The following is a 42805-nucleotide window of genomic DNA, read 5'->3' on the forward strand; positions in this document are numbered from 1 at the left end:
ACAGCGTGAACGACAGCAGCCAGCCCGCGATCAGCGCCTGCGAGATCAGCGGCAGCGTGATCGTGAAGAACACCTTCAGCGGCGTCGCGCCGAGATCGAGCGCGGCCTCTTCCAGCGACGGGTTCAGCTCGCGCACGCGCGACTGCACGATGATCGCGACGTACGAGATGCACAGCATCACGTGGCCGAGCCAGATCGTGAAGATGCCGCGCTCGGCCGGCCAGCCGATCCACTTCGCCAGTTCGATGAACAGCAGCAGCAGCGAGATCCCCTGGATCACCTCGGGAATCACGAGCGGCGCGTTGATCATCCCGCTGAACAGCGCGAAACCGCGAAAACGCCCCATCCGCGCGAGCACGAAACCGGCCCAGGTGCCGATGATCACCGACGCGAACGCGGTCAGCACGCCGATCTTCAGCGACAGCCACGCGGCCGTCAGCAGCTCGTCGTCCTCGACGAGCGCCGAGTACCAGCGGAACGAGAACCCCGACCACACGGTGACGAGCTTCGACTCGTTGAACGAATAGACGATCAGGCTGATGATCGGGATGTACAGGAACGCGAAGCCGGCAAACAGCGCCGCGAACTGCAGGTAACGATTCGGCTTCATCGACGGCCTCCCTGCTCCTTCGCCTGGAAGTGCTGGAACATCGCCATCGGCACGAGCAGCAGCAGCACCATCGCGCAGGTCACGGCCGATGCCATCGGCCAGTCTGCGTTGTTGAAGAACTCGTTCCACATCACGCGGCCGATCATCAGCGTGTTCGCGCCGCCGAGCAGCTCGGGAATCACGTACTCACCCACCGCCGGGATGAACACGAGCAGGCAGCCCGCGATGATCCCGTTCTTCGACAGCGGCAGCGTGATCTGCACGAACGCCTTCCACGGTTTCGCGCCGAGGTCGTATGCGGCCTCGAGCAGACGCAGATCCATCTTCACCAGGTGCGCGTACAGCGGCATCACGAGGAACGGCAGGTACGAATACACCATCCCGATGTACACCGCGTAGTTGGTGCGATACAGCTCGATCGGCGTATGCGTGAGGCCGATCCACATCAGGAAGTTGTTCAGCAGCCCGTTGTTCTTCAGGATGCCGATCCACGCGTACACGCGGATCAGGAACGACGTCCAGAACGGCAGCATCACGCCCATCATCAGCAGGTTGCGGGTCGCCGGGTTCGAGCGCGCGATGTAGTACGCCATCGGATAGCCGATCAGCAGGCACAGCAGCGTCGTGATCGCGGCCACCCACACCGAGTTCACGTAGGTCGCGAAATACAGGCTGTCCGTGAACAGGAACGCGTAGTGCGACAGGTTCAGCGCGACGTGCACGACGCCGTCGGTGTACGACGCAAGCTCCGTGTACGGCGGGATACCGAGCTGCAGCTCCGCGAAACTGATCTTGACGACCAGCACGAACGGCACGAGGAAGAACAGCACGAGCCACGTGAACGGGCCGGCCACGACCGCCGTGGCGCCCGTCAGGTTGAAGCGCCGCACCGGCCACGAGAGCATGGACTTGAACGAGGTCATGACGTCAGCACCACGCCGGCAGTCGCGCTCCAGCGCACGTAGATCTCGTCGCCGAGCGACGGCGTGTCGAGCTCCGAAATCGCGAGGCTCGACACGTTCGCGATCACCATCTTGCCGCCGTCGAGCTTCACGTGGTACAGCGAATAGCCGCCCATGTACGCGACGTTGCCGATCCGGCCGCGCGCCCAGTTGAACGCACCTTCGGGCGGCTTGCGCGTGAGCGCGATCCGCTCGGGGCGCACCGACACCGTGACCGGCATCCCGAGCGGGCCCGAGATCCCGTGGCTCACGTACAACCGGCTCGGCAGCTCCGGCGATTCGATGTACACGTGGTCGGGTTCGTCCTCGACGGTCACGCCTTCGAACAGGTTCGTCGAGCCGATGAACTCGGCCGAGAAGCGGCTGTTCGGGTATTCGTACACTTCGTTCGGCGAGCCGATCTGCACGATCTGGCCTTCGCTCATCACCGCGAGGCGATTGGCCATCGTCATCGCTTCTTCCTGATCGTGCGTGACCATGATGCAGGTGACGCCGACCTTGTTCAGGATGTTGACGAGCTCGATCTGCGTGCGCTGGCGGATCTGCTTGTCGAGCGCGGACATCGGCTCGTCGAGCAGCAGCAGCTTCGGGCGCTTGACCAGCGAGCGCGCCAGCGCGACGCGCTGCTGCTGGCCGCCCGACAGCTGGTGCGGCTTGCGCTTCGCGTACTTGCTCATCTGCACGAGTTCGAGCGCCGCGGCCACGCGCTCCTTCAGTTCGGCCTTCGGCGTGCCTTCCTGCTTGAGGCCGAACGCGACGTTCGACTCGACCGACATGTGCGGGAACAGCGCATACGACTGGAACATCATGTTCACGGGCCGCTTGTACGGCGGCATCTGCGCGAGGTCCTCGCCGTCGATCAGGATCTTGCCCGACGTGACCGTCTCGAGGCCCGCGAGCATCCGCAGCAACGTCGACTTGCCGCAGCCCGAGCTGCCGAGCAGCGCGAACAGCTCGCCCTGGCGCACGGTCAGGTTGACGCTGCGCACGGCTTCGGTGTCGCCGAATTTCTTGACGACGTCGACGATCTGGACAAAGTTCTCGGCGCGCGCATCGGCGCCGGAGGAGGAAACGGAGGACGGTGCGCCCGCGACCGGCGCACCCGACTGGCTATTCATGATGTGCTGCATCTCTCCTGCGTTGAACGAACAAAGCCCCCGGGGGCACCAGGGGCTTCATGACTGCTGGGAACGCCGGCTCGCGTCAGCGGCCCGACTTCAGCTCGGTCCACAGACGCGTCTGCAGACGCTGGATTTCAGGCGGCAGCGGCTTGAGCAGGAACAGCGTCTTCACGACGTCGGCCGGCGGATAGACGGCCGGGTCGTTCGCGACGTCGGGCCGCACGTACTTGCGGGCCTCGGCGTTGGCGCTCGGGTAGTACACCGCGTTCGTGATCGCCGCGTGGACCTTCGGATCCTCGATGTAGTTGATCCACTCCAGCGCGGCTTCCTTGTTCTTCGCGTCCTTCGGGATCGCCATCACGTCGAACCACACCGGCGCGCCGCCCTTCGGAATGTAGTACTCGACCTTGTACGACTTCTTCGCCTCGATCGCGCGATGCTTCGCGATCACGACGTCGCCCGACCAGCCGAACGCGAAGCAGATGTCGCCGCCGACCAGGTCGTTGATGTAGCCCGACGAGTTGAATTGCGTGATGTACGGGCGGATCTTCTTCAGCACTTCCATCGCGGCCTTGTAGTCGGCCGGGTTCGTGCTCATCGGATCCTTGCCGATGTAGTGCAGCGTCGCCGCGAACATCTGGTCGGGCGCGTCGAGCACCGACACGCCGCAGGTCTTCAGCTTCGAGATGTTTTCCGGCTTGAACAGGATGTCCCAGTTGTCGAGCGGCACCTTGCCGAGCGCCTGCTGCGCCTTCGTCAGGTTGTACGCGAGACCGGTCGTGCCGTACGCCCAGGGCACCGAGAACTTGTTGCCCGGGTCCGCGCCGGCGACGAGCGCCATCAGTTGCGGATCGAGGTACTTGAGGTTCGGCAGCTTCGACTTGTCGAGCGGCGCGAAGATGCCGGCGGCGATCTGCTTGCCCGCGTAGTTGCTGGTCGGCACGACGATGTCGTAGCCCGAGCTGCCCGTCAGCAGCTTCGCCTGCAGCGTATCGTCGCTGTCGTAGTTGTCGTAGCGAACCTTGACGCCCGTCTGCTTCTCGAAGTTCGGGATCGTGTCCTTCGCAATGTAGTCCGACCAGTTATAGACATTGAGCTGCGTATCCTTCGCCGCTGCCGCCGATGCACCCACGCACAGCGCGAGCGCTGCGAACCGGCCCACTACCTTTGCTTTCATCCCGTTCTCCCTCCGGCCGGACACGTTGCCCGGCTGCCGTCTGCCTCGTCATGGCGGCGCATTCTGGCGCGCCGCCCCTCGAAAACCCCGAAAACTACCATCATTCGCGCCCCGTCACAAAAAAATCATGCCGGTGTCGCGCAAACGGAACAGATATCCCGCTGCCGGCCGGTCAGGCAGCCCGTGCGGCGAGACGTTCCCGGGGAATTCTATCGGGTAATCGGCGGCTGTCCACCGGGAAAGACAGGCGCCGACGAAACCGCGTTCGCCGGCCGGACGCGAGCCGTGCGGCGGCTGCGCCCGAACCCGGCCCTACTGTCACGCCGCTGCACCGGTACGGTATGCCGGCCGCACCCGCCCGACCGACCGGCCGCGATGCATTAAAATGGCGGCTGACGATTCAACTGCGTGAACCCCTCGATGGCCTCCAATCTCCACGACCTGCCCGACAGCCCCTGCATCGGCGTGTGCTCGACCCTCTTCGACGAAGTCTGCAAGGGCTGCGGCCGCACGGCGGCCGAAGTGTCGAACTGGGTGTTCCTGAGCGACGACGAAAAGCGCGCGGTATGGGAGCGCATCCAGCGCGAAGGCACCGCGATGCGCTTCCAGTACGACAAGCTGTAAATCCGCCGCGCAAAAAAAAGCGGCATGCAGACCGCCATGCCGCCAACCCCAACTCTGTTCTGTTTCTGTTCCTGTTTCTGCTCGTTTCCCGCCGCGTCTAGAACTTCATCCCGACGCCCACGCCGACGATCAGCGGATCGATGTGAAGCGTGCCGATGCCCTTGTCGCCGAGCGTCGCATCGGTGCTCATCCAGATCTTCTTCACGTCGACGTTCATGAAGACCTTCTTCGTCAACTGCACGTCCACGCCGAACTGCAATGCCGGGCCGAAGCTGCTCTTGTTGATCGACACGCCCTGCCCGCCGACGTTGAGCCCGTTGTTGTAGAAGTACGTGTAGTTCACGCCCGCGCCGAAATACGGACGCACCTTGCCGGCATGGTTGAAGTGATACTGCAGCAGCAGTGTCGGCGGCAGCACGCCCACGCCGCCGAGATTGCCCAGGCTCGACGTCAGCTGGTGCCGCGACGTGCCGAGAATCAGTTCGACGCCGAGGTAGTCGCGGATCATGTACGTGAAGTCGAGCTCGGGCACGATCGCGTTGTTCACGCCGACGTTGAGCGCGCCCAGCGTGTCGCTCGCGCGTTCGTTCGGCTGGATGCTGATCGCACGCAGCCGGACCAGGACGTCGCCCTGGTTGATGCCTTCGCCCGGCGAAGCCGCGTGCGACAGCGACGGCATCGCGACGAAACTGGCCGCAACGGCGGCAGCGGTGACACAAGTTCGAATCGTTTTAAGCATGGTACGGACCCCCAAAGAATGGTTCCCATTCTCCTCGTAGGGTCTTTTCATGTTCTTGATATCCGTCAAGCCAGCGTAAACGTGGGACGGTTTGCCGCAGGCTCGGTCGCACAGCCCGTCAGCAGCAGGTCGAGCAGGTCGCGCACGCTGCGAATCGCAGGGCCGAACGGCAACGCCTCACGGCCGCGGAAGAACAGCCCGTTCGCGACGTCGCCGCGCAGCGCCGCCGCCAGCCGCGTGTCGATGCAGAAATGGCCGAACTTCTCGATGCCGTCGCGCAACCCGCATACGCTCAGGCATTCGAGCGCGGTCGGGCAGCGCTGCTTCAGCGCGCCGAGCTTGCTGCGGATGCGCGTCTCGTTGCGCAGGTAACGATCGAGCCACGGCGTCTTCACCGCGCGCGCGGGCAGCCCCGTCACGCTGACGAATTCGACGATGTCGTCGGGCGTCGCATCGGCCAGCACGCGCTTGAAGTGCGGATGCGCATCGCCCTCTTCCGTCACCGCGAACGGCGTGCCGACCTGCACGCCGTTCGCGCCGGCCTCGAGCGCCGCGCGCACCGTGTCGTGACTGTTGATCCCGCCCGCAACGATCAGCGGGATCGTTTCGCGTTCGATGCCGAGCGATGCCATCACCTGCGCGGTCTCGTCGAGCACGCGTGCGAAATCGAAACGGCGGTCGTGCATGTCGTCGATCTGCGTGACGCCGAGATGGCCGCCCGCATGCGCCGGATGCTCGATCACGATCGCGTCGGGCAGGCGCCCCTTCTTCATCCACTTCTTCAGCACGAGCGCGATCCCGCGGCTGTCCGACAGGATCGGGATCAGCGCGATGTCGTGTCCTTGCGTGAGATCGGGCAGGTCGAGCGGCAGGCCCGCGCCCATCACGATCGCATCCGCGCCCTCGTCGCATGCGACCCGCACGTAGTCCGCATGCGCGCTCACGGCCTTCATCACGTTGACCGCGATCATCCCGCGTCCTTCACTGTATGTCTTCGCAAGACGGATCTCGCGGGCGAGCGCCTCGAGGTTCGCGGCCTCGAGCGTCGCGCGATCGGGTTGCGCGCGGCAACGCGCGAGCAGGTCCGCATGATGGTGACGCAGGTCGATGCTCGCGATCGTGCCGACCGCGCCTTCACGCGCGACGCTGCCCGCCAGCCGGTGCGCGGAAATGCCGACGCCCATGCCGCCCTGCACGACAGGCAGCAAGGTGCGGCCGCGGATCGTCAGCGGCGGAAAGGAAGTGCGTACGGTCATCTGAAACCTCGTCGGAACATCGGAACCGCGATGATCGACGATCCACCGCCGCGCACCTTGACGACCGTCAATAAAAAAACGGCACCAGCGTGCCGTTTCCGGTTCGTGCGGTGCGAAGCGCTCAGGCAGGCTTCGCGGGCTTGAACTGCATCGACTTGTACTCGAGATATTCCTCGAGCCCGTACACGCCGTTCTCGCGGCCATGCCCCGACTGCTTGTAGCCGCCGAACGGCGCGGCGCCGTTCCACGTGCCGCCGTTGATGTCCACCTGCCCGGTGCGGATACGGCGCGCGATGCCCATCGCGCGTTCGTCGCTGCCGGCCCACACCGCGCCGCCGAGCCCGTACGGCGAGTCGTTCGCGATCCGCACGGCCTCGTCCTCATCGCGATACGTGATGATCGACAGCACCGGCCCGAAGATTTCTTCCTGCGCGATCGTCGATTTCGGATCGACGCGGCCGAACACGGTCGGCTTCACGAAGAAGCCCTTCGTGAGTCCTTCCGGCAGGCCCGTGCCGCCCGTCACGAGCTCCGCGCCTTCGTCGATCCCGCGCTGGATGTAGTCCTGCACACGCTGCTGCTGCACGGCCGACGCAAGCGCGCCGAGACGCGTCGCATCCTGCCGCGGGTCGCCCGCGACGTACGATTCGGCCGCGGCCTTCGCGATCTCGCGCGCTTCGTCGTAGCGCGCTTCCGGAACCAGCATGCGCGTGTGCGCCGAGCAGGTCTGCCCCGCGTTCAGGTAGCACGCGTTGACCGTGCCCTTCACCGCCGTCGCGAAATCGGCATCGTCGAGGATCACCGACGCCGACTTGCCGCCCAGCTCGAGCGCAACGCGCTTGACGCCCGCGGCCGCCAGCTCGGCGACGCGCTTGCCGGCGCGCGTCGAGCCCGTGAACGACACCATGTCGACATCCGGATCGGTGGCCAGCACCTCGCCGACCACGGGGCCGTAGCCGCACACGAGGTTGAACACGCCGGCCGGCAGCCCGGCTTCGTGAATCGCTTCGGCAAGCATGAACGCGTTGAGCGGTGCGACCTCGGACGGCTTCAGGACGACCGTGCAGCCGGCCGCGAGCGCCGGCGCGACCTTCAGCGTCACCTGGTTGAGCGGGTAGTTCCACGGCGTGATCGCCGCGACGACACCCACCGGCTCGCGCACGACGAGCGAGTTGCCGACCTGTGCCTCGAACTCGAACGACTCGGCAAGCTTCGCGTACGTCTTCCAGTTGTAGATCGGGCCGCCGACCTGGATCGCGCGCGACAGCTTGATCGGCATCCCGACTTCGCCGGTGATCGACTGCGCGAGCTCCTCGCTGCGCGCCTGCAGATGCTCGACGATCTTGCGCAGGTAGCCCGCGCGCGTCGAGGCCGGCGTGGCCGCCCACGCGTCGAAGGCCGCGCGCGCCGCGCGGATCGCGTCCTGCGCGTCGGACGCGACGCCTTCCGGAATCCGGCCGATCACGGCTTCGGTGCCCGAGTCGATCACGTCGATCGTGCCGTTGCCGGCCGGCTTGCGCCACGCGCCGTCGATATAGAACTGGTCGTAGATTTTCATCGTTTTCCGCCTCCAGGAAAGCCGACATTCTAGCGAGCGTTTCGGCCGGCCGGTGTGACGATTGACAGCTATTGGAAAGGTCTTTAGCCTCGGCGCCTCATTCATCATAAGAAAGGAGAATGCCTTGAGCATCCTGACCAAAATCGAGGGCGGCTATCTTCAGGTATTGCGCGTGATCGTGCTGTTGTTCGCGACCGCGGTCCTGATCGGCGGGGTCATATTCGGCGCGATCGCACTCGATGCGCGCCTGTCGAAACCGCCGAAGGTCGATTCGGCCATCCAGGTCGATCCTGCATCGTTCGCGTGGGAGAACGGCGTAACCGCCAAGGCCACGCCGGCCGCCGACGGCGCGGCAGCGAAGGACGACAACGCGTCGCCCGCGCTGCGCCTGTCGACGCAACTGTCGGGCATCGTGCAGAAGCACGGCCGGGCGGCCCTGTCGCCGGACTACGCGGTCGATCGCGACGCGTACGAACCGTCGTTCCAGCGCGTGCTCGGCGACGACGACCACCCGGACGTCGCGTACTACGAACAGCAGATCGCGTATCTCGACAAGGTGCTGTCACGCGCGGACGTCGCGGCAAGCGTCAAGAAGAAAGTCACCGCGCACGGCGACGAATATGCGCGCGAGCAGGCGTACACCGACGTCGTGTCGGCGGTCATGCGCGACTTCTCCGAGCGCTACGATGCTCGCCGGACCGCGATCGACAACGAGAAGAAGGCCGCGGAAGAAACGGCTGCCGAGAACGGCCAGACCGCGCGCTTCGCCGGTGTCGCCGCGCTCGTCGCGCTGTATTCGTTCGTGTCGCTCGCGGTGCTGATCATCCTGATCCGCGTCGAGCGCAGCATCCGCTCGATCGCGCGCGCCACGCACACGGCGAACTGAACCCGCGCATCCGCCAGCCCGCGCGCCGGGCTGCGGGGGCCCGGCAACGGGCCCGCTTCGCGGCGCAAGCGGCCGCGTCCTGGTCGCTTCCTGGTCGCTTCCTGGTCGCTTCCTGGTCGCTTCCTGGTCGCATCTTCCCGCGTCGTTCCTCACGCGCTCGCGCACTTTTCGTTCCCGCCGCCCCCCTCATTCCGCCATCGGCCATCCGCGCCGGCGCAGCGTCCGTTTCGCCACCGCCATGTCAGCATCCGCCCGGGTGCGCGGGCGGGCCCGCATCGTGCTATGTTTTTACTATCGGCACCGGCCCGTTGCAACCGGCGCCGCCCGGAATCGACGTATTTCGTGAGCGCTGCCATGTCCGACGCACCCCATACCCTCGGCTCGCAAGACCGCCTCGAGCTGCTTTGCTGGCTCACCTGCGGCAACCTCGGCGCGTTTTACCTCAACGAATCGTGGCCGGACGCCACGTTCCAGGTCCAGGCCGCGCACCGCTGGCTCGACCGCCATCACCGTCAGGCCGACTGGCTCGCGATCGCCAAGCTCGCGGCGCTCGCGCAGGACATCGCCAAGCGGCACGCCGGGTTCGTCGATGCGTCGTGGGCGCGCGACGCGGTCGAGGAAATCGTCGATACCGACGACCTCGACTATCGGGCGAAACTCGTGCAATGGGTCTACGAAGACTGCTGCAAGGCGCTCGCCGACAAGCGGCTGGCCGATTGACGATCGGGACGGCACGCGCGGCGCCGCGCTCCTTTCGTTGACGGGAATGTCAGCCGGAAAGACTGACGGGGGCGGTACGTCGCGCACCGCACCCCGACCCGCGATGCGCGCTTACAGCAGCGATTTCGCCTGCGTCAGCACCTTGTCGCAGATCTGCCTGGTCACCTGCTGCTTCAGTCCGCCGCCGCTCAGGTCGAGCTTGCTGCCATTGCCGGCGTCGAGAACACCGCTCGCGCCGCTGGTATAGCCGCTGTCGGACGACGCGTTGCCGCCGAGCTTGCCCATCAGCGCGTCCTTCACCGACGACGCACCGCCGGATGCCCCGCCGAGATAGTTGTTCTGGATGCAGAACTGCAGCAGGCCCGCGACGTTGCCGGTGCTGCCCGGCATCAGCGACGAACCGCCGCCGCCCGTCAACGCGCCGCCGATGCCGCCGAGGTTGCCGAGCGCACCGCCCGCGCTGCCGCCCGAATCGCCCCCGCCGCCGACCTGCTTCAGGACATCGCCCAGCTGCGCATGCGCCACCGAAAACGGCGCGAGCAACCCGATCAGCGCACCGGCAATGGTCGCGCGGTATAGACGTGCATTCATGTGAAGCCTCCCGGTTGTGACTGCGTGAGTACCGCGAATCGAATCCAAGGATACTCAATCAACCCGTGCATGACAGCCTTCGGAGGCGGCCTGAAACGTCAGGCATCGTGATATCGCCACGATTTGACAAAGCTTGACGGCGCGCCGCGTGCGGACATGCCGGTTTTGCATCCGCGCGCGATCGCCCGCCCGGGTCGCCCGCGCGCGCGAAGCGTCATAGAATCGTCGTCGCCGGCCGCCCGGACCCTCCGGCCCGATCTCGATCCCGAACATGAAGGACGCTCGCGTGACGCTTGGCCATCGATTTCTGCTGTTCGCCGGCGCAGCGGCCGCGCTCGGTTGCGGCGCCGGCACCGCCGGCGCGGCCACGGCCACGGCCGCCGCCGCATGCCCTTCGCCGTCGTTCGAGCGCTATCCGGCACCCGCCGCAAGCGCACCGCGCAAGCCGGCCGCGGCACCACGCCTGACCACCCGGGAAGCCCGCCTCTACCGCACCGTCATTCGCGACGAATTCACGCAGCCGGCCAACTTTGCCGGCCACTACCGCGTCGCGACCTGGGGTTGCGGAACGGATTGCCGGAATTTCGCGATCGTCGACAAGTACACGGGTGCGACGTACACGATGCCCGGCGTACAGGCCATCGCAGGCGTGACGGGCAACGACGAGGAGCGCGTCGATTTCCGGCCCGGCAGTACGCTGCTGATCGTCGCGGGTTGCTTCAACGACGACTGCGACTACAACGACGCGAAGGCGGCCCGGTTCTTCTACGAGTGGACCGGTACGCGCTTGCGTCGGGTCGGCACCTGTCCGTTGGCCATCGAGCCGCGCGAGTAGCCGGTAGCCGGTAGCCAGCTGCCGCTCGCCGCGACTTGCGCTATCGTTCCCCCGGTACACCCTGAACGGCGCACCCACCTGCGATGCCCATTTGCCTCAGTTTCGATGACGGCCCCGGCCCGTCGACGCCCCTCCTGCTCGACGTCCTGCACGCCGCGTCGTGCCGCGCGACCTTCTTCCTGCTCGGCCGGAATCTGGCAGGCGCGCTCGATGTGGCCGCACGCATGGCACGCGAAGGCCACCGGCTCGGCAACCACACCCGTTCGCACGCGAAGCCGGGCACGCTGTCGGACGACGCGTTGATCGACGAGATCGAGACGACCGACGCGCTGATCCGCGATGCCTACCGCGAGGCACGCGTGCCCGCGCCGGATGCGATCCCGCTGCGCCTGCCTTATGGACTGATGCCGCAGGACAGTCGCGCCCGCGTGCTCGCACGGCTGCAACGCGAACACACCGGCTGGACCGCGATCCTCGACGACTGGCAGCGACCGGCGCCGTCGCCGCAGGCGCTGTTCGACGCGATGTGCGCCCATGTCGACGCCAGCACGTCACGGCAGCGCGACGTGCTGTTCTGCATGCACGACGGATCGCGGCACGGCGAGGCGCGGCCCAACACGGTCGAAGCCGTGCGCCTGTTCCTGAATCGGCCGCGCTGACGTGGCATCCGGCCGTCGTCAGGGCGCAGCGCCGTCCAGCAACTGCCGCCAGCCGCCGAGAAAACCGATGCCGGGCCCCGGCACCCACAGGCCGCGCTGCGCGGCTTCCAGGTGAATCAGCGTCTGGTCCGCGCAGAACAGGGCCATCAGCGCGTCGCGGTGGTCATGCATCCAGTCAGGCACGGCATCGGGCCGCGTAGCCGCATAGGCCTGCAGGCCGGCATCCCAGCGGCGCGCGTCGAATACGAAGCGATCGTCCCGGCCCGCATCGCGCGACAGCGCAAACAGCGCAAAGGCCGCTTCGAGCCACTGCGCGCCCTGCCCGACGTCGTCGAAATCGAGCACGCCGTTCACGGCGCCCCCTACGTACAGCAGGTTGCCCGCGTGATAGTCGCCGTGCAGCCAGTGCACCGTGCCCGTCAGCCAGCGTGCGGCAGCGTCCAGATGCGCGCCGATCCGACGGATCATCGTCCCGTACCGGTCGCTCAGGTTCCCCGGCAACGGCGGCGCGGCACGCGCGGCTACGCGTGCGTGCCGCGCCGACAGCCAGGCCAGCGGCGCCGATTCGGTCACGGGAATCGCCGCCAGCGCCGCATGCAGATGCGCGAGCGCACGCATCGCGTCGATCGCGCCCGTCTCCGCTTCGGGCGGCAGGCCGGGGCTGCCGTCGATATGCTCGAACAGATGCAGCCAGCTTCCGTCAGGCAGCCGCACGCCGGATTGCGCGTCGACGGTCGGCCGCAGGCGCGGCAGCGCCGGCAGCATCGGCGCCGCCCGCGTCTCACCGAGATGACCGAGTATCGCCGCCTCGCGATCCACCTGCCCGACCGGCTTGCCGGACCACGACACGCGCAGCACCGCGCGCCCCGCGTCGCACTCGACGAGATACGTTTTGTTAGTATGGCCCGACGCCAGCGCCTGCATGCGTGCAGGCCCGATGTTCCAATACCGGTGAAGCCACGGTTCCAGCGTTTTCACGTCACTCCTACTCGTTGCATTGACCATGTCAGAGCGTCCTTCGGCCCGCATGCGGGACATCAACATCGAATGGCTGACGCGCGCCGCCGAATTCGACCACCTGTTCCAGACGCGCTGGCTCGGCGAGCGCTTCTTCCACTTGCCCGGCGACATGCTCGCGCTCCAGGAACTGATCTGGCGCGAGCGTCCCGACTGCATCGTGCAGACCGGCATCGCGGCGGGCGGCGGCGTCGTGTTCTCCGCGTCGATGCTGGCGCTGAACGGCGATCGCGGCCGTGTCGTCGCGATCGAGCCACGCCTGCGCGACGACGTCAGGCAGCGCCTGCAGTCGCATCGGCTCGCCGATCGCATGGTGCTGATCGAAGGCGAGTCGTGCGCGGCCGACACGCTCGCATCGGTGCGCGCGCAGATCCCGCAGGATGCGCGCGTGATGGCGATCCTCGACCTCACGCATACCCATCCGCACGTGCTGCGCGAACTCGAATGCTATGCGCCGCTCGTGACGCCGGGCAGTTACGCGATCGTGATGGATACCGTGATGGAACACCTGCCCGCGTCGATGTTCGACGGCAAGCCGTACGGCAAAGGCAACAACCCGGCCACCGCCGTGCGCGACTATCTCGGCCGCGACGACCGGTTCGAGGTCGACTACGACATCGAAGACCGCGTACTCATGACGCTGTCGCCAGGCGGCTTCCTGAAGCGAGTTCGCTGATCAGGCGCGCGGCCTCCGCCGAGCCGTCACGCGCGTAGCTCGCACGGATCCGCGCCGCCTGCTCGCGCAACGAACCGGGGCGCAACAGGCACGCGAGCGCATCGGCAATGTCGGCCACGCCGGCGCGCTGCAGATCCAGCACGCGCCCCGCGCCGGCCCGCTCGACGAAGTGCGCCGAATGAAACTGGTCGTTGCAGAACGGCGACAGCAACATCGGCACGCCGCATGCAAGCGATTCCATCACCGAATTCGCGCCACCATGGCTCACGAACGCGTGCGTGCGTCGCAGCAGCGCCAGTTGCGGCACGTAACGCACCGCGATGACACGCGCGTCGTCGGCCGGCAGCAGATTCGCATCGACCAGTTCGCCCACCGACAACACCAGTTGCGCCGGCGTCGCACGCGCCGCCTCGATGACTTTCGCGAACACATCGGGATGGTAATAAAGCTGGCTGCCGAGCGACATGTAGACGAGCGGACGATCGGCATCGAGCCGCTCCCACGGGAACGGCGTCTCGTCGCCACGCGGGCCGGACGGCAGCGCGGGGCCGACCAGATCGACACCGGGCGGCGGCGCGCCGACCAGCGCGTCGGTCGTGAACGCGAGCGTCAGGTGCGGCGACAGGATGTCGCAACCGCGAAAGCGCGCATCGAGCCCGTAGCGCGCGAACAGCCGGGTGCGTTCCGGCGCCAGCCATCGCACCGTGCGCAGCAATTCGGAGTCGAGATCGTCCGGCAGCACCGGATTCAGCGAATTCGACATCGCCACCCACGGCAGCCCCTCCAGCTCGGCGGCGATCGCCGCCGCATAGAGCAGCGGATCGATCACGACCACGTCGGGCCGCCAGTCGCGCAGCACCGCGCGGATGCCGTCCACCTGTGCGGGCGCCAGGTCGATCAGCAGCGTGCGGATCCAGTGCCGCAGCCAGTCCGCGTCGCGGATGTTCGCGGCGAAGCTCGCACCGCGCGACAGGTCGTGACGCTCGGGTGTCTCGCGCGGCCCGACGAACGCGAAGCCGCCGGCGCCGTCGAGCTGGGCGCTGATGTCGGCCGGCGCATAGAACGCGACGTCGCAACCGGCGGCGCGCAGATGCTGGGCCGGGCCGATGCACGGGTTGACGTGCCCTTTCTCGGGCACCACGCAGAACAGGATGCGTTTCATGAGCGGCTCAGGTTGGGCGATGCGCGGCATCGAGGGGGGTGTCGAGGCGGTTGAAATGATCGAGGATCAGCGACAGCGTCGTCCACAGCACGCGTTCGTTGTCCGTTTGCAGCGTGGGCGCGTCCAGACCGAGCGTGTCGGCCAGCGCGCGCGTGCGGTCGCGATCGAGCAGCGTCGCGAGATCCATCGCCGGGGCGAGCCGCCCGCGCTTGGGGCCATGCACGAGCCGGTCCGGCAGGTTCAGGCGCGCACCGAGATCGCGCAGGCATTGCTTGTCCGGATCGGGTGCGATGCTGGTCAGATGCGCGACGACGGCATCGTCGACGAACGGCGGATGCAGGTCGACCGACGCCGCATCGAACAACGCATGGCACAGCGGCAGATAGTTGGCCGACTGGTCGCGGCGCAGCACCTGGTCCGCGCCGTCGCCGGTGATGGCCACCTCGACGCCGTCCGCGGCCATCGCCTCGGCCAGCAGCAGCTTCGCGACCGGATGCAGGTTGAACATCGGCTCCTCGACCGCATGGGTCGTTCTCGGCAGCGCCGCGACGAAATCCGCCTCGTTCACGCGCACGAGCTTCACGTTCGCCTGCATCTGCCCGGCCAGTTCGAGTGCCGCATCGCGTTCGCAATAGTCCGGCATGTCGGTCACGAGGATGTAGGACGTCACGTGCCGCTGCGCGCCGAGTTCGCGCAGCAGCGCAAGCAGCAACGCCGAATCGAGCCCGCCGCTCAACGCCAGCGCAACGCGCTTGCCGCTGTCGAGCGCACGTTGCAGCGACGCGCGCAGCACGGTTTCCAGATCCGCGTGCTGCGGCCGCCCGGGTGCCGGCTGAACGGCCAGCCCTTGCGGCGAACGGATCAGCGCATGGCCGGGCGGCACCGCGCGCACGTCGCGCAGCACGGTGCGGCCGGCCAGACGCTCGCCGCTCAGGTAGCCCGCGATGGCCGCCGCGTCCGGCTCGCCGGCCGGTTGCGCCGACGCGCGCAGGACGGCCCGGATGCCGGACGCCGCCGTGCCGCTGCGCGGATGGTAGTGAAGCCGGTCGAAGCCGAACAGGTCGCGCGTGCCGACGATCATGGATAACGAGCCTTCAAGGAGTCCACTTCAATGCGTTTGAGGATGCGATGCGGCGCCACCGGCGCGCTGCCGCCCTGGCAATGCAGGCACGCTTCGAGCGGCGCCTCGCGTTGCAGATAGGCGAGCATCGCGTCGAGCATGCCCGCGTCGTCGCGCAGCGGCAGGCCGTCGGATCGAAAATCCTTCTCGCCCTTGTAGAGCGTGTGGAAATGCGCGGGACGCGTGCACGTATAGAACATGCCGTCGCGAATCATATGGCAGCGCTCGCGAATCCAGCAATCGTGATAAAGGCGCTGCGCGGCGTCCCGGTCGGTGCCGGGCTGCGCACGGTTCATCGTCGTGAACACGTCCTGCACCTTCCAGTTCAGGCGCACGTCGAAGCGCGCGGCCTGTTGCTCGATGTGCGCGACCAGGTCGGCCGAAAGCGACGGCTTCGGATAGCGCGAGATCGTCAGCGCATCCACCGCCTGCCAGAACGCGTCCGTCATCTCGCCGAGCTTCAGGCCATTCGTCGTGACGGAGATCACGGGCGCGATACCCGTGGCGCGCACGCGCCCGACGAGCTCGACGAGCGCCGGATGCAGCAGCGGTTCGCCGCCGACCAGCTTGAACATGCGCGGGCGCAGCACCTTCGCCGCACGGCGCAGGTCGGCCTCGAGCGATGCAGGGCTCGCGTACCACTCGGGCAGAAGCGGCGACAGCGAGCAGCATTCCGCGCACGTCAGGTTGCAGTGGTCGACGATATGCGCTTCCAGCGAGCGCGTCAGGACGCGCCCGTCTTCGACACGGTAGTCGCGATCCAGCGGCGGCGGAAATACGTGCTGCCGCTCGCTCGGCGGCGACGTCGAAGGCGACATCCGGTTCAGGTTCGAATTCACTTCAGCGTCCTGCTTCGATGCAACGGGAAAAGAAATCGACCAGGCGGTCGCGGGCATCCACCATCGCGGATGCCATCGTCACCGCGCCGCTCAGATGCGACGCGAAGCGCGACGGATCGTCGAGCCAGCCTTGCACGATCCAGAGCTTGAGCGCGTGCTGCAGGCATGCGGCATCGACCGCCCAGGCAATGCGTGCGGGATCCAACGGCCGCACCCGCCGGTATGCGCGCACGAACGCTTCCGCCAATTGCGGCGCTTCCAGCGGCAAATGATTCAGGCAACGCACCAGTTCGTATTCGCGCGGCGCGCCGATCGTCGCTTCCCAGTCGAGGATCAGCGGCGGCAGCGTGCCCGTGAACAGATAGTTGAACTGGTTGTAGTCGTTGTGGATCGGGTGCTGCGGATCGTCGGCGGGAAACGCGTCGATGCTGCCCGGATAGTAGCGGTCGAGCATGCGCAGCGCGAGATCGACGTAGCGGCGCAGGTTCGCGGCGTTCTCGTTCGAGCGTGCGCGATTCAACGCATCGCGCAGACTGCGCCGCACCGCATCCGCGTCGATCGCGATCAACCGCGCACGGATCGTGTCGAGCGACGGCAGTTGAAGCCGCTCGAGACCCAGGTGCAACGCGGCCAGGCTCGCGCCCAGCGCATCCCATTCGGCCGGCGAAAACGTGTCGTAGGTTCTGAACTGCCCGGGTTCCCAGCGGGTAAGCATCGCGTGGGCGTTCGCCCCCGTCCACAGCGGTGCGCCGGCTGCCGTGCGTTTCAGCGCCTGCACATGGAAACGTGTATCGCCGTGCGTCTCGAAGTGCGCGAGCACCGCCGCTTCCCTGGCCGCACGCGCCTGATGCCCGGCCGCGTAGAGCTTGACCGCCACGCCGCCGTCATCGGTCGGCAGGTGCCACACGCGTTCGCTGACCTGGCGCGGCGGCCCGCTACGGCCGAGCGCGCAGGCTTCCAGGATCTCGTCGAAGGTCGCGGCGAGCGGGCCCATTCAGATGTGCTCGGCCGGCCCGTGCCGATACGGATGACCGGTCAGGAACGTGTTGTGTCCGACATAGCGCAGCTTGTACATCGCGGGCCGGAACAGCACCGAAGGATCGTTGTTCGCGATGCCGAGCAGCGGATACAGGTCCTGACGCACGAAGAATGCGTTGTTGCCCATGTCGTCGCAGCAGACGAGCTCATAACCCTTCTGCCTGCCGAGGTGCACGAGCGATTCGAGGCTCGCGCCGTAGTAGGTCGAGCCGTCCCATTCGTGATCCGGGTTGAAGCACATGACCCAACGCTCGGGCGGCGTGTAGTACGGGTTGTATTCGATCACGACGATGCGCGGCTTGAACGCCTGCAGGCCGCCCCAGACCCAGTAGTCGTTGCCGTCGATGTCGATCGACAGCAGGTCGAAGTCGGTCGGCGTGTTCGCGTCGGCGAGCAGATGATCGACCGTGTCGGGCTGGACGCGGTCGTGATGCAGGCGGATGCGCGCTGCACCCGCGTAGTGCGCGGCCAGCTTGCCGAACCGGTACGCGCTGCCTTCCACCAGCACGCCGGCCCAGTCCTGTTCGCGCAACAACCGGGCGGTGTTGCTGTTGCGCAGGCCGTCGCTGGCGCCGATATCGACGCAGAACCGGTTGACCGGCGTGATCCGCTCCATCAGGCGCGACAGGATGCCCTCCTCGGTGCCCTGCGCGTACAGGCTTTGCGCAAGGCCGGACAGGTCGAGCGGGAGAGGATGGTCCGGCATCGGGGGCGGCTCCGGGTCGAAATGGGGAATGATGATTGGCGTTCGGTGGGTAATTTACCCGAAGTCGATTGATGGGAGGAAACCGGAATGAGACACGCTGCCGGGTTGCGCGGCAAGCGGAAATGAAAAAAGCCCGCATCGACAACGCTGTCGATGCGGGCTCGATTTACTTCCGGCGGTTCGCTCCGTGGGGACGGCTGGAGGTACTGCTTGCCTGCCCAGCCGCGCCCCTTGGCCGGAGGAACGCTCAGGACACTTATTCCTGCCCCTGGCTCGTCAGGAACTCCTCGTAATTCCCGCCGAAATCGAACAGCGTGCCGTCCGTGCGCACTTCGATGATCCGGTTCGCCAGCCCGCTCACGAATTCGCGGTCGTGCGACACGAAGATCAGCGTGCCTTCGAACTGCTCGAGCGCGATCTGCAGCGACTCGATCGATTCCATGTCCATGTGGTTGGTCGGCTCGTCCATCAGCAGCACGTTGTGGCGGCCGAGCATCAGCTTGCCCCAGATCATGCGGCCCTTCTCGCCGCCCGACAGCACCTTCACCGACTTCTTGATGTCGTCCGACGAGAACAGCAGGCGGCCCAGCGTGCCGCGCACCATCGTTTCGTCGTCGCCGTCCTTGCGGTACTGGTCGATCCAGTCCATCAGCGTGATGTCGTTCGGGAACTCCTCGTACGTGTCCTGCGGCATGTAGCCGACATTCGCGTTCTCGGACCACTTCACCGTGCCGTGCTCGAGCGGGAGCGCGCCGAGCAGCGAACGCAGCAGCGTCGTCTTGCCCGCGCCGTTCTCGCCGATGATCGCGATCCGCTCGCCCGGCTGCACCGACAGGTTGAAGTTCTGGAAGATCGTGCGCTCGTACTTCTTCGTGATGTCTTCCGCGACCACCGCGACGTTGTGCAGCTTCTTCTCGAACTCGAAGCGGATGAACGGGTTCTGACGCGACGACGGCTTGAATTCCTCGATCTTGATCTTGTCGATCTGCTTCGCGCGGCTCGTTGCCTGACGGGCCTTCGACTTGTTCGCCGAGAAGCGGCGCACGAAGTCCTGCAGCTCGGCCACGCGCTCCTTCGCACGCGCGTTCGCCGCGGCCTGGCGCTCGCGCGCCTGTGCCGATGCGAGCATGTAGTCGTCGTAGTTGCCCGGCCAGACCTTCAGCGTGCCGTAGTCCATGTCGGCCATGTGCGTGCACACCGAGTTCAGGAAGTGACGATCGTGCGAGATGATGATCATCGTCGAGTTGTACTCGTTGAGCGTGTGCTCGAGCCAACGGATCGAGTTGATGTCGAGGTTGTTGGTCGGTTCGTCGAGCAGCAGCACGTCCGGCTTCGAGAACAGCGCCTGCGCGAGCAGCACGCGCAGCTTCCAGCCCGGTGCGACGTCGCTCATCGTGCCGTTGTGGAATTTCTCCTCGATGCCGATGCCGAGCAGCAGCGCGCCCGCGCGCGCCTCGGCGTCGTAGCCGCCGTATTCGGCGAACTTGCCTTCGAGCTCGGCGGCGTGCATGTAGTCGTCGTCGGTGGCTTCCGGGTTCGCGTAGATCGCGTCGCGCTCGGTCATCGCGGCCCACATCTCGGTGTGGCCCATCATCACGACGTCGAGCACGCGCACGTCTTCATACGCGAACTGGTCCTGGCGCAACTTGCCCAGGCGCACGTTCGGCTCCAGCGCGACGATGCCGGCGCTCGGCTCGAGGTCGCCGCCGAGGATCTTCATGAAGGTCGACTTGCCACAGCCGTTCGCGCCGATCAGACCGTAGCGGTTGCCCTCGCCGAATTTGACCGAGATATTCTCGAACAAGGGCTTCGGCCCGAATTGCATCGTGATGTTGGCAGTAGAAAGCACGGCAGGTCCCGTAAGAGAGAAATCGACGGAAAACCGTGTATTTTAGCAGGTGTCGGAGAAACTGCCGACCGCCCCGCCCCGACGGCGTATTCCCGGCCCTCCCGGCCCGCCGCCCGGCGGCCCGTCAACACGACGGCACGCGCTCCACCGCCGTCTCACCGGAACCCCCGCATGCTTGCCAGCCAGCTTCGCGAACAACTCGTCGGCGCATGGCGCCTCGTGTCCTACGAAATCCGCCCGCGCGACGGCAGTACCGTCACCTATCCGCTCGGCCGCGACGCACGCGGCTGGATCCTCTATACGCCCGACGGCTATATGTCCGCCCAGTTGATGGCGGCCGGCCGCCCGCCCTACGCGGACGGCGACCTGCAGGGCGGCAGCGTCGAGGAACGCGCGGCCGCGGCGCACGGCTACATCGCCTATTCCGGCCCCTTTAACGTCGACGACGACGGCACGTTGACCCATGAAATGGACGTCAGCCTGTATCCGAACTGGATCGGCAACGTCCAGCAGCGTGTGGTCAGCCTGGACGGCGACCGGCTGCAACTCGGCACCGCCGAACCGGTACGGATCGGCGGCCGGGAAGTCGAGCCGGTGATCGTCTGGGTACGCGCCGGCCGCTGAGCGCGCCCCTGATGGCGCCCCGCGCGGCCGGCGCTTCGCCGGGCGCGGCCACGACCCCGAACGGCACCGTGGCGCAAGCCGCTCCAGCGGCTGCGTGCGTCACTTGCCGGCTTTCGCGGCCGCTCTTTGCGCGGCCTTCGCGTTGATCTGCCCGAACAACTCCGAGCACGGCACGTCGCGGTTGTTGCTCGGCGCGATCAGCGGAATCAGCGCCGCGAACGGGTTGATCAGCCCGAGCCCGACCATCGCGCCGGCGCGCAGCGCGAGCGCGCCCGCATCGACGCCGACCTTCGGATTCTTGAACGTGCCCTTCGCATACAGCGGCGAGCGCAGCGAGAAGATCCGGAAACCCTTCGTATGCGGATGGATCTTCAGGTCGAGCGTTTCGTTGCGCAGGCTGATCGGGCCGTCGACGTTGATCAGCGCATCGTCGGTATCGAGCGCGAACACCTTGGGGTCGAGCATCCCGTTGGTTGCGACGAAATCGATCGCCGCGCAGTTGATCTTCACGTCGTTGTTGCCGAACAGCTTCTCGTAGACGACGTTGGCGACGTTCAGCCCCGCCGCTTCCATCAGCAGGCGGCTGATGCGGCCGTCCGTCACGAGCGCCTTCACTTCGCCGGTCGACGTCGCGGCGAGCGCGGCCGGCGAGTTGCCGGTCGCCGACAGCGACGCGTCGCCGTTGATCTCGCCGAGCGCCGACTGCATGACCTTCTGCGTCGGGAACAGTTGCTTGAGCTTCAGGTGCCGCGCGGCCACCGTAAAGCGGCCCTTCAACGGCGCGCCGCTGCCGTCGAGGTGCGCGGTCGTCGCGAGCGTGCCGCCCGCGACGCCGAACTGCAGCGGTTCGAGCGACAGCACGCCGTCCTGCATCACGATGTGCGTGTACAGGTTCGTGATCGGCAGGTTCGAACTCTTGATCAGCTTGCGGCCCGTGAACTTGACGTCCGCGTCGAGCGCGCGCCAGCGATCGGTACGGAACGTCTCGACCGGCAGCACGCGGTCCGGCGGCTGGCGCGTCGTGTCGCCGCGCCTGGCCTTGCTCGCGGCCGTATCCGCGCCGATCACCGGCGCGAGGTCCGAGAACTGCAGCAGGTTCGACACGAGCTCGCCCGACAGCTTCGGCCGCGACTCGCGCTGCTCGTACACCAGCGTGCCGCCGAGATCGCTGCCGCCGACGCGGCCGTTGAAGTTCTCGTAGCGGAACGTGCTCGCGCGTCGCTTGAAGTTGCCGATCAGCCGCCCTTCCGTCGCATAAGGCGGCGTGTCGGGCAGCGTGATGCCGGTGAGCTGGTAAAGGTGCGACATCGACGTGCCCTGCAGCCACAGCCGCAGGTCGATCGCCGCGAGATGCATCGGATCGGTCAGCGTGCCGACGATCGCGAGCCGCGTGTCGCCGGCCTTCACGTCGGCCTGCAGCGGGAACGGTCGCGACGCGTCCTGGATCGCCAGCACGCCGCCGAGCTTGCCGGTACCGCTGATCGGCACGTTCTTGTAGCGGCCGTCGACCTTCAGCCCGAACGCATAGGTCGGGCCGGACGGCTTCGCGGGCGCCGCGGCGCCGCTTGCGCCGGACGCGGCGGCAGCCGTCGATGCGGAAGAAGCGGAGGAAGCAGAAGCAGCGGACGAAGCCGAAGAAGCCGAAGCAACGCGCGAAGCAGCCGAAGCGCCCGGCGCCGATGCCGCACTCGACGCCTCCGCGCCCGACGCAACTTCCGCGCTGGCCTTCGCGCTCAGTTGCGCGGCGCCGCGCTTGCCGACACGCTGCGCGGATGCCGCGCGCGACGTCTGCTCCTGCTCCTGCAGCACATCGCCGAGAGGAATCGGCTGCCCGAGCGTATCGATCGCGACGGTCAGGTCGGCCTTCGTGATCGCGTCGCGATACGTGACGGTGCCCTTCGCGAAGCCGAAGCTGTCGAGCCGCACTTTCCACGGCGACGGCTGCGACGATTGCTTGAACTGGAAGGTCCACGTGTTGCGGCCGTCGGCGAGCCGCTCGAGGTCGACGGCCGGATTCACGACGTCGATCGACGGGATGACGATTTCATGCGCGAGCAGCGGCAGGATCGCGAGGTCGAAGTGCGCGGCATCGAGCGTGACGAACTTGGGCGTCTTCGCCCAGTCGGGGTTGCCGATCTCGAGTTGCGTGGCCGAGAAGCTCGGCCAGGGCACCCAGGCACGCCAGCCGGTTTCGCCGTCGGGTCGGCGCCAGCCGACCTTGAGATCGCCGTTGATTGCGAACGGGCGGCCGAGTGCGGCACTCACCTGTTCGTTGACCCACGGCTTCGCGCGGTTCCAGTCGAACGCAAAGAGAAAGACGCCGGCCGCCGCGATGAGCACCGCGACGATACCGACGATCCATGCAGCCGATTTGCCGATGGCTCGGGTAAGCGTCATGGCGGTTCCGTTGTTGTTCTGAAATGTCGCCGCACCATGCCGGGCCGCTTGCGTGGACGAACGGCGCACGACACCCGCGGCTTTTCAGTCGGTATTATGACGCACGCCATGGTGACGTTTCGGCGCCATTAACGCTTTTTTTCATTTGTGACATGACAGCCCCCACCGGCCTCATCGATGCGCAGCACATCACGCGGCGCGACGCCAGCAGCGGCAAGACCCTGCTCGCCCCGACCGATTTCAGCCTCGCAGCGGGATCGCGAATTGCTGTCACGGGACCATCCGGGTCGGGCAAGAGCGTGCTGCTGCGCGCGCTCGCGCTGCTCGATCCGCTTGACGGCGGCCACATCCTGTGGCGCGGCAAACGGATCCGGCGTAGCGCGATCCCGCGTTACCGGCGCAGCGTCGCCTATGTCCGCCAGCGCCCCGCGCAAATGGACGGCACCGTCGAATCGCAGTTGCGCTATCCGTATTCGCTCGCGATCTATCGCGACGTCGCGTTCGATCGGGCGCGCGCCGAAGCGCTCGCCGCGCAGGCCGGACGCGGCCCCGACTTCCTCGACAAGCGTGCGAGCGACCTGTCGGGCGGCGAAGCCCAGATCGCCGCGCTGCTGCGCGTGCTGCAGCTCGATCCCGACGTGCTGCTGCTCGACGAGCCGACCTCCGCGCTCGATCCCGAATCGGCGCACGCGATCGAGTCGCTCGTCGGCGCATGGTTCGACGCGGCGCCCGAGGCCCGCGCGTACATGTGGATCTCGCACGATCCCGCCCAGGCCGCACGGATCGGCACGATGCGGCTCGTGATGCAGGCCGGCGTGATACACGTTGCCGACCCGACGGAGGCAACACGATGAGCCCCGCACTGCAGGACCTGAGCCTCGTCGACGTCGGCATCGCCGCCGCGCTCGTCGCGGTCAACGGCGCGATCTCGATGGCACTGTCGCTCGGCCTCGGCCGCAAGCTCGCGCTCGCGGCCGTGCGCACCGTCGTGCAGTTGCTCGCGATCGGCTACGTGCTCGGCTGGGTATTCGGTCATCCTCACTGGTACATCGTGCTGCCGCTCACCGCGCTGATGACCTTGATCGCCGGGTTCGCCGGCGCGGGGCGCGGCAAGCGCACCTACCGCGGCCAGCGCATCGACAGCATCGCGTCGATCTGGTTCAGCAGCTGGTTCGTCGCGGCGGTCGGCCTGTTCGTCGTGATCCGCATCCATCCGTGGTACGCACCGCAATACGCGATTCCGATCCTCGGGATGATTCTCGGCAATACGCTCACGGGCGTGTCGCTCGGCGTCGAGCGGATGATGGAGGAACTCACGGCGCGCCGCGACCGCGTCGAAACCGCACTCGCGCTCGGCGCGACGCGCTGGGAAGCCGCGCAGGACGCCGCGCGCCAGGCCGTGCGCGCAGGCATGCTGCCGACGCTGAACCAGATGGCCGTCGTCGGCGTCGTGAGCCTGCCGGGAATGATGACGGGCCAGGTGCTGGCCGGCCAGTCGCCGCTGCAGGCCGTGCGCTACCAGATCGTGATCATGTTCCTGATCGCCGCGGCTTCCGCGCTCGGCACCGTCGGCGCGGTGCTGATGACCTATCGCCGGCTGTTCTCGGCGGATCACCGCTTTCTCGCATCGCGGCTCGAGGAACGCGCGCACTGACACGCGAAGTCGCCGCGCGATGCGTTCACGCGGTTCGCCGGTCAGCGCGCGCCGCGACGCTTGCCGATCGCCTGCCGCAATGCGGCCGCGATGTCCGCGTCCGCCGCGAGCCCGTCGACCGACGCAATGAGCCGCACCGCGCGCGGCGTCGTCACATAGGCCTGCGCGCCGACATAACCGCCGCTGCCGGCCGAGCGTGTCGTCACGACGAGCGCCTGCGGCGCCCGCGCACCGAGGTCGGCCGTGAACGCATCGGTAACCGTACCGTCACGCGCATGCAGCGCGCCCGTCACGTAGTCGTCGGTATCGAAGCCGGCGGCGGCATGCGCGGTCGAATACACCCGCACCGCGTAGCTGCCGGTCGAGCACGGTTCGAGCGCGCCGCTCGACACGACGGCTACCTGCTGCCGGGACGGCAGCTCGACCTTTTTCACGAAACCGCAATCGTCGGCCGCGTGCGCGTGCATGGCGGCGAACGCAATGGCGCACAGCAATGCGCGGATTCGGCATTTCATCGGGATGTCGTTACGGGAAGTGGATGATGCGGGCGAGCATAGCGTGACATTCGCATGACGTCACGCAGGTCGACGCGCGACACCGCCGCATGCCGGGCGGCCGCCATGCCGCTGCCGCAGCACGGCACCGCGAGCGGGGCGCGGGAAAGCATCGTGACGGCGACACGAAACGCTCACGCGCCGCCGGGCCGGCCCGCGCGTCGAATCCGTTGCGCGCGCACCGGTTCCGGCAGCGTCCCGCGCGCGCCGTTCAGCGCTTGATCGACACCGTCACCTTCGTGCCGTCGCTCATCGTGACGGACTTGGAACCGCCGTTGGTCGGGATCGACACCCACTTCACCTGGCTCACCGACGCGACGTCCGGGCATTGCAGCGACTTGCCGCCGGCCGTCACGCTGCGCGTGCCCTTCGGCGCGGCCGCCTGGAAGCTCATCTGCACGTTGGCGACGCCCTTCGCGTCGATCGACGGCGCGAGCCGCACCTGGGTCTGGCGGACCATCGCGCCGTTCGCGTCGCGCGGCAGGCTGTCGGCGTTCGGGCAACCGTCCGGCATCGCGACCGCACCGCTCGGCGGCACCGACTTCCAGTTGAAATCGTCCGTCTCGCCCGAGCGGATCTTGCGGGTCTCCTGCGTGTTGCCGAAGGTCTTCGATTCGACCTTGACGGTGTATTCGAGCTGTCCGGTGCCGCCGCCCTTCAGGCTGCCCTTGACCGGCGGCGCCGCGAATACGCTCGCGCTGACGCACGCCGCCGCGAACACGACCGACCACGATGCGGCGACTGACAAGCTGCGTTGGCTCATGCTGACCTCCTTGATATGCGGCGGCACGCGCGTGCCGCGCGGTTTTCGATGCATGATGCGCTGCCAGTCTACCGCCAAGCGGGGTGCAATGCGCCGCAAACGCATCGGGTGTTACCCCGCTTGCGTTCGCGGCGCCGCAACCTTACGCGCGATACCGGCTCAGAAGCCGCTCAGCACGAGCTTGCCGATCGCACGCCCGGCCTCGAGCAGCTGGTGCGCGCGCCGCACGTTCGCGGCATTGATCGTGCCGAGCTGTTCGCCGAGCGTGGTGCGCAGCGTGCCGCCGTCGACGAGCCGCGCGACTTCGCCGAGGATCCGGTGCTGCTCGATCATGTCCGGCGTCTCGAACATCGCACGCGTGAACATGAACTCCCAGTGAAACGCCGCACTTTTCGCCTTCAGCAGTTCGACCGGCACCGGCTTGTCGTTCTCGACGATCGTGCAAATGCCGCCCTGCGGCCGGATTACCTCCGCAGCGGCAGGGAAATGACGATCCGTATCGTTGAAGATCAGCACGTAGTCGACGCTCGGATGCCCGGCCTCGCGCAACTGCGCAGGCAAGTCGCCGAAATGGTCGACCACCGCATCCGCGCCCAGCGCGCGCACCCATTCGGCCGACGCCGGCCGCGACGCGGTCGCGATCACGTGCAGCTTGCCGAGCGCCTTCGCGAGCTGGATCGCGATCGAGCCCACGCCACCCGCGCCGCCGATGATCAGCACCGATTTGCCGGCGTCCGCACCCTGCGGCGACACGTGCAGCCGGTCGAACAGCGCCTCCCACGCGGTCAGTGCGGTGAGCGGCAGCGCGGCTGCCGCGGCGAAATCGAGCGTACGCGGCTTCAGCGCGGCGATCCGCTCGTCGACCGTATGGAATTCGCTGTTCGCGCCGGGCCGCGTGATGCTGCCCGCATAGAACACTTCGTCGCCGGGCCGGAACAACGTGACGTCGGCACCGACCGCGACCACCGTGCCCGCCGCATCCCAGCCGAGCACGCGCGGCGTGTCCTCGACCTGCGGCTTCGGCGCGCGCACCTTCGTGTCCACCGGGTTCACGGAAATCGCCTCGACCTTCACGAGCAGGTCGCGCGGGCCCGGCACGGGCTGCGGCAGCTCCACGTCGAGCAAGGCTTGCGGGTCATCGATCGGCAGATAACGGGTCAGTCCAACGGCCTTCATCACGAAACTCCTTCAGGGAAACCTGGGGGCCGCGGCGCAGCCCCATGAACGTCATCGTAGGCAACCCGATCATTCGAGAAAACCGCTATATTTCCTGAAACATTTTCAGGAAATTCAGAATAATGGCTTCCGATCCGATTCCGGCCCCCGACAAGCCGCTCGACCTGCTCGACGTCGCGCTGTTCGTTCGCGCGGCCCTGCTCGCGAACGTCAGCGCGGCCGGGCGCGAATTCGGCGTGTCGGCCGCGGTCGCGAGCGCGCGCATCGCACAACTCGAGCGTCAGCTCGGCGCACGGCTGCTGCACCGCACCACGCGCCGTATCAGCCTCACGCAGGACGGCGAGGTATTCATGGCGCACGCCGACACGCTGCTGTCGGCCGCCGACGCCGCGCGCGCCTCGGTCGGCCACGGCCGCACCGAGCCGTACGGGCGGCTGAAGGTGTCGATGTCGTCGTCGTTCGGCCGGCAGCATGTCGCGCCGGTGATTCCCGCATTCCTGCGTCGCTATCCGTCCGTGTCGCTCGACCTGCGGCTGTCGGACGAGATCGTCGACCTGGTCGACGACGGCTACGACGTCGCGATCCGCCTCGGCGCGCTGAAGGATTCGACGCTCGTCGCGCGCAAGCTCGCCGCCAACCGCCGCGTGCTGTGCTGCTCGCCCGCGTATCTCGCCGGGCACGGCACGCCGCGCCATCCGGCCGACCTGACGCAGCACGAATGCGTGATCCTCGGCGACCAGCGCGACTGGTCGTTCACGACGCCGCAAGGCCCGCTGACCGTGCGGGTCGGCGGCCGGCTCGTCGCGAGCAATGGCGAGGCGATCCGCGAAGCGCTGGTCGACGGCTTCGGGATCGCGATCAAGTCCACCTGGGACGTCGGCCCGCTGCTCGCGAGCGGCGCACTCGTCACGATACTCGACGACTATCCGTTCGCCGACGACGTCGCGATCTGGGCCGTCTACCCGAGCCGCACACACGTGCCGCTGAAGACGCTCGCGTTCATCGCGTTCCTGGCCGAGCATTTCGGCGATCCGCCGTACTGGGATCGCGCGGACGGGCGATAGGTGCCTTCGTTCGGCTCGCGCCGCGGGCGTGCCGGTTCGAGTCGGGCCTCAGGATTCGTCCCTGCCGCGACCGCCCGGCCCGGCCAACCGGCTACAATGGCGCGTTCGCGACGCAATGGCCCGCAGTCGAACGGGGCCACGCACGCAGACGGCCGCCCATTGGCCGCGCACGCTTTTCATACGCCTCCCAACCATCCCGTCATGACCCACAACCTCGTCATCCAGAGCCTTGCGCCGCTGTCGGACGCCCATCACAAACCGCTGCTCGCGCTGTCGCGCGGCACCCGCATCGTGCAGACCGACGATCATGCGCTGCGCATCGAAGACGCGAGCCCGGCACAGCGCCTCGACATCGACGCGTACTGCGGCACGCACGCGCTCGACTTCGCGTTCGTCGAGGCCGGCCGCACGCTCGCCGATTTCGGGCTCGCCGTGATGGACATGGATTCGACGCTGATCACGATCGAATGCATCGACGAGATCGCCGATTTCTGCGGGTTGAAAACGCAGGTCGCCGAGATCACCGAAGCGTCGATGCGCGGCGAGATCCGCGACTTCAACGAAAGCCTCACGCGCCGCGTCGCGCTGCTGGCCGGGCTCGACGCGCACGCGCTCGAACGCGTGTACGAGGAACGGCTGCAACTGACGCCGGGCGCCGAGACGATGCTCGCCGGCGTGAAGGCCGCCGGCATGAAGACGCTGCTCGTGTCGGGCGGCTTCACGTTCTTCACCGAGCGGCTGAAGGCGCGCCTCGGCCTCGACTACGCGCATGCGAACACGCTTGAGATCGTCGACGGCAAGCTGACCGGCAAGGTGCTCGGCGAGATCGTCAACGCCGACGTGAAGGCGCGCCTGCTGCGCGAGACGTGCGCGTCGCTCGGCCTCGAGCCGAGCCGCGCGATCGCGATGGGCGACGGGTCGAACGACCTGAAGATGATGGCCGAAGCCGGGCTGTCGGTCGCGTACCACGCGAAACCCGTCGTGCGCGACGCGGCGACGGTCGCGTTCGATCACGTCGGCCTCGACGGGCTGCTGCGGCTGTTCTGATCCTGCCGCGCGTCAAATGAAAAACGCCGGCGCGATGTAGCATCGCGCCGGCGCTTTGTCGTGCCGGGGAACCTGACCGGCCGGCGATCAGCCGAGTGCGGCCTGCATCGCGCGTTCGATGTCCGCGCGCAGGTCGGCTTCGTCTTCCAGGCCGATATAAAAACGCACCAGCGTGCCGCGATGCGGCCAGTCCGGACGCATCGACGCGATGTCGTAAGGCATCGCAAGGCTGCACGCGCCACCCCAGCTCCAGCCGATCGCGAACAGTTCGAGCGACTCGACGAAGCGGTCGACCTGCTCCGCGCTGTAGCGTTCGTCGAACACCACCGAGAACAGCCCGCCCGCACCGGTGAAATCGCGCATGAACGACGCGTGCCCCGGACAGTCGGCGATCTGCGGATGCAGCACCGTGGCGATCTCCGGCCGCGCCTTCAGCCATTGCGCCAGCGCGAGCGCGCTCTTGCCGTGCGCGTCGAAGCGCACCTGCATGCTTGGCAGGCTGCGCAGCACGAGCGAGCAATCGTCGACCGACACGCCGATCCCGCAGCGCATCCGCGCGAGCTTCAGCTTCGCCTGCAGGTCGGCGCTCGCGGTGATCGTCGCGCCCATCAGCACGTCGCTGCCGCCCGACTGGTACTTGGTCAGCGCCTGCACCGAGATGTCGACGCCGTGCTCGAACGGCTTGAACGCGAGCCCGGCCGAAAAGGTGTTGTCGATCGCGGTGACGATGCCGCGCGCCTTCGCGGCCGCCGTGATCGCCTGGACGTCGGGCACTTCCATCGTCACCGAGCCGGGCGCCTCGATCCAGATCAGCCGCGTGTTCGGCTGGATCAGGTCGGCGATGCCGGCACCGACGAGCGGATCGTAGTAGCGCGCGGTGATGCCGAAATCCTTCGTGAGCCAGTTGCCGAAATCGGCGTTCGGCCCGTACACATTGTGCGGAATCAGCACGTCGTCGCCGGCTTTCACGATCCCGAAATAGACGTTCATGATCGCCGCGAGGCCCGACGGCTGCAGCAGCGCATGCGTGCCGCCCTCGATCTCGGCAAGCCGCTGCGCGAGCGCGAGCGACGTCGGCGTCGAATGCAGCCCGTAGCGCCACTGGTTGTCGTTGTGCCAGACGAGCGCACGCATCGTCGCGAGATCGGGAAACACGACCGTCGATGCGCGCGCGACCGGCGGCACGAACGAACGGAAACCTTCCGGGATCACGTCGTCGGGTTGAACGATGCGGGTTTGCAGCGCGCGCTTGGGAGTGGATGCAGTCATGACAGGAAGCCGGGCACGAGGCCGTTCGGTTGCGGAACAAGTCGCCAGATTAGCCAAAATCGGCACGATTGGCCCGGTACAATGCGCGCCGCGCGCGCCGAGCCAGCGCGGGTTCAGTTGTCGGTGCGCAGGTTGACGACGCCGCCCACCGTCTCGATTTCCTGCACGCGGCCGTCGCGCACCTGCAGCGCCGCGCGCTGGCCCGGCGCGAGACGCAGCACGACGGGCTGCGGATCCGACTCGTCCGAGTTCATCCGGTCGGCCTTCAGGGTGCCAGTCGCGTCGAAGCGGCCGATCCACACGCCCGTGATGTTCGTGCCGTCGTTCGATTCCTCGATTTCAAGCGTGTCGCCGTCGCGATCGCCCGCGAGCAGTACGACCTCGCCCGTATCCGCGAACTGGTATTCGCCGTGCACGCCTTCTTCGTCCGTCTTCGGGCCGAGATGCACGACGATCGGGCGGTCGCCGAGCGTGCCTTCGTAGCGCGGCAGGCGGGCAAACTCCGGATTCGGCTTCAGCGGCCGCGCCGGTGCCGGCTCGTCCTGCTGCATGCCCGGCGCGACAGCCTGCGCCGCGACCACGCCCGGCATCGCCATGCCCGCCGCCAGCGCGCCCGCGACGACGAGCGCCCGTTGCCATTGCGAATATCGACCCACCTTGTGTTGCTCCTTGCTTCAGATTCGCTCGTAAATTGCGGCGATGCGCTGGCCGTCATACGGGGCCGCGGCCGGCGCGCGTATTGCGCATCAGCCTTGCATCAGGCGCTCCACCGCCTCGCGCTGCGGAATCGGCGCGACCGCGCCGTAGCCCGTCGTCGACAATGCCGCCGCGGCGTTCGCATAACGCGCCGCCGCGAACGGATCGTCGCCCGCGACGATCCGCGCGACGAAGGCACCGCCGAAGCAGTCGCCCGCGCCCGTCGCGTCGACGGCTTCGACCGCGAAACCCGGCACGACGCGCCGCTCGTTCGGCGTCGCCACGTAGGCGCCTTCCTTGCCGAGCTTCAGCGCAACGACCTGCGGCCCGTGTTCGAGCATCGCGTCGACGATCGCGTCGCGATCGTTCGCGCCGGTGATTGCCGTCACGTCGTCCCAGCTGGGCAGGCAGATATCCGTCTGGCGCAGCGCCTCGCGCATCACCGCGCGGGCGCGCGGCAGCGGCCACAGCTTCAGGCGCAGGTTCGTGTCGAAGCTGACCTGCGCACCGTTGCGGCGCGCGTGGTCGATCGCCGCGAACGCGGCGTCGCACGCGGCCGTGCTGATCGCGAGGCTGATGCCCGACAGATGCACGGCCTTCGCGGCGGCCAGTGCGTCGAGCGGCAGATCGCCTGCCGCATAGCGGCTCGCCGCCGAGCCGGCGCGCAGATAGTCGAACTGGTGGCCGTCGGCGCCGTGCGTGACGAAATACACGCCGGTCGGCGCCGTGCGATCGATCCGCACGTAAGTCGCGTCGACGCGTTCCGCGCGCCACATGTCGGCCAGCAGCCGGCCGAACGGATCGTCGCCGATCGCCGACACGAAGCCCGTCGACGCGCCCTGGCGTGCCGCGGCGATGCAGAAGTTCGACGTGTCGCCGCCGAAGCCCTGCAGGAATTCAGGCCGGCCCGGCTGCGACTGGTTGAATTCGATCATCGCTTCGCCGAGCGCGAGGATCTCCGGGAATGCGGCGGCCATCGCTTACACCTCGCCCCACAGATCGTGGCCGTCGGCGCCCGTGATCTTCACGGACACGAAATCGCCGACCTTGTAGCGCTTCGAGGCCTTCGCCGCCGGCTCGACATAGACCACGCCGTCGATCTCCGGCGCATCGGCCGCCGTGCGGCCGATCCCGCCTTCCTCGCTGACTTCGTCGATCAGCACCTTGAGGGTCTTGCCGACCTTGCGCTGAATGCGGTTCGCCGACACTTCCTCGGCGACTTCCATGAAGCGTGCGCGACGTTCCTCGCGAACCTCATCCGGCAGCGCGCCGTCGAGTTCGTTTGCCGTCGCGCCTTCGACCGGCGAATACGCGAAGCAGCCGACGCGATCGAGTTCCGCCTCGCGGATGAAGTCGAGCAGCGTTTCGAACTGCTCTTCCGTCTCGCCGGGGAAGCCCGCGATGAACGTGCTGCGGATCGTCAGGTCCGGGCAGATCTCGCGCCACTTCTGCACGCGCTCGAGCACCTTCTCGGCGTTCGCCGGACGCTTCATGCGCTTCAGCACTTCGGGGTGCGCGTGCTGGAACGGCACGTCGAGATACGGCAGCACGTGGCCCTTGAACGGACCTTCGGCCATCAGCGGAATCACTTCGTCGACGCTCGGGTACGGGTACACGTAGTGCAGGCGCACCCATGCGCCGTACTGTGCCGCGAGCTCGCCGAGCGCGGCGACCAGGTCGGTCATGCGCGTCTTGATCGGCTTGCCGTTCCAGAAGCCCGTGCGGTACTTCACGTCGACGCCGTACGCGCTCGTGTCCTGCGAGATCACGAGCAGTTCCTTCACGCCCGACTTGAACAGGTTCTCGGCTTCCAGCATCACTTCGGCGACCGGACGCGACACGAGATCGCCGCGCATCGACGGGATGATGCAGAACGTGCAGCGATGGTTGCAGCCTTCGGAGATCTTCAGGTACGCGTAGTGGCGCGGCGTGAGCTTGATGCCGGCTGCCGGCACGAGGTCGGTGAACGGGTCGTGCGGCTTCGGCAGGTGCGAATGCACGGCCTGCATCACTTCGCCCACCGCGTGCGGGCCGGTGACGGCGAGCACCTTCGGGTGGACTTCCTCGATCAGGTTCGAGCCGCTGGCGCTCGACTTCGCGCCGAGACAGCCGGTGACGATCACCTTGCCGTTCTCGGTCAGCGCTTCGCCGATCGCGTCGAGGCTTTCCTGCACGGCTTCGTCGATGAAGCCGCAGGTGTTCACGACGACGAGGTCGGCGCCGTCGTAGGTGCCGGAGATTTCATAACCTTCGGCACGCAGTTGCGTGATGATCTGTTCGGAATCGACGAGGGCTTTCGGGCACCCGAGGGATACGAACCCTACTTTGGGGGAGTGGGACATCTGGAATGTGGGGGCGTGGCAGCAAAGCCGAGAGTTTACAGCTATTTACGGTTCAGCGACCCAAAACAAGCAGCCGGGGGCAGCGTTGACAGGCAACTCGAATACGCGGCGCGCTGGGCGGCCGATCGGCGAAATGGCACTTGATGCGTCCCTTTCACTTCGGGACGAGGGGTTGTCGGCCTACCGTCAGCGTCACGTCCGGCAAGGCGCTCTCGGCGTGCTCCTTCGCGCCGTCGAGGACGGTCGGATGCCGGCCGGCTCCGTGCTGATCGTCGAGGGTTTGGACCGACTGAGTCGTGCCGAACCGCGGCAGGCTCAGGCGCAGCTCGCTCAGATTGTCAACGCGGGCGTTACGGGCGTTACGGCCAGCGATGGGCGAGAGTACAACCGCGAGCGTCTAAAGGCGCAGCCGATGGATCTCGTATACAGCCTGTTGGTGATGATCCGTGCGCACGAGGAATCGGACACGAAGAGCAAGCGGGTCAAGGCGGCAATCCGTCGGCAGTGCCAGGGCTGGATCGCCGGCTCGAGCACGAAGTGGTCGAAGCGTTCTTTACCGAAGTCATGCGCTTGGCCGACAAGCAAGGGCTGCTCTCCAGAGAACACTTCTCGGTCGATGGCCCGTTGATCCAGGCGTGGGCTAGCCACAAGAGCTTCCTGCCCAAGGACGGTTCGGACGATCCGCCGGCCGGCGGCCGCAATGTCGACACCAACTGGAAGGGCAAACGGCGCAGCAACGACACGCACGAATCGAGCACTGATCCGGCGAAAGGGGCGGCAAAGCGGAGCCATCCTTTGTTATCAGGGGCACATCCTGATGGAGAACCGCTCGGGCTTGGTGGTCGGTGCAGTGGTCAGTCACGCGGACGGTTTCGGCGAACGCGCGAGTGCATTGCGCCTGCTCGATTGCGTGCCGGGTCGTCACGACAAGACGCTCGGTGCCGACAAGGGTTACGACACGCGCGACTTTGTGCGGGATTGCCGAACGCGCAAAGTGACGCCGCGCGTCGCGCGCAACGACACGCATCAAGGCGGCAGCACGATCGACAGGCGGACGTCGCGGCACGCCGGTTATGGCATCAGCCAAGTGATTCGCAAGCGCATCGAAGAGCACTTCGGCTGAGGCAAGACCGTCGGCAGGATTCGGCAGACCGCGTATCGCGGAATCAAATGGGTCGACCAGCACTTCAAGCTGACAATGCTGGCGAGCAACCTGACTCGAATGCCACGAATACTGACGGCGGTACCGCAAGGAGCGACGCGATGAGCCGCCCGAGCGCAGCAGTTGCGCGGCAACGCGCCGGCCGGCCCGCTCGCCAACCGGTTGGTTTGGCAACGAGCTGCGTACACCGTCCGAAATCGAGTGGCTGAGCGACAACGGTTCGGGCTACACGGCCGACGACACGCGCCCGTTCGCAGCGGCCATCGGACTGAAGCCATTGACCACACCGGTGTGCAGCCCACAAAGTAACGGGATGGCCGAGAGCTTCGTGAAGACGATGAAGCGTGACTATGTCGCCTTCATGCCTAAGCCGGATGCAGCGACTGCTGCACGCAACTTGGCCATCGCGTTCGAGCATTACAACGAGAAGCATCCCTATAGCGCGCTGCAATACCGCTCACCTCGCGAGTTCCAGCGCTCGATGGATTCAGCAACCTTAGTGTGATGCTGTGTCCGGAAATACAGGGTCAACTCCAGTCATGGTTCTCCAGCGAAACGACAGCACGCGCATGAGCGCGGAAGATCGAGCCCTGATCCAGAAAATCTGGACCAGTTCATCATGCGATGGAAGATTGCGCACGCCTCCAATGAGACGAGTTTGATTTTGGTGTGCGCCTTTTCGTTCAGCACTGCCCAACGGCAGATACCTGGCGACGACTAGTGCTTCGCGCGTAAAGACGTCGATGATGGTCAGCGCGCGGAACCTCTGGCCGTTCGAAAGCTGGTCGGCGACGAAGTCCAAACTCCACGCCTGATTTGCCGCCGTCGACTTTGCACGTGCCGGACGGCTCATCTGTGCACCTCGCTTGCGATTTGGTCTGTAGCGCAGCGACAGCCCTTCCTCACGATACAAACGGTACAGCCGATTCTTGCTGATGAGCGGCCACCGCTCTTGGCAAAGCTGTCACACACTCATGGCGTGGGTCGCGGGCAGCGCCAGCAGGAGAAGCCGAAGGACATAACGTGACGTTCCTTGGTCTCGTCCACGTCGAAGCCAAAGCTCATGCGTGGTCCATTCTCAACCACTTCTGTATTGGCAGTGCAACGACGGAGTTCGTCTAAGCGGAGGCAGTCGTAGAAGAGCGGATGCTTTGATTTAGAACCCCAGCGCGACACCTCCCTTAGCGTGCTTTCGGCATCCACACCGACGCCATTGACTTGCAAATAGCCCTTGAAAATTTGACGAAGTACGGGGTCTCCATCTTCATCGATATCCGGGCCAGGTTCGGGGCGAATGTTCACGTAGAAGGACGAGACATTAAAAAGACCACTCTCCTGCGCTTCGTCTAAAACCTTTCTCTTCTCGCTCAATCGAATCTCGAGGTTAGACTCGCGATACCGAGTAGTCAGCTCGTTAAGCCGCTGCTCTGTGCGGCTGTCAAGACTTGTTATCAGACCTATGCCCAGGCTGTCCCAGACTTGAATACTGCCGCGACGATCTTGTCGGCTCGGAAGACCAAGTATCTTCCACCATTCCGAGACGGGCGCGTTCAGCACCAGCAGTTTACCGTCCAGGGTGATGTGGTTGTTTTCGACGATCAGCTCTGGCTTAGCCCCGCGCGGCGCTTTTCTGGGCACGCCGTGCGCTAGGTCATCAACTTGCTCGGCGATGTTCACGGCTTGGCCCAACAACCCGATCACACGGTCTTCTGTGTCGTGACCAGGCGCGGACGGCGATTCCGATTGGGCTCGACTACAGCCGCTGAAAAACATCAGGACAGCCAGCAGAGGTGCCCAAATAGGGTTTATCTTAGTCATTGCGACATCTGGTTCTTCTCGCCGAACAGTGTTTCGTAGTGCTTCCGGATATAGTCACGGCCGGCTACGCCGTAGCGTCCTATTTGTCGCAAGCGTTCCAGTGCCTGCTTGCCGTGCACCTCGTGCAGATGCTCCAGCTCGGTGCGGGAGGCGCCGCGGCGGATGGCGTCGGGATTGGCCTGCGCCCATGCCTTGACCATGGCGTCCTGCCATAGGCAGTCGTTGGGATGAACCAGGTAGCTGGCGGCCAAGGTTACCGGGTCCGTCGCGGTGCGACGCCCGTCCCATCGGGCCTTCATCGCTTCTGCGGTCGTGGCAGGCCGATGTGGACAGGTAGAGCTTCCGCACGCTCATGGCGCGGGCCGTGGACAGTCTTCGCACGAGAACGAGAACGACATGACGCGGCGCTGCTCGGTTTCATCCACCCTGAAACCAAAGTCCATGCTCGGTCCATTTTCAACCACTTCCGTGTTAGCCGTGCAGCGACGGAGTTCGTTCAGGCGAAGGCAGTGGTAAGAGAGCGGATGCTTGGATTTGTCACTCCAACGGAACACGTCTCGCAAGGTACTATCGGCGTCCACGCCGACGTCGTTGACTTGCAGATAGCCCTTGAATGCATTGCGAAGTACTGGCTTTCCATCGTCATCGGTATCGCGACCCGGGACAGAGCGGATGTTCACAAATAGAGATGAGACCTCAAAGACACCGCTCTTCTTGGCTTGGTCTAGCGTTTGTTTCCACTTGTGCCGTTCTCTTTCATAAGCATCGTCTGGCTTGGGACCAGATGCGTTGAACTGGCGGGTCATGTCCGTAATCAGCTGCTCTTCGTAGCTCTCGGCATTCGTTGTGACGCCGATGCCCAGGTTGTCCCAGACTTGAATACTGCCGAGACGATCTTGCCGACTGGGAGGGCCCAGCACCGCCCACCATTCAGCGACAGGCGCTTCCAGCACCAGCAGCTTGCCATCCAGGGTGATGCGGTTGTTCTCCACGATCAGTTCGGGCTTGGCTCCACGAGGAGCTTGTCTCGGCGAGCCATGAAGCCAGTCATCCACTTGATTGGTAGCGTTCGTGGCGCGTTTTAGCCACCGCACCTGCGGCGCCATCTCACCCTCGTCTACCGGCGGCTCGCCGTGCTGTGGCTGCCTGTTGCGGCTCAGGCCGGCATCGCCGACCGCGTCGTGCGCGCCCAGGCCGGCAGCATCGCGCTGCTGACCTATCCGATGTCGCCGCATGAAATGGTGTCCCTGGTCGGCGTCATGCCCCTGGGCGACGCCGACGCGGCCAGCAAGTCAGCCAATCCGGCCGTGCCCCTGCTGACCGGCATGTTGCTGCAGGAAGGCAGCGCCCGTCGCGACAAGGTGGCGATCTCCGCGCTGCTGGACAGCCTGGGCGCGCAGTTGTCATTCCAGTCCGACGGAGGTTACGTCGGCATACGTGGCCAATGCCTGACCAAGGATTTGCCGACGCTGATCGACCTGATGGCCGAGCAGTTGCGCCAGCCGGCCTTCAAGCCTGATGAACTGGCCAAGGCCAAGACCCGGCTGGAGGCCGCGGTCCGTAACGCCGGAGAAAACCCGTCGGTCCGGGCCACCGAGGCGCTGTATCGGTCCATCTACCCCGACTCGCACCTCAACGCCCCGGTGCCGCGCGAACGGATGCTCGAGGCCATTGCCGCTGCCACGCTGGATGATATCAAGGCGTTTCATCGAACCTACTACGGACCGGCATATATGACGCTGGTGGTAGTAGGCGGAGCGGACCCGGGACGCCTGCAATCCACGGTGACCGAGGCCTTCGCGGGCTGGAGCGGTGGCAAGGCCCTCGTGCGACAGAGTCCGCCACCCAAGGCGAGCCAGGCCGACACGCAGCGAATCGCGATGAAGGACAAGGCATCCATCAGTGTGATGCTGGGTCAGGCCATCGACCTGCGCGCGAACGATGCCGACTACCTGCCCCTCAGCGCTGCCGTCAACATCCTGGGCAACGGCTTCACCGGCCGGTTGATGGCAGGGGTCCGAGACAAGGAAGGCCTCACCTACGGCATCCGTGCCAGCCTGTCCGGGCTCTCCCTGATGGACGGCGGATTCTTCATCGCCAGCAGCTTCGCCCCGCCCCTGCTGGACAAGGGCATTGCCAGCACGCGCCGCATTCTGGATGTCTGGTGGAAACAGGGCATCACCCAGGCGGAACTGGATGCACGCAAGGACGGCATGATCGGTCGCCATCAAGTCGCGATGGAAACCACCGGCCAGATGGCCGCCATGATCGCCCAGACGGTGCTCCAGGATCGCCCGCTGAGTGACCTGGACACCTATTCCGAGCGCATCCGCGCGTTGACCGTCGAGCAGGTCAACACCGCCATCCGCGCATACCTGGACCCCGCCAAGATGACGTTGGTGGAAGCCGGCACGTTTGCAGGGAAATAACGCCGCCTCGCTTCGTTCCGCGCCGCCCGGCTTCGGCCGGGCCGCTGCCATCGTACTGTCACGTTTATCCAGCGGGAGGCTCGCAGCAGGGCTCGCGAGAAAATCCTCGACGAACGCGTGTTCCGGTGAGCCGGAGCCCTGCGGGCCAGCACGATCCGCAAGCACTGGTGCACGACAATCGCTCCGGAAGCGAACCGCCATTATGCGAGAATCGGAACCTCCAACCGCTTCAATCCACCCACGACGGGGCCTGCATGACCACCCACATCACGATCGAATTCACCGAACACGCAGCAGAGGCCATCGGAGAACAAACCAGCACCAGCTTTTCCTACGATCAAGGCGGGCACGTACCGCAACCGGGCGATTTCGTCGAACTCGAGAATTCGCGCCAGACGTTTCTCGTGATCGGCCGCGTGTTTTCGCTCAAGGCCAACTACAGCGCCGTCAAGCTCGTGCTCGACCTCCCACCGTCGGACGACGATCAGGACTACGGTACGGCGCACTGAACGACGTCAAGAAATGAAAATGGCCCGCTATGGCGGGCCTTGCTGGAACACGAAACGCCATACGTCACCGCGGATCAGGAAACACCGACGCAGTCAGACACCGCTCAAACCACACCGCATCGTCGCCGTCGCCGATCGGCCACATTTCCGCATCGAGTTGCGGCAAACCGATTGCCGGCGCGGGCGCACGCTTATCGTCACCGGACACCCCCGCACGCATCCAACCCGATTGCGCGCCCGCGTTATCGCACGCACGCCCATGCGCCTGTGCCTCGCAGAACGCCACCGGGCGCGCCCGCCCGCCATCGGCCGCGCTCACCGAGCGGTACTGATAAACCGCGCCGGTCGCCCAGTCCTCGCTCTGGCTGCAGATACGCGCGCGATTCTGCACGTGCACCGCGCCGAAACACGCATACGAAACGTGCGCGCCGCTCGCATCGTCGGGGATGAAATCGCAGTTGCCATCGAAACCGGTCAACGGACCGCCCGTGAATTTCGCGAGCCACTGGCGTTCGGCCAGTGCTCGCGCGATCAGGCCTTTACCGGACTGATCGGCCAGCTCGGCGCTGCGTCGGTCGATTGCCTTGCGCACTTCATTGACTGCCGGCAGATGGCCGTCATAATCGGCATCGAGACGGTTGTTGCGCGCGGCGATCCAGCGGCGCTGGCTGCGCACGAGCATGTCGCGAATAGCAGCGTCCGGCGCGACCTTCAGCGCGCCCGCATAGGCAGAATTCATTCGCGCATCGGCGGCCCGCAGCGCGGGGCTCGTGCAGATGCGCTTCTCGACGGGTTGCGCGGCCTTCGTGCAATCCAGCGCCAGCGCCGGCAAGGCCAAACCCACCCCACACATGAACACCGAAGCAAGACCGGCCAGCCTGACGGTCGATGCCATCCGAATCCTTCGCATGCGCTCTCTCAGTTAGTTTGTTGTTGTCGGTCGCATCGGATCGACGCGGCATCGCCTCTCTCGCGTGCCCGGAACCGGTACCGCGCGTTGCCGTGCAGCGCCGCTCCGGGTGCGACAGGCACACACCCGCACCGGGTCGAACACATGCCCTTAAGCGCAACGTGCCCCGGCTTTCATTCACTGTTGACTGGATTTCGATCGACCGGACAATGGTCATACCCGCACCGTACACGGCGCGAGTGTGTCGTGCCGACGATCACGAACGATCGTCGGCGATGTCTTCCGGCAGGCGGCAGCCACGCATCGTTGTGCCCGGGCACCCGATCGGCCAACCCGCGCCGCCCTGCTTCGCGGCGCCGACGCCCGACGGCTCGCGCCGCCGCGGCCGGCCCGCCGCGAATCGCTACTTCTTCTCCGGCTCCGGCGCGCCCGGCTGCTTGAACGGGAACGTGCTGAACATCGACTTCGCCTGGTTCTGCATCTGCTCCTGCATCTGCACGAACATGTTCTTCGACTGCTCGATGTAGCTCGTCATCATCCCTTGCATCATCGGCGCCTGCATGTTCATGAACTGCGACCAGACTTCCGGATTCATCGCGTTGCCTTCGTACAGGTTCTTCGATTGATCCGCGAGCTTGTTCTGGATGTCGATGAACGCCTGGATGTTCTTTTCCAGGTACGTGCCCATCATGCCCTGCATCGCATGACCGTAGAAACGGATGATCTGTGACAGCATCGACGACGAGAACATCGGCACGCCACCGCTTTCCTCTTCGAGGATGATCTGCAGGAGAATGCTGCGCGTCAGGTCTTCGTTGGATTTCGCATCGACGACCTTGAAATCCTCCTGCTCCAGCACGAGCTGCTTCACGTCGGTCAGCGTAATGTACGTGCTTGTCTCTGTATCGTAGAGCCGGCGGTTCGGGTACTTCTTGATGAGCCGTTCGGCCGTCTTCTTTGTAGTAGTCATGTAACGCCTTTGAGTGCAGCGTAGCGCAAGTGACGAATCCCCGCCGCCCGAATCCGGGTGGCGGGGGCCTTCTGAAAACGCCCGGCTGCGCGGCCACCCGGCCCGCGCAGCGCGGACGCTCAGCCCATGTGCAGGCCGCCGTTCAGCGAGAAGTCGGCGCCGGTCGCGAAACCGGAATCGTTCGACGCGAGCCACGCGACGATCGAGCCGATTTCCTCGGGGCCGCCAAGACGCCGCACCGGGATCGTCGCAACGATCTTCTCGAGCACGTCGGGGCGGATCGCCTTCACCATGTCGGTGCCGATGTAGCCAGGCGACACGGTATTGACCGTCACGCCCTTCGTCGCGACTTCCTGTGCGAGCGACATCGTGAAGCCGTGGATACCGGCCTTCGCGGTCGAATAGTTGGTCTGGCCGAATTGCCCTTTCTGGCCGTTCACCGACGAAATGTTGATGATGCGGCCCCAGCCACGTTCGACCATCCCGTCGATCACCTGCTTCGTCACGTTGAACAGGCTCGTCAGGTTCGTGTCGATCACGGCGGTCCAGTCTTCGTGCGTCATCTTGCGGAACACGACGTCGCGCGTGATGCCCGCGTTGTTGACCAGCACGTCGATCTCGCCGACTTCAGCCTTGACCTTGTCGAACGCTTCCTTGGTCGAGTCCCAGTCGCCGACGTTGCCTTCCGATGCGATGAAATCGTACCCGAGCGCCTTCTGGTCCTCGAGCCATTTCACCCGGCGCGGCGAGTTCGGGCCGCAGCCTGCGACCACCTTGAAGCCGTCTTTCGACAGGCGCTGGCAGATGCTGGTGCCGATGCCGCCCATCCCGCCCGTTACGTACGCAATTCGCTGAGACATAAATCTCACTCCATTTTTTGGTTTCGAGAGCTGCCGGAGCCCCCTCTGACTTCACGTGACGCCGGCCGAAGCCGCAATCGGCCGGCGCACGGATTCGGTTCGCCGGTGGCGAACGGCTGGTTGCGAACGGCCTGTTACGGACGCTCGACCGCGAGCGCGACGCCCATCCCGCCGCCGATGCACAGCGACGCCAGCCCGCGCTTCGCGTCGCGTTTCTGCATTTCATGCAGCAGCGTCACCAGGATCCGGCAGCCCGACGCGCCGATCGGGTGACCGATCGCGATCGCCCCGCCGTTCACGTTCACCTTCGACGTGTCCCAGCCCATCTGCTTGTGCACCGCCAGCGCCTGCGCCGCGAACGCCTCGTTGATCTCCATCAGGTCCAGGTCGCCCGGCGTCCAGCCCGCGCGCTCCAG

General features: G+C 66.2%; 42 protein-coding genes and 6 pseudogenes. 16 read left to right on the plus strand and 32 right to left on the minus strand.

The window, feature by feature from the left end:
• From L810_RS18210 to L810_RS18225, 4 genes are all read right to left on the minus strand, one after another.
• Positions 1 to 610, minus strand: a 610-nt coding sequence (locus L810_RS18210; protein WP_042975213.1) for an ABC transporter permease subunit, incomplete at its 3' end; no start/stop codon positions are given.
• Positions 607 to 1533, minus strand: coding sequence for an ABC transporter permease subunit (locus L810_RS18215; RefSeq protein WP_021159750.1), 927 nt, complete (start codon positions 1531 to 1533; stop codon positions 607 to 609). The genes L810_RS18215 and L810_RS18210, both read right to left, overlap by 4 nt.
• Positions 1530 to 2690: an ABC transporter ATP-binding protein gene (locus L810_RS18220; protein WP_042975216.1), complete on the minus strand. Its 1161-nt coding sequence runs from the start codon at positions 2688 to 2690 to the stop codon at positions 1530 to 1532. The genes L810_RS18215 and L810_RS18220 overlap by 4 nt, the downstream gene beginning before the upstream one ends.
• An 85-nt stretch (positions 2691 to 2775) precedes the next feature.
• Positions 2776 to 3870 carry a polyamine ABC transporter substrate-binding protein gene (locus tag L810_RS18225; protein ID WP_027787297.1) on the minus strand — a complete coding sequence of 365 codons (1095 nt, stop codon included), beginning with the start codon at positions 3868 to 3870 and terminating at the stop codon, positions 2776 to 2778.
• 420 nt (positions 3871 to 4290) lie between these two features.
• Between L810_RS18225 and L810_RS18230 the strand changes: the two genes are divergently transcribed.
• A complete protein-coding gene (locus L810_RS18230; protein ID WP_021159754.1) occupies positions 4291 to 4494 on the plus strand; it encodes a DUF1289 domain-containing protein in 204 nt (67 codons plus the stop codon).
• A 97-nt stretch (positions 4495 to 4591) separates the two neighbouring features.
• Here L810_RS18230 and L810_RS18235 read toward each other — a convergent pair whose 3' ends face one another.
• The 3 genes from L810_RS18235 to L810_RS18245 all read right to left on the minus strand — a co-directional run bounded on the left by L810_RS18235 (position 4592) and on the right by L810_RS18245 (position 8047).
• Entirely contained in the window at positions 4592 to 5233 is a 642-nt protein-coding gene (locus L810_RS18235; RefSeq protein WP_021159755.1) for an OmpW/AlkL family protein, read from the minus strand.
• Between the two features lie 65 nt (positions 5234 to 5298).
• Positions 5299 to 6489, minus strand: coding sequence for an NAD(P)H-dependent flavin oxidoreductase (locus tag L810_RS18240; RefSeq protein ID WP_021159756.1), 1191 nt, complete (start codon positions 6487 to 6489; stop codon positions 5299 to 5301).
• Positions 6490 to 6610: 121 nt separating this feature from the next.
• The gene (locus tag L810_RS18245) at positions 6611 to 8047 is read right to left on the minus strand and encodes an aldehyde dehydrogenase family protein (protein ID WP_021159757.1); all 1437 of its coding nucleotides are present in this window, start codon (positions 8045 to 8047) and stop codon (positions 6611 to 6613) included.
• Positions 8048 to 8171: 124 nt separating this feature from the next.
• Between L810_RS18245 and L810_RS18250 the strand changes: the two genes are divergently transcribed.
• Entirely contained in the window at positions 8172 to 8933 is a 762-nt protein-coding gene (locus tag L810_RS18250) for a hypothetical protein (protein WP_021159758.1), read from the plus strand.
• Positions 8934 to 9287: 354 nt separating this feature from the next.
• The gene (locus tag L810_RS18255) at positions 9288 to 9653 is read left to right on the plus strand and encodes a hypothetical protein (protein ID WP_027787292.1); all 366 of its coding nucleotides are present in this window, start codon (positions 9288 to 9290) and stop codon (positions 9651 to 9653) included.
• A 111-nt stretch (positions 9654 to 9764) separates the two neighbouring features.
• Here L810_RS18255 and L810_RS18260 read toward each other — a convergent pair whose 3' ends face one another.
• Positions 9765 to 10244: a DUF2501 domain-containing protein gene (locus L810_RS18260; RefSeq protein ID WP_021159760.1), complete on the minus strand. Its 480-nt coding sequence runs from the start codon at positions 10242 to 10244 to the stop codon at positions 9765 to 9767.
• A 286-nt stretch (positions 10245 to 10530) separates the two neighbouring features.
• Between L810_RS18260 and L810_RS18265 the strand changes: the two genes are divergently transcribed.
• Positions 10531 to 11079, plus strand: coding sequence for a hypothetical protein (locus tag L810_RS18265; protein WP_021159761.1), 549 nt, complete (start codon positions 10531 to 10533; stop codon positions 11077 to 11079).
• An 83-nt stretch (positions 11080 to 11162) separates the two neighbouring features.
• A complete protein-coding gene (locus L810_RS18270) occupies positions 11163 to 11738 on the plus strand; it encodes a polysaccharide deacetylase family protein (protein ID WP_021159762.1) in 576 nt (191 codons plus the stop codon).
• 18 nt (positions 11739 to 11756) lie between these two features.
• Here L810_RS18270 and L810_RS18275 read toward each other — a convergent pair whose 3' ends face one another.
• The gene (locus L810_RS18275; RefSeq protein ID WP_021159763.1) at positions 11757 to 12716 is read right to left on the minus strand and encodes a phosphotransferase; all 960 of its coding nucleotides are present in this window, start codon (positions 12714 to 12716) and stop codon (positions 11757 to 11759) included.
• Positions 12717 to 12741: 25 nt separating this feature from the next.
• On the opposite strand from L810_RS18275, the gene L810_RS18280 reads away from it, so the two are divergent.
• Positions 12742 to 13431, plus strand: coding sequence for a cephalosporin hydroxylase family protein (locus L810_RS18280; RefSeq protein ID WP_042975196.1), 690 nt, complete (start codon positions 12742 to 12744; stop codon positions 13429 to 13431).
• Here L810_RS18280 and L810_RS18285 read toward each other — a convergent pair.
• The 6 genes from L810_RS18285 to L810_RS18310 form a co-directional block, all read right to left on the minus strand.
• On the minus strand, positions 13388 to 14593 hold the full coding sequence (locus L810_RS18285; protein ID WP_021159765.1) for a glycosyltransferase: 1206 nt from the start codon (positions 14591 to 14593) through the stop codon (positions 13388 to 13390). The two genes, L810_RS18280 and L810_RS18285, sit on opposite strands and share 44 nt — an antisense overlap.
• A gap of 7 nt (positions 14594 to 14600) precedes the next feature.
• Positions 14601 to 15674 (minus strand): asparagine synthase-related protein, encoded by a 1074-nt coding sequence (locus L810_RS18290; RefSeq protein WP_021159766.1) that lies wholly within the window; start codon positions 15672 to 15674, stop codon positions 14601 to 14603.
• Positions 15671 to 16531: a 4Fe-4S cluster-binding domain-containing protein gene (locus L810_RS18295; protein ID WP_155836291.1), complete on the minus strand. Its 861-nt coding sequence runs from the start codon at positions 16529 to 16531 to the stop codon at positions 15671 to 15673. Before L810_RS18295 ends, L810_RS18290 begins: the two co-directional genes overlap by 4 nt.
• 22 nt (positions 16532 to 16553) lie before the next feature.
• Positions 16554 to 17546 (minus strand): phosphotransferase enzyme family protein, encoded by a 993-nt coding sequence (locus tag L810_RS18300; protein WP_021159768.1) that lies wholly within the window; start codon positions 17544 to 17546, stop codon positions 16554 to 16556.
• The gene (locus L810_RS18305; RefSeq protein ID WP_021159769.1) at positions 17547 to 18296 is read right to left on the minus strand and encodes an FkbM family methyltransferase; all 750 of its coding nucleotides are present in this window, start codon (positions 18294 to 18296) and stop codon (positions 17547 to 17549) included.
• Between the two features lie 256 nt (positions 18297 to 18552).
• Positions 18553 to 20145 (minus strand): ABC-F family ATPase, encoded by a 1593-nt coding sequence (locus tag L810_RS18310; RefSeq protein WP_021159770.1) that lies wholly within the window; start codon positions 20143 to 20145, stop codon positions 18553 to 18555.
• Positions 20146 to 20316: 171 nt separating this feature from the next.
• On the opposite strand from L810_RS18310, the gene L810_RS18315 reads away from it, so the two are divergent.
• A complete protein-coding gene (locus L810_RS18315; RefSeq protein WP_021159771.1) occupies positions 20317 to 20769 on the plus strand; it encodes a lipocalin-like domain-containing protein in 453 nt (150 codons plus the stop codon).
• Positions 20770 to 20868: 99 nt separating this feature from the next.
• Here L810_RS18315 and L810_RS18320 read toward each other — a convergent pair whose 3' ends face one another.
• Positions 20869 to 23166 (minus strand): AsmA family protein, encoded by a 2298-nt coding sequence (locus L810_RS18320; RefSeq protein WP_021159772.1) that lies wholly within the window; start codon positions 23164 to 23166, stop codon positions 20869 to 20871.
• Between the two features lie 152 nt (positions 23167 to 23318).
• Here L810_RS18320 and L810_RS18325 point away from each other — a divergent pair, with 152 nt between their 5' ends.
• Together L810_RS18325 and L810_RS18330 are read left to right on the plus strand one after the other, a co-directional pair.
• On the plus strand, positions 23319 to 24020 hold the full coding sequence (locus L810_RS18325; protein ID WP_042975198.1) for an ABC transporter ATP-binding protein: 702 nt from the start codon (positions 23319 to 23321) through the stop codon (positions 24018 to 24020).
• Positions 24017 to 24820, plus strand: a complete 804-nt coding sequence (locus L810_RS18330) for an ABC transporter permease (protein WP_021159773.1) — start codon at positions 24017 to 24019, stop codon at positions 24818 to 24820. Before L810_RS18325 ends, L810_RS18330 begins: the two co-directional genes overlap by 4 nt.
• A gap of 41 nt (positions 24821 to 24861) precedes the next feature.
• Here the strand turns inward: L810_RS18330 and L810_RS18335 are convergent, their stop codons facing one another.
• The 3 genes from L810_RS18335 to L810_RS18350 all read right to left on the minus strand — a co-directional run bounded on the left by L810_RS18335 (position 24862) and on the right by L810_RS18350 (position 27313).
• Positions 24862 to 25335, minus strand: coding sequence for a PliI family lysozyme inhibitor of I-type lysozyme (locus tag L810_RS18335; protein ID WP_021159774.1), 474 nt, complete (start codon positions 25333 to 25335; stop codon positions 24862 to 24864).
• A 250-nt stretch (positions 25336 to 25585) separates the two neighbouring features.
• Positions 25586 to 26137 carry a DUF6013 family protein gene (locus L810_RS18345; protein WP_042975218.1) on the minus strand — a complete coding sequence of 184 codons (552 nt, stop codon included), beginning with the start codon at positions 26135 to 26137 and terminating at the stop codon, positions 25586 to 25588.
• 159 nt (positions 26138 to 26296) lie between these two features.
• A complete protein-coding gene (locus L810_RS18350) occupies positions 26297 to 27313 on the minus strand; it encodes a zinc-binding alcohol dehydrogenase family protein (protein ID WP_021159777.1) in 1017 nt (338 codons plus the stop codon).
• 122 nt (positions 27314 to 27435) lie between these two features.
• Between L810_RS18350 and L810_RS18355 the strand changes: the two genes are divergently transcribed.
• Entirely contained in the window at positions 27436 to 28377 is a 942-nt protein-coding gene (locus L810_RS18355) for a LysR family transcriptional regulator (RefSeq protein ID WP_021159778.1), read from the plus strand.
• A gap of 201 nt (positions 28378 to 28578) precedes the next feature.
• Entirely contained in the window at positions 28579 to 29424 is an 846-nt protein-coding gene (gene serB, locus L810_RS18360) for a phosphoserine phosphatase SerB (protein ID WP_042975202.1), read from the plus strand.
• Between the two features lie 87 nt (positions 29425 to 29511).
• Here serB and L810_RS18365 read toward each other — a convergent pair whose 3' ends face one another.
• The 4 genes from L810_RS18365 to rimO all read right to left on the minus strand — a co-directional run bounded on the left by L810_RS18365 (position 29512) and on the right by rimO (position 33731).
• Entirely contained in the window at positions 29512 to 30693 is a 1182-nt protein-coding gene (locus tag L810_RS18365) for a cystathionine beta-lyase (protein WP_021159780.1), read from the minus strand.
• Positions 30694 to 30806: 113 nt separating this feature from the next.
• Positions 30807 to 31349, minus strand: a complete 543-nt coding sequence (locus tag L810_RS18370) for a hypothetical protein (protein ID WP_021159781.1) — start codon at positions 31347 to 31349, stop codon at positions 30807 to 30809.
• A gap of 90 nt (positions 31350 to 31439) precedes the next feature.
• Positions 31440 to 32366 carry a sugar kinase gene (locus tag L810_RS18375; RefSeq protein WP_021159782.1) on the minus strand — a complete coding sequence of 309 codons (927 nt, stop codon included), beginning with the start codon at positions 32364 to 32366 and terminating at the stop codon, positions 31440 to 31442.
• 3 nt (positions 32367 to 32369) lie between these two features.
• Positions 32370 to 33731 (minus strand): 30S ribosomal protein S12 methylthiotransferase RimO, encoded by a 1362-nt coding sequence (gene rimO, locus L810_RS18380; protein ID WP_021159783.1) that lies wholly within the window; start codon positions 33729 to 33731, stop codon positions 32370 to 32372.
• Positions 33732 to 33746: 15 nt separating this feature from the next.
• Here rimO and L810_RS45330 point away from each other — a divergent pair.
• The 3 pseudogenes from L810_RS45330 to L810_RS18390 all read left to right on the plus strand — a co-directional run.
• A pseudogene (locus L810_RS45330) lies at positions 33747 to 34260 on the plus strand (recombinase family protein); the annotation flags it as partial.
• Positions 34248 to 34998: pseudogene (locus L810_RS18385) on the plus strand (IS5 family transposase); the annotation flags it as partial. The pseudogenes L810_RS45330 and L810_RS18385, both read left to right, overlap by 13 nt.
• A 61-nt stretch (positions 34999 to 35059) precedes the next feature.
• Positions 35060 to 35398: pseudogene (locus tag L810_RS18390) on the plus strand (integrase core domain-containing protein); the annotation flags it as partial.
• A 207-nt stretch (positions 35399 to 35605) separates the two neighbouring features.
• Here the strand turns inward: L810_RS18390 and L810_RS45335 are convergent.
• The 4 genes and pseudogenes from L810_RS45335 to L810_RS47305 all read right to left on the minus strand — a co-directional run.
• Positions 35606 to 35830, minus strand: a pseudogene (locus L810_RS45335) (IS3 family transposase); the annotation flags it as partial.
• Positions 35831 to 35865: 35 nt separating this feature from the next.
• A complete protein-coding gene (locus L810_RS18395; RefSeq protein WP_155836287.1) occupies positions 35866 to 36711 on the minus strand; it encodes a DUF7738 domain-containing protein in 846 nt (281 codons plus the stop codon).
• Entirely contained in the window at positions 36708 to 37010 is a 303-nt protein-coding gene (locus L810_RS18400; RefSeq protein ID WP_042975206.1) for a hypothetical protein, read from the minus strand. The genes L810_RS18395 and L810_RS18400 overlap by 4 nt, the downstream gene beginning before the upstream one ends.
• 51 nt (positions 37011 to 37061) lie before the next feature.
• Positions 37062 to 37817, minus strand: a complete 756-nt coding sequence (locus L810_RS47305) for a DUF7738 domain-containing protein (protein WP_155836289.1) — start codon at positions 37815 to 37817, stop codon at positions 37062 to 37064.
• A gap of 27 nt (positions 37818 to 37844) precedes the next feature.
• Here L810_RS47305 and L810_RS18410 point away from each other — a divergent pair, with 27 nt between their 5' ends.
• Positions 37845 to 39140, plus strand: a complete 1296-nt coding sequence (locus L810_RS18410; protein WP_021159789.1) for a M16 family metallopeptidase — start codon at positions 37845 to 37847, stop codon at positions 39138 to 39140.
• A gap of 254 nt (positions 39141 to 39394) precedes the next feature.
• Positions 39395 to 39649: a hypothetical protein gene (locus L810_RS18415; RefSeq protein WP_021159790.1), complete on the plus strand. Its 255-nt coding sequence runs from the start codon at positions 39395 to 39397 to the stop codon at positions 39647 to 39649.
• Positions 39650 to 39713: 64 nt separating this feature from the next.
• On the opposite strand, the gene L810_RS18420 is transcribed toward L810_RS18415, so the two are convergent.
• The 5 genes and pseudogenes from L810_RS18420 to L810_RS18435 all read right to left on the minus strand — a co-directional run.
• Positions 39714 to 40331 (minus strand): hypothetical protein, encoded by a 618-nt coding sequence (locus L810_RS18420; RefSeq protein WP_257008903.1) that lies wholly within the window; start codon positions 40329 to 40331, stop codon positions 39714 to 39716.
• A 9-nt stretch (positions 40332 to 40340) separates the two neighbouring features.
• Positions 40341 to 40559, minus strand: a pseudogene (locus L810_RS49110) (lysozyme inhibitor LprI family protein); the annotation flags it as partial.
• 403 nt (positions 40560 to 40962) lie between these two features.
• Complete coding sequence (gene phaR, locus L810_RS18425) at positions 40963 to 41529, minus strand: polyhydroxyalkanoate synthesis repressor PhaR (RefSeq protein WP_011549704.1); 567 nt, start codon at positions 41527 to 41529, stop codon at positions 40963 to 40965.
• A gap of 119 nt (positions 41530 to 41648) precedes the next feature.
• Entirely contained in the window at positions 41649 to 42389 is a 741-nt protein-coding gene (locus L810_RS18430; protein WP_006491801.1) for a 3-ketoacyl-ACP reductase, read from the minus strand.
• Positions 42390 to 42523: 134 nt separating this feature from the next.
• Positions 42524 to 42805, minus strand: a pseudogene (locus L810_RS18435) (acetyl-CoA C-acetyltransferase); the annotation flags it as partial.

Source organism: Burkholderia sp. AU4i, assembly GCF_000466765.1.
Lineage (GTDB): Bacteria > Pseudomonadota > Gammaproteobacteria > Burkholderiales > Burkholderiaceae > Burkholderia > Burkholderia cepacia.

Coding starts and splice junctions, on each gene's coding strand:
- L810_RS18285 (WP_021159765.1), bottom strand. CDS start 14,593: ATGAAACGCATCCTGTTCTGCGTGGTGCCCGAGAAAGGGCACGTCAAC.
- L810_RS18430 (WP_006491801.1), bottom strand. CDS start 42,389: ATGTCTCAGCGAATTGCGTACGTAACGGGCGGGATGGGCGGCATCGGC.
- L810_RS18260 (WP_021159760.1), bottom strand. CDS start 10,244: ATGAATGCACGTCTATACCGCGCGACCATTGCCGGTGCGCTGATCGGG.
- L810_RS18280 (WP_042975196.1), top strand. CDS start 12,742: ATGTCAGAGCGTCCTTCGGCCCGCATGCGGGACATCAACATCGAATGG.
- L810_RS18245 (WP_021159757.1), bottom strand. CDS start 8,047: ATGAAAATCTACGACCAGTTCTATATCGACGGCGCGTGGCGCAAGCCG.
- L810_RS18395 (WP_155836287.1), bottom strand. CDS start 36,711: ATGACTAAGATAAACCCTATTTGGGCACCTCTGCTGGCTGTCCTGATG.
- L810_RS18225 (WP_027787297.1), bottom strand. CDS start 3,870: ATGAAAGCAAAGGTAGTGGGCCGGTTCGCAGCGCTCGCGCTGTGCGTG.
- L810_RS18325 (WP_042975198.1), top strand. CDS start 23,319: ATGACAGCCCCCACCGGCCTCATCGATGCGCAGCACATCACGCGGCGC.
- L810_RS18350 (WP_021159777.1), bottom strand. CDS start 27,313: ATGAAGGCCGTTGGACTGACCCGTTATCTGCCGATCGATGACCCGCAA.
- L810_RS18315 (WP_021159771.1), top strand. CDS start 20,317: ATGCTTGCCAGCCAGCTTCGCGAACAACTCGTCGGCGCATGGCGCCTC.
- L810_RS18335 (WP_021159774.1), bottom strand. CDS start 25,335: ATGAAATGCCGAATCCGCGCATTGCTGTGCGCCATTGCGTTCGCCGCC.
- L810_RS18365 (WP_021159780.1), bottom strand. CDS start 30,693: ATGACTGCATCCACTCCCAAGCGCGCGCTGCAAACCCGCATCGTTCAA.
- L810_RS18255 (WP_027787292.1), top strand. CDS start 9,288: ATGTCCGACGCACCCCATACCCTCGGCTCGCAAGACCGCCTCGAGCTG.
- L810_RS18420 (WP_257008903.1), bottom strand. CDS start 40,331: ATGCTCGTGCGCAGCCAGCGCCGCTGGATCGCCGCGCGCAACAACCGT.
- L810_RS18215 (WP_021159750.1), bottom strand. CDS start 1,533: ATGACCTCGTTCAAGTCCATGCTCTCGTGGCCGGTGCGGCGCTTCAAC.
- L810_RS47305 (WP_155836289.1), bottom strand. CDS start 37,817: ATGGCGCCGCAGGTGCGGTGGCTAAAACGCGCCACGAACGCTACCAAT.
- L810_RS18220 (WP_042975216.1), bottom strand. CDS start 2,690: ATGAATAGCCAGTCGGGTGCGCCGGTCGCGGGCGCACCGTCCTCCGTT.
- L810_RS18230 (WP_021159754.1), top strand. CDS start 4,291: ATGGCCTCCAATCTCCACGACCTGCCCGACAGCCCCTGCATCGGCGTG.
- L810_RS18290 (WP_021159766.1), bottom strand. CDS start 15,674: ATGATCGTCGGCACGCGCGACCTGTTCGGCTTCGACCGGCTTCACTAC.
- L810_RS18355 (WP_021159778.1), top strand. CDS start 27,436: ATGGCTTCCGATCCGATTCCGGCCCCCGACAAGCCGCTCGACCTGCTC.
- L810_RS18375 (WP_021159782.1), bottom strand. CDS start 32,366: ATGGCCGCCGCATTCCCGGAGATCCTCGCGCTCGGCGAAGCGATGATC.
- L810_RS18235 (WP_021159755.1), bottom strand. CDS start 5,233: ATGCTTAAAACGATTCGAACTTGTGTCACCGCTGCCGCCGTTGCGGCC.
- serB (WP_042975202.1), top strand. CDS start 28,579: ATGACCCACAACCTCGTCATCCAGAGCCTTGCGCCGCTGTCGGACGCC.
- L810_RS18330 (WP_021159773.1), top strand. CDS start 24,017: ATGAGCCCCGCACTGCAGGACCTGAGCCTCGTCGACGTCGGCATCGCC.
- L810_RS18240 (WP_021159756.1), bottom strand. CDS start 6,489: ATGACCGTACGCACTTCCTTTCCGCCGCTGACGATCCGCGGCCGCACC.
- L810_RS18415 (WP_021159790.1), top strand. CDS start 39,395: ATGACCACCCACATCACGATCGAATTCACCGAACACGCAGCAGAGGCC.
- L810_RS18270 (WP_021159762.1), top strand. CDS start 11,163: ATGCCCATTTGCCTCAGTTTCGATGACGGCCCCGGCCCGTCGACGCCC.
- L810_RS18305 (WP_021159769.1), bottom strand. CDS start 18,296: ATGCCGGACCATCCTCTCCCGCTCGACCTGTCCGGCCTTGCGCAAAGC.
- L810_RS18400 (WP_042975206.1), bottom strand. CDS start 37,010: ATGAAGGCCCGATGGGACGGGCGTCGCACCGCGACGGACCCGGTAACC.
- L810_RS18300 (WP_021159768.1), bottom strand. CDS start 17,546: ATGGGCCCGCTCGCCGCGACCTTCGACGAGATCCTGGAAGCCTGCGCG.
- L810_RS18345 (WP_042975218.1), bottom strand. CDS start 26,137: ATGAGCCAACGCAGCTTGTCAGTCGCCGCATCGTGGTCGGTCGTGTTC.
- L810_RS18320 (WP_021159772.1), bottom strand. CDS start 23,166: ATGACGCTTACCCGAGCCATCGGCAAATCGGCTGCATGGATCGTCGGT.
- rimO (WP_021159783.1), bottom strand. CDS start 33,731: ATGTCCCACTCCCCCAAAGTAGGGTTCGTATCCCTCGGGTGCCCGAAA.
- L810_RS18295 (WP_155836291.1), bottom strand. CDS start 16,531: ATGTCGCCTTCGACGTCGCCGCCGAGCGAGCGGCAGCACGTATTTCCG.
- phaR (WP_011549704.1), bottom strand. CDS start 41,529: ATGACTACTACAAAGAAGACGGCCGAACGGCTCATCAAGAAGTACCCG.